General features: G+C 59.1%; 52 protein-coding genes and 1 tRNA gene (1 of these 53 running past the window's edge). 26 read left to right on the top strand and 27 right to left on the bottom strand.

Annotated features, from left to right (window positions below; translation table 11 throughout):
• Positions 1 to 44: 44 nt before the first annotated feature.
• The 9 genes from AAEU42_RS09730 to AAEU42_RS09690 all read right to left on the bottom strand — a co-directional run bounded on the left by AAEU42_RS09730 (position 45) and on the right by AAEU42_RS09690 (position 4,642).
• The gene (locus AAEU42_RS09730; protein ID WP_342233343.1) at positions 45 to 431 is read right to left on the bottom strand and encodes a hypothetical protein; all 387 of its coding nucleotides are present in this window, start codon (positions 429 to 431) and stop codon (positions 45 to 47) included.
• Positions 428 to 838: a RusA family crossover junction endodeoxyribonuclease gene (locus AAEU42_RS09725; RefSeq protein ID WP_342233342.1), complete on the bottom strand. Its 411-nt coding sequence runs from the start codon at positions 836 to 838 to the stop codon at positions 428 to 430. The genes AAEU42_RS09730 and AAEU42_RS09725 overlap by 4 nt, the downstream gene beginning before the upstream one ends.
• A complete protein-coding gene (locus AAEU42_RS09720; protein WP_342233341.1) occupies positions 835 to 1,263 on the bottom strand; it encodes a hypothetical protein in 429 nt (142 codons plus the stop codon). Before AAEU42_RS09720 ends, AAEU42_RS09725 begins: the two co-directional genes overlap by 4 nt.
• A gap of 410 nt (positions 1,264 to 1,673) precedes the next feature.
• Positions 1,674 to 2,216: a hypothetical protein gene (locus AAEU42_RS09715; RefSeq protein ID WP_342233340.1), complete on the bottom strand. Its 543-nt coding sequence runs from the start codon at positions 2,214 to 2,216 to the stop codon at positions 1,674 to 1,676.
• Positions 2,213 to 2,839, bottom strand: a complete 627-nt coding sequence (locus tag AAEU42_RS09710; RefSeq protein WP_342233339.1) for a DEAD/DEAH box helicase family protein — start codon at positions 2,837 to 2,839, stop codon at positions 2,213 to 2,215. The genes AAEU42_RS09715 and AAEU42_RS09710 overlap by 4 nt, the downstream gene beginning before the upstream one ends.
• Before the next feature lie 41 nt (positions 2,840 to 2,880).
• Positions 2,881 to 3,096, bottom strand: a complete 216-nt coding sequence (locus AAEU42_RS09705) for a hypothetical protein (RefSeq protein WP_342233338.1) — start codon at positions 3,094 to 3,096, stop codon at positions 2,881 to 2,883.
• Between the two features lie 282 nt (positions 3,097 to 3,378).
• Positions 3,379 to 3,510, bottom strand: coding sequence for a hypothetical protein (locus AAEU42_RS09700; RefSeq protein ID WP_342233337.1), 132 nt, complete (start codon positions 3,508 to 3,510; stop codon positions 3,379 to 3,381).
• Positions 3,511 to 3,528: 18 nt separating this feature from the next.
• On the bottom strand, positions 3,529 to 3,759 hold the full coding sequence (locus tag AAEU42_RS09695; RefSeq protein WP_342233336.1) for a hypothetical protein: 231 nt from the start codon (positions 3,757 to 3,759) through the stop codon (positions 3,529 to 3,531).
• Between the two features lie 31 nt (positions 3,760 to 3,790).
• On the bottom strand, positions 3,791 to 4,642 hold the full coding sequence (locus AAEU42_RS09690) for an HNH endonuclease (protein ID WP_342233335.1): 852 nt from the start codon (positions 4,640 to 4,642) through the stop codon (positions 3,791 to 3,793).
• A 275-nt stretch (positions 4,643 to 4,917) separates the two neighbouring features.
• Here AAEU42_RS09690 and AAEU42_RS09685 point away from each other — a divergent pair, with 275 nt between their 5' ends.
• Positions 4,918 to 5,376 carry a DUF4145 domain-containing protein gene (locus tag AAEU42_RS09685; protein ID WP_342233334.1) on the top strand — a complete coding sequence of 153 codons (459 nt, stop codon included), beginning with the start codon at positions 4,918 to 4,920 and terminating at the stop codon, positions 5,374 to 5,376.
• 166 nt (positions 5,377 to 5,542) lie between these two features.
• Here the strand turns inward: AAEU42_RS09685 and AAEU42_RS09680 are convergent, their stop codons facing one another.
• The gene (locus AAEU42_RS09680; RefSeq protein ID WP_342233333.1) at positions 5,543 to 5,857 is read right to left on the bottom strand and encodes a hypothetical protein; all 315 of its coding nucleotides are present in this window, start codon (positions 5,855 to 5,857) and stop codon (positions 5,543 to 5,545) included.
• Positions 5,858 to 6,067: 210 nt separating this feature from the next.
• Here AAEU42_RS09680 and AAEU42_RS09675 point away from each other — a divergent pair, with 210 nt between their 5' ends.
• The 7 genes from AAEU42_RS09675 (at position 6,068) to AAEU42_RS09645 (ending at position 12,343) form a co-directional block, all read left to right on the top strand.
• Positions 6,068 to 6,487 carry a helix-turn-helix domain-containing protein gene (locus AAEU42_RS09675; RefSeq protein WP_342233332.1) on the top strand — a complete coding sequence of 140 codons (420 nt, stop codon included), beginning with the start codon at positions 6,068 to 6,070 and terminating at the stop codon, positions 6,485 to 6,487.
• 41 nt (positions 6,488 to 6,528) lie between these two features.
• Positions 6,529 to 6,945 carry an ImmA/IrrE family metallo-endopeptidase gene (locus AAEU42_RS09670; RefSeq protein WP_342233331.1) on the top strand — a complete coding sequence of 139 codons (417 nt, stop codon included), beginning with the start codon at positions 6,529 to 6,531 and terminating at the stop codon, positions 6,943 to 6,945.
• Between the two features lie 88 nt (positions 6,946 to 7,033).
• Entirely contained in the window at positions 7,034 to 8,017 is a 984-nt protein-coding gene (locus AAEU42_RS09665) for a hypothetical protein (protein WP_342233330.1), read from the top strand.
• Positions 8,018 to 8,043: 26 nt separating this feature from the next.
• Entirely contained in the window at positions 8,044 to 8,799 is a 756-nt protein-coding gene (locus tag AAEU42_RS09660) for a stalk domain-containing protein (RefSeq protein WP_342233329.1), read from the top strand.
• Between the two features lie 42 nt (positions 8,800 to 8,841).
• Complete coding sequence (locus AAEU42_RS09655; RefSeq protein WP_342233328.1) at positions 8,842 to 9,963, top strand: tyrosine-type recombinase/integrase; 1,122 nt, start codon at positions 8,842 to 8,844, stop codon at positions 9,961 to 9,963.
• 308 nt (positions 9,964 to 10,271) lie between these two features.
• Complete coding sequence (locus AAEU42_RS09650) at positions 10,272 to 11,387, top strand: endonuclease/exonuclease/phosphatase family protein (protein ID WP_342233327.1); 1,116 nt, start codon at positions 10,272 to 10,274, stop codon at positions 11,385 to 11,387.
• On the top strand, positions 11,384 to 12,343 hold the full coding sequence (locus AAEU42_RS09645) for a tRNA dihydrouridine synthase (RefSeq protein WP_342233326.1): 960 nt from the start codon (positions 11,384 to 11,386) through the stop codon (positions 12,341 to 12,343). Before AAEU42_RS09650 ends, AAEU42_RS09645 begins: the two co-directional genes overlap by 4 nt.
• A 34-nt stretch (positions 12,344 to 12,377) precedes the next feature.
• On the opposite strand, the gene AAEU42_RS09640 is transcribed toward AAEU42_RS09645, so the two are convergent.
• The 12 genes from AAEU42_RS09640 to AAEU42_RS09585 all read right to left on the bottom strand — a co-directional run bounded on the left by AAEU42_RS09640 (position 12,378) and on the right by AAEU42_RS09585 (position 29,279).
• Positions 12,378 to 16,307: a PAS domain-containing hybrid sensor histidine kinase/response regulator gene (locus AAEU42_RS09640; RefSeq protein WP_342233325.1), complete on the bottom strand. Its 3,930-nt coding sequence runs from the start codon at positions 16,305 to 16,307 to the stop codon at positions 12,378 to 12,380.
• Positions 16,304 to 16,675: an Hpt domain-containing protein gene (locus tag AAEU42_RS09635; RefSeq protein ID WP_342233324.1), complete on the bottom strand. Its 372-nt coding sequence runs from the start codon at positions 16,673 to 16,675 to the stop codon at positions 16,304 to 16,306. The genes AAEU42_RS09640 and AAEU42_RS09635 overlap by 4 nt, the downstream gene beginning before the upstream one ends.
• Positions 16,676 to 16,678: 3 nt before the next feature.
• The gene (locus AAEU42_RS09630) at positions 16,679 to 19,894 is read right to left on the bottom strand and encodes a response regulator (RefSeq protein WP_342233323.1); all 3,216 of its coding nucleotides are present in this window, start codon (positions 19,892 to 19,894) and stop codon (positions 16,679 to 16,681) included.
• Positions 19,895 to 19,899: 5 nt separating this feature from the next.
• The gene (locus AAEU42_RS09625; protein ID WP_425288206.1) at positions 19,900 to 22,497 is read right to left on the bottom strand and encodes an EAL domain-containing protein; all 2,598 of its coding nucleotides are present in this window, start codon (positions 22,495 to 22,497) and stop codon (positions 19,900 to 19,902) included.
• 202 nt (positions 22,498 to 22,699) lie between these two features.
• Entirely contained in the window at positions 22,700 to 23,146 is a 447-nt protein-coding gene (locus AAEU42_RS09620; protein WP_342233322.1) for a low molecular weight protein-tyrosine-phosphatase, read from the bottom strand.
• A gap of 162 nt (positions 23,147 to 23,308) precedes the next feature.
• Positions 23,309 to 24,505, bottom strand: a complete 1,197-nt coding sequence (locus AAEU42_RS09615) for an integrase DNA-binding domain-containing protein (RefSeq protein WP_342233321.1) — start codon at positions 24,503 to 24,505, stop codon at positions 23,309 to 23,311.
• A 93-nt stretch (positions 24,506 to 24,598) separates the two neighbouring features.
• Positions 24,599 to 24,820: an excisionase gene (locus AAEU42_RS09610; RefSeq protein WP_342233320.1), complete on the bottom strand. Its 222-nt coding sequence runs from the start codon at positions 24,818 to 24,820 to the stop codon at positions 24,599 to 24,601.
• On the bottom strand, positions 24,820 to 26,130 hold the full coding sequence (locus AAEU42_RS09605) for an FtsK/SpoIIIE domain-containing protein (protein ID WP_342233319.1): 1,311 nt from the start codon (positions 26,128 to 26,130) through the stop codon (positions 24,820 to 24,822). Before AAEU42_RS09605 ends, AAEU42_RS09610 begins: the two co-directional genes overlap by 1 nt.
• Positions 26,114 to 27,067, bottom strand: coding sequence for a viral replication protein (locus tag AAEU42_RS09600; protein WP_342233350.1), 954 nt, complete (start codon positions 27,065 to 27,067; stop codon positions 26,114 to 26,116). The genes AAEU42_RS09605 and AAEU42_RS09600 overlap by 17 nt, the downstream gene beginning before the upstream one ends.
• A 178-nt stretch (positions 27,068 to 27,245) precedes the next feature.
• Entirely contained in the window at positions 27,246 to 27,563 is a 318-nt protein-coding gene (locus AAEU42_RS09595) for a hypothetical protein (protein ID WP_342233318.1), read from the bottom strand.
• A gap of 191 nt (positions 27,564 to 27,754) precedes the next feature.
• A complete protein-coding gene (locus tag AAEU42_RS09590) occupies positions 27,755 to 28,123 on the bottom strand; it encodes a helix-turn-helix domain-containing protein (RefSeq protein ID WP_342233317.1) in 369 nt (122 codons plus the stop codon).
• Positions 28,124 to 28,616: 493 nt separating this feature from the next.
• On the bottom strand, positions 28,617 to 29,279 hold the full coding sequence (locus tag AAEU42_RS09585) for a hypothetical protein (protein WP_342233316.1): 663 nt from the start codon (positions 29,277 to 29,279) through the stop codon (positions 28,617 to 28,619).
• A 140-nt stretch (positions 29,280 to 29,419) separates the two neighbouring features.
• Here AAEU42_RS09585 and AAEU42_RS09580 point away from each other — a divergent pair, with 140 nt between their 5' ends.
• Entirely contained in the window at positions 29,420 to 29,752 is a 333-nt protein-coding gene (locus AAEU42_RS09580; protein ID WP_342233315.1) for a helix-turn-helix domain-containing protein, read from the top strand.
• A 289-nt stretch (positions 29,753 to 30,041) separates the two neighbouring features.
• Here AAEU42_RS09580 and AAEU42_RS09575 read toward each other — a convergent pair whose 3' ends face one another.
• Both AAEU42_RS09575 and AAEU42_RS09570 read right to left on the bottom strand, forming a co-directional pair.
• Positions 30,042 to 30,560, bottom strand: a complete 519-nt coding sequence (locus AAEU42_RS09575) for an O-acetyl-ADP-ribose deacetylase (RefSeq protein ID WP_342233314.1) — start codon at positions 30,558 to 30,560, stop codon at positions 30,042 to 30,044.
• A gap of 35 nt (positions 30,561 to 30,595) precedes the next feature.
• Positions 30,596 to 31,666 carry a DUF3048 domain-containing protein gene (locus tag AAEU42_RS09570; RefSeq protein WP_342233313.1) on the bottom strand — a complete coding sequence of 357 codons (1,071 nt, stop codon included), beginning with the start codon at positions 31,664 to 31,666 and terminating at the stop codon, positions 30,596 to 30,598.
• Between the two features lie 166 nt (positions 31,667 to 31,832).
• On the opposite strand from AAEU42_RS09570, the gene AAEU42_RS09565 reads away from it, so the two are divergent.
• The 9 genes from AAEU42_RS09565 (at position 31,833) to AAEU42_RS09525 (ending at position 42,027) form a co-directional block, all read left to right on the top strand.
• Positions 31,833 to 32,483: a hypothetical protein gene (locus AAEU42_RS09565; RefSeq protein WP_342233312.1), complete on the top strand. Its 651-nt coding sequence runs from the start codon at positions 31,833 to 31,835 to the stop codon at positions 32,481 to 32,483.
• Between the two features lie 6 nt (positions 32,484 to 32,489).
• Entirely contained in the window at positions 32,490 to 33,026 is a 537-nt protein-coding gene (locus tag AAEU42_RS09560) for a DUF4364 family protein (protein WP_342233311.1), read from the top strand.
• A gap of 4 nt (positions 33,027 to 33,030) precedes the next feature.
• Positions 33,031 to 33,912, top strand: a complete 882-nt coding sequence (locus tag AAEU42_RS09555) for a putative ABC transporter permease (RefSeq protein ID WP_342233310.1) — start codon at positions 33,031 to 33,033, stop codon at positions 33,910 to 33,912.
• A 431-nt stretch (positions 33,913 to 34,343) separates the two neighbouring features.
• Positions 34,344 to 35,060 (top strand): ClpP family protease, encoded by a 717-nt coding sequence (locus AAEU42_RS09550; RefSeq protein ID WP_342233309.1) that lies wholly within the window; start codon positions 34,344 to 34,346, stop codon positions 35,058 to 35,060.
• 236 nt (positions 35,061 to 35,296) lie between these two features.
• Positions 35,297 to 36,118 (top strand): undecaprenyl-diphosphate phosphatase, encoded by an 822-nt coding sequence (locus AAEU42_RS09545; RefSeq protein WP_342233308.1) that lies wholly within the window; start codon positions 35,297 to 35,299, stop codon positions 36,116 to 36,118.
• A 107-nt stretch (positions 36,119 to 36,225) separates the two neighbouring features.
• Entirely contained in the window at positions 36,226 to 38,904 is a 2,679-nt protein-coding gene (locus AAEU42_RS09540; RefSeq protein WP_342233307.1) for a DNA translocase FtsK, read from the top strand.
• Between the two features lie 168 nt (positions 38,905 to 39,072).
• Positions 39,073 to 39,149, top strand: a tRNA-Arg gene (locus AAEU42_RS09535).
• A 328-nt stretch (positions 39,150 to 39,477) separates the two neighbouring features.
• On the top strand, positions 39,478 to 40,326 hold the full coding sequence (locus tag AAEU42_RS09530) for a DNA adenine methylase (protein ID WP_342233306.1): 849 nt from the start codon (positions 39,478 to 39,480) through the stop codon (positions 40,324 to 40,326).
• A gap of 12 nt (positions 40,327 to 40,338) precedes the next feature.
• On the top strand, positions 40,339 to 42,027 hold the full coding sequence (locus AAEU42_RS09525) for an AlwI family type II restriction endonuclease (RefSeq protein ID WP_342233305.1): 1,689 nt from the start codon (positions 40,339 to 40,341) through the stop codon (positions 42,025 to 42,027).
• A gap of 416 nt (positions 42,028 to 42,443) precedes the next feature.
• Here AAEU42_RS09525 and AAEU42_RS09520 read toward each other — a convergent pair whose 3' ends face one another.
• A complete protein-coding gene (locus AAEU42_RS09520; RefSeq protein ID WP_342233304.1) occupies positions 42,444 to 43,121 on the bottom strand; it encodes a response regulator in 678 nt (225 codons plus the stop codon).
• Between the two features lie 4 nt (positions 43,122 to 43,125).
• Positions 43,126 to 44,718: an ATP-binding protein gene (locus AAEU42_RS09515; RefSeq protein ID WP_342233303.1), complete on the bottom strand. Its 1,593-nt coding sequence runs from the start codon at positions 44,716 to 44,718 to the stop codon at positions 43,126 to 43,128.
• Positions 44,719 to 44,895: 177 nt separating this feature from the next.
• Here AAEU42_RS09515 and AAEU42_RS09510 point away from each other — a divergent pair, with 177 nt between their 5' ends.
• The 8 genes from AAEU42_RS09510 (at position 44,896) to atpC (ending at position 51,141) form a co-directional block, all read left to right on the top strand.
• Positions 44,896 to 45,579, top strand: a complete 684-nt coding sequence (locus AAEU42_RS09510) for a F0F1 ATP synthase subunit A (protein WP_342233302.1) — start codon at positions 44,896 to 44,898, stop codon at positions 45,577 to 45,579.
• A 19-nt stretch (positions 45,580 to 45,598) separates the two neighbouring features.
• Positions 45,599 to 45,814: an ATP synthase F0 subunit C gene (gene atpE / locus AAEU42_RS09505; RefSeq protein ID WP_342233301.1), complete on the top strand. Its 216-nt coding sequence runs from the start codon at positions 45,599 to 45,601 to the stop codon at positions 45,812 to 45,814.
• Between the two features lie 24 nt (positions 45,815 to 45,838).
• Positions 45,839 to 46,327, top strand: coding sequence for a F0F1 ATP synthase subunit B (atpF, locus tag AAEU42_RS09500; protein WP_342233300.1), 489 nt, complete (start codon positions 45,839 to 45,841; stop codon positions 46,325 to 46,327).
• The gene (atpH, locus tag AAEU42_RS09495) at positions 46,324 to 46,845 is read left to right on the top strand and encodes an ATP synthase F1 subunit delta (protein WP_342233299.1); all 522 of its coding nucleotides are present in this window, start codon (positions 46,324 to 46,326) and stop codon (positions 46,843 to 46,845) included. The genes atpF and atpH overlap by 4 nt, the downstream gene beginning before the upstream one ends.
• A complete protein-coding gene (atpA, locus tag AAEU42_RS09490; protein WP_342233298.1) occupies positions 46,842 to 48,362 on the top strand; it encodes a F0F1 ATP synthase subunit alpha in 1,521 nt (506 codons plus the stop codon). Before atpH ends, atpA begins: the two co-directional genes overlap by 4 nt.
• On the top strand, positions 48,350 to 49,228 hold the full coding sequence (gene atpG, locus AAEU42_RS09485; protein ID WP_342233297.1) for an ATP synthase F1 subunit gamma: 879 nt from the start codon (positions 48,350 to 48,352) through the stop codon (positions 49,226 to 49,228). The genes atpA and atpG overlap by 13 nt, the downstream gene beginning before the upstream one ends.
• 117 nt (positions 49,229 to 49,345) lie before the next feature.
• The gene (gene atpD / locus AAEU42_RS09480; protein WP_342233296.1) at positions 49,346 to 50,740 is read left to right on the top strand and encodes a F0F1 ATP synthase subunit beta; all 1,395 of its coding nucleotides are present in this window, start codon (positions 49,346 to 49,348) and stop codon (positions 50,738 to 50,740) included.
• Entirely contained in the window at positions 50,740 to 51,141 is a 402-nt protein-coding gene (gene atpC, locus AAEU42_RS09475) for an ATP synthase F1 subunit epsilon (protein ID WP_342233295.1), read from the top strand. Before atpD ends, atpC begins: the two co-directional genes overlap by 1 nt.
• 64 nt (positions 51,142 to 51,205) lie before the next feature.
• Here the strand turns inward: atpC and AAEU42_RS09470 are convergent, their stop codons facing one another.
• Positions 51,206 to 51,434, bottom strand: partial view of a hypothetical protein gene (locus AAEU42_RS09470; protein ID WP_342233294.1) — the 3' portion only. 101 nt of this gene lie beyond the right edge of the window; only the last 229 of its 330 coding nucleotides appear in the window; its start codon lies beyond the right edge, outside the window; the stop codon is at positions 51,206 to 51,208.

Raw genomic sequence — 51,434 nt, 5'->3', positions numbered from 1 at the left:
AGTGGGCCTTTTAAAATCAAGCATCTGCTGATAAGTGAGCTCGTTCATACTGTTTCCTCCTTTGCAGGTCGGCCCGGGCGGGCGTTCGCCTCCAAGCGGTTCCTTCTTCGCCACTTGATGATGCAGGTGGCGCTGACACCGATTGAGCGGGCGATCTGGTTATCGTTTTGTCCCATGTCATATAGGATGCGGGCCATTGTCTCGTCCATGGTCACCTTGCGGCCCCCGGCGTTTTTGAGTCTGGCGGTCCGCGGTGTGCTGGAAGATGGCACAATGATGATCTGCTGGGGCTTGTATTCCCGCTTGCCGGGCTGGCGGACGGCGCAGTCGTCCACGGTGCCGCCTCTGGAGTGGCCGGTCAGGGCGGCGTAATCACACAGGTGGCCGCTGTGGGGTGCCGCCTGGTATTTGCAGCCTTTGCAACGGGTCATGGAGTCGCCTCCTCCACTCGGACATAGACGGCGGGCTCCAGGGCGTAGAGCTTTTGGTAGCGCAGGCGGGTCACCTGCTTGTCGTCCTGGTAGGCCAGGCCGTTGAGAGCGTCCAGGACGAGCTTCAGGACATTGTCCGCATCAGGCTTTGTGAGTGGCACCAGGTCCCCGGAGAGCATGGCCTCCCGTTTATACTTGGAGGCGCTCCTGGGGATGGGGTGGTAGGCCTTGATGGTGACGGATACCGGTCCCTCCAGGGGGACGACGGGGCCGTGGATGGCCCGGCGGAAGTGCCACTGCACCTTGTCCTCAAAATCCTCGGTGGCTTTCGGGGTGTAGACGTGGCCTCCCTTGGTCATCCGTGGCCGGTCCTTCCCGTGAAGGCCGGGGACGGTAAATTCGATCATGTCAAAACCTCCAGTTCTGGGAAGCCCACCCCGTGGGCCTCCAGCAATTCCCACCACCGGCGGTATGTAAGCCCCTTCGCCTGGGCCTCGCTCCAGGTTGCGGGGAGACCTGCGGCCTTGCGCTGGGGCAGGATCTTTTCCCATAGACCCCGGAGGCCTTCCAGGATGAGGTCCGGCTTACCCTTGGGGGCGGCTGTCCTCGGCGGTTCCGGGGGTGGCGGGCAGAGCACAGCGATGTCCGTGACGTCCGGCCAGAACTTTTTCTCCCGGAAGTACCCGGCCACCGCGGCCTTCACGTCCGCCGGGGCGTAGGGTTCCAGGGTGAGCAGCCATAGGCTTTTCAGCTTTTCATCCTGGAGGTGGCGGTCATTGGGGCGGTAGAGGGCCAGCAGGGCCCACAGCTTTTCGATGTCGTCTTTCGTCATGGCGGCCCTTTCTTACGGTAGGTGGTTCTGATCCCTTCTCCCCCTTCTCTCGGTGAAGGAGGAGGAGAAAGGGGGGTTATAGGGGGATAGAGAATAGGGGGTATGGGGGGAAGGAGGAAGGGGGGAGAGGGGCCCCCGGCGAAACCGAAGGTTTCGTTGGGGAGAGGAGGAGCAGCGGAGTGAACGAGCCCTGCCCGCAGGGCGGGGGGAGCGATACGCAGCTTGCGCCGACGAGGTCATCGGCGCACAGCACGGGGCACGCCCCGCCGTCTGCGCCTGTTCCCGCCGGGGTCCCCACAAAGCCATCCGGCTTTGTGGGGAGAGGAGGAGCAGCGAAATGAGTGAGCCTTGGCGCTTGCGCCGAGGCAAGGGATATGAAGCTTGCTCCGACGTGATACTCCCGGAACCGTTTAAAACGGAAGGTCCCCGTCCTCGTCGGATTCAGGGAAACCGCCGGGGGCGGCCCAGGAGGCCGGGGCGGCGGGCTTGGATTTGGCCGGACGGAACTCGGGCACCTTGAAGTCCCCGGTCTGGATGGCCTCCAGGGAGCGGGTCTGGGCCACGTAGAGACGCCTGCCGGGGGTTCCGTTGGTTTTGATGTAGCCCTCCTCGCCCAAAACCAGGCCCATCAGCTTGCCGGCCAGGGCGTGGGGGTTCTGGTCGTCGAAGATATAGCCGGGGTTGGACGCCTCCACGGCGGTCTTGAAGGCCTTGAAGAAGCCCAGGGCGGAGTCCTTGTAGGAGCGGATGAGAGGGGTGGGCCAGAAGCCCGCCCGGGTGAAGGTGTCCTTGTTATAGCCCTTGTACTGGCCCTCGGCGAAGTCCCACTCGAGTTTGAGGTACTCTTTTTCCTCCACGTCGGTGACGGAGGCGATACGGGCGATGTAGGCCCCGGGGGTGGGGGCGTCGAAGCCCTCCACGGCCTGGACGCCGGTCCAATCGACATGTCTCATTGTTTGATCTCCTCCTTGTTCAGGTCGTAGTAGGCGCGGATGGCGTCGTCCACCGCCTTGAGGTCGTTGTCGATCTCCGGCGGGAACATGTCCATGGGGGACTTGGCGGTGGAATAGCCCTCCGACTGGGTGACGAAATAGTGGCGGTCCTTGGTGGAGCGGCAGAGGAGGACGATGGAGAAGAGGCCCTCCACGGTGAGCTTTTCGTCCAGCATCCGGCCGATGGTCTTGGCCTTGAGGGTGCCGTCGTCCCGCTTTTCGGTGTGGTGGAGGAAGTAGACGATGCGGTCCGGGGGCGTCTTGGTGATGACGAACTGGATGAGGTTGCGGAAGTTGAGGGCGATGTCGGTGAACTTGTTGTAGCCGGTCTCCTGGGCCCGGTCGAAGAACTCGAAGGCCAGAAGGTACTGGCTGTCGTCGATGACGTAGGTTTTCAGCTTGGGGGCGGACAGGCCCTTGGCGATGTCGGCGTAGGTGGCGGAGTTGACCATTTTGAGGGGTTTGCGGAAGGGAAGGGGCTTGGAGGCCACGTTAAAGACGCCTACCTCGTCGGGGGAGAAGCTGCGCAGGGAGGCGGATTTGCCGGAGCCGGATTCGCCGAGGATGAGAACGGGGATGCCCATGGTGATACCTTCTTTCTTTTGAATGGGGGTGGAGGAACGGGTCAGGAGACCTGTTCCATATCGATGCCCAGCTCCAGGGCCAGGCCGCGGGGATCGTTTTCCATCTGGTAGGAGATCTCCTTTTTGAAGCACTCCACGCAGACCATGCGGCCGTAGAGAAAGTAAGTAGATTGGCCGGGCCACACCTCACCGCCGCACTCGGGGCAGTTGAGCGCGGGGGGATCGTCCTGGATGTCCCGGAGGGGATTTTTCAGCATTTGACAGGTTCCTTTCCGTGCCTTATAATGAAGGCGGATTTTTTTCTGCTTTGCCGTCCTCGGTGTCGTTACCACCGGGGGCGGCGTTTTTTATGTCCAAGAGCTCGATGCAGGGAATGAGCCATAGCGTTAAGAAAATGAGCCGGTGGCTCATTTTTAGCGGTGGCCGGGCGGCTATGCCGCCGGGGGGCGTGTGGATAGAGTGCCGTCCGGGGACGTGGGGATAGGACGGCGGGCGGATGGTATCCGCCCCTACGGCCTGCGGGGAACGGCGGAGCGGGGTCACAGCAGCCACCCCAGGGCGATGCCCACGCAGAGGATCAGGGCCAATACGGCCAGCCCCTTGATCCAGGCTTCCGCCTTCTGCTGGAGGCGCTTTTCCTCTCGGGAGAGGTGTTTTGGGATATAACGCATGGTTTGGCTTCTCCTTTCTCAGGCCATACCGCGGCGGTCCACCAGGACGCGGGCCACCTCGTCGGTGTCGTATTTTTTCCGGCCGCCGAAGGCCGTGGCGGGCAGGCCGGTATCCTCCACCCAGCGGCGGGCGGACTTGGGGTCGGTATAGCCCAGCTCATGGGTCAGGTCGGCCAGGGTCATCATGCCGCCGTAGAGGGCGCGGAGGATGTCCCGCTTCTCCTTGCGGGCGGCTTGTTGGGGTGTCATGGAAAATGCCTCCTTTCTGGGTGAGTCCGGTTTATGGGACAGCGGTTGTGGTAGCATCAGGGTAGGACGGAGGGGAGGCGAAGAGCTCCTCCAGGGTCCAGGTGGGGAAGTAGGCGTCCCGGATGGTGAGGCAGTCCCGGTAGGGAAGGCCGGTATGGAGGAGGCGGTTGGAGAGGCAGGAGGGGGACAGGAAGAGGAGCTTGGCCAATTCGCCCCGCTTGATTTTCCTGCGGCGGAGCTCCCGGTCCAGGACAGGGTAGAGGCACCGCCCGGGGGCGGTCATGTACCGCTCCATTTTCTGGATGGCGTCCTGGACGCACTGGCGGGAGACGCCGCGGAGACGGGCGATGTCGGCGTAGGAAAGGCCCTGGGAGCGGAGGGAGAGGTATTCGGCCTGCCGCTGGGTGAGGCCGCCGGTCATGAGGTGGGCGGCCTGGTCGTGGGCGGCGGCGGCCTTGTCGGCGTCCCGGGCCACCTTCCTGAGCCGGGGCTTACAGGCGGGACAGATGCCGTCCTTGGCCCTGGTGAGTGCCCCGCAGGCTTTGCAGGGGGCGGAGCGCTGGTAGGGGTTGATGAGGCCGGTGCGGAAGGCGTGCTGGGCGTTCTCGCTGCGGGTGGTCCACTCCAGGTTTTCCAGACGGTTGTTGGAGGGGTTGCCGTCCAGGTGGTTGACCTCGGGCTTGTTTTCCGGGTTGGGCAGGAAGGCTTTCGCCACCAGGCGGTGGACGTACTCCCGGCTCCCGTCCGGGAGGCTCACCATGCGGTAGCCGTTGACCTTGTAGAGGGTGGCGAGGGTGCGTTTGCCGTCCGGAGAGACGCGGTAGACCTCGCCCAGGGTGTTCACCTCCACGCCGGGGAGGGGGGAGGCGGTGCGGATGGACATGGGGGGTCACTCCTTTTCTTGAAGATATTGTCACAAAGTGTTAGGATGTGGGTGAGGTGATAAAAATGGCAGGATTCAAATGTCCGTTTTGTGGGTCCGCAGTGCCGGATATTCATGAGACGCACCAGGTCGACTATACAAGATTTGTGATAACGGGCCGAGGTCTAGGCCGTAATGATGAGGAGTGGGGCTGGGATGTCCACATGCTCCGGTGCCCGGAGTGTGAACGGGTATCGACGGTCGCGTATGGATGTGGGACGAAAGTAAAGGGGCGGATGGTCCAAATCTGTCCTGAAAGCAGTGCGGTCCAGTTCCCGGAGTATGTGCCGGAGGGTATCCGCAGGGACTATGAGGAGGCCTACTCCATTTTGAATAAGAGCCCCAAGGCGTCCGCCACTTTGGCGCGGCGGTGCCTCCAGGGGATGATTCGGGATTTTTATGGAGAGAAAGACAAACCTAATCTCTACCAGGAGATTGATGCCATCAAGGACCGGGTGCCGCCGGCCCAATGGGCGGCCATCGACGCGGTGCGGAAAATCGGGAACATTGGCGCGCATATGGAGAAGGACGTGGACCTTATCATCGACGTGGAGCCGGAGGAGGCCGAACAGCTTCTGCGGCTGATTGAATTGCTGATGGATAAGTGGTATGTCGCCCGGCATGATGAAGAAGAACTCTACAAGGCCATTATGGAGACGGACAGGGAAAAGGCGGCGGCGAAGCATCCGGACTGACCGGGTCATTGACCGCAAGAAGCTCCCCTTCCAAGGACCAGAACTGCAGAATGACACGGTTTGGGTCTGAGCTGGTGCCTGCGCCGACGGTGGTCATAGTCTGGATGACCTGGATGACCTTAGCGGATTTGGTGGACATGAAAAAATCTCCTTTCAGGGAAGGGCTTTATACAAAATGATAAGATCCATCGGGATCAAGGAGCGCTTCCAGCTCGGCGGCGTAATTAGGTGAGACTGTCCGGTATTGCTCGACCAAAGCGAAGAGATCAGGGGAGAGGCCATGAGCGCTTCGCTCCCGCTTGATTTCAAGGCGCAAAAGGGCGGCATGCAGTTTCCGTTCCGCGTCTTTGGGCTGCCGGTGCCCGTTCAGAACAACGCTGAGATATTTGGGATTCCATCCCACCTCTTGGGATAGCTGCTTTTTGGTGACGCCTTTTCGGTGCATTTCACCAACCAGATCACCAGTCCATTGTGCAGGCATACAAAAGATTACCTCCTTCTACATTTTTGTTGACCTACGTAATCTTAAGTGATATTATGATGGTACCAGCCAATCACAAATGATTACTCTGAATGATTACGAAGATCAACCTGTGAGCTTATAATAGCACGCTATCGTAATCAATTCAAGAGCTTTCTGCTTACGTGAGTAATCTTTGTATGCTATGTACAAAAATAGGAGGCTCTTTTTATGTTTTTTGACCGCTTCGAGGAACTATGTGCGCAAAAGGGTGTTAAACCGGGAAGAGCATGCAGGGAAATGGGTGTGAGTCGTTCGCTTGCTGCAAAGTGGAAGGCCACAAAAACTGAAAAACCAAGTGCGGATGCCTTGGAAAAGATGTCGGCCTATTTTGGTAAATCAATTAATGAAATTCTCAGTGGGCAAAAAGAAACGCCCGCCTTCACTGGGAAGGACGAGCGGGATATTGCCAAGCGGCTGGAGGCCGTATTGGGGGATTTGGAGCAGGGGCAAGACGGGATTTCCTTTTTGGGCGAGGCTCTTGACCAGAGCACACGGGAGCTGCTGGCCAAGTCGATCCAAAACAGTCTGGAGATGGGGAAGGCGCTGGCCAAGCAGAAGTATACGCCTAAGAAGTATAAAAAGGAGTAAGTATGGTCACCAGAGCGATTGCCGAAAAGCTATGTCGAATATTGGATACCCGGAACCCTTTCGAGTTGGCGGCATCGCTGGGCATCGTGGTGCTTTACGAGCCGTTGGGGAGCATCCAAGGATACTACAACAAATGTTACCGGCAGAAGTTTATCCATATCAACGAAGAGCTGGATGGGTACGAGGCTACCTTTGCCTGTGCCCATGAGCTGGGCCATGCGATCCTTCACTCCGATGTGAACACCCCCTTTCTGCGGAAGAACACAATGTTTTCTGTGGGGAGGATCGAAACGGAGGCAAACCGGTTCGCGTTGGACCTGCTGTTTGAGGATGAAGAGCTCCAGCCCTTTTTGGAGCGGTCTATCACGGACGCCGCCGCCTATATGGGAGTGGACGTTCCGCTTGCGAAGTACCGGATGGAGGGCGTTGTACCTACCATTTGGGGGATGTGTGAGTGAAGGACCGGGGCTGGATGGCAACTGTGCTTATACATTGGGGGATGCTTTTAAATAGTTTGGGCGAAAACGAGTGCCGGGAGGGGTATCTATGCTGATTTTCTTCATTGGCGCGCTGTGTATGATGATCGTGCCGGGGTTGGTCCTTATGTACCGCAAGCGGAGGATTAGCAAGGGGGCCGTTTGGGGATTTTCGTTTCTGGCCTATCTGGTGGGGTATGGGCTGGCGCTGTTGATCGCCATGGGGCTGATTATGAACGGCCAGCTTGGGCCGGAAGAGGCGACGGTGGTCCCTGGCGGGCTCATCACGGTTTTCCTGGTTAACTGGTTCATGCGGTGGAAGCTCAGAGAAAAGGGACTTCTGAAGGAAAACCCTTCTTGGATGGTCGATGAACAGGAAGAGGAGGAGACCCCGACGGAAGCGGCGGTCGAACAAGCTGTGCAGGAAACGCCGTTATCGGCGGCGACTGATGCGCCCACCGTACCGACAAAAGAGACCGCGCTCGCAAAAGTTGAGGAATCCAGCCTTGATTTGTTGGCACAGATCCAGGAGGAGACGGAGGCGGAACGGACCGGGAAAGCCGTCCAGGAGCCCCAGGAAGCGACGAAAAGAAAGGGCGCACCGGTGTGGGTCTGTGCGCTTTTGGCGGTGCTGTGCATGGGGCTGGGAGTTGGATGCGGGGTGCTTGGATATACTGTCGTAAACTTGCGGGAGGAGCAGACCCAGTACAGTGCTGAAATAGATCGGTTAAGATCAGTAAATCAGGTGTTGAATCAACGGAAAAGTGAAGCTGAGAACGAACTTTTTGATTTGAAATATTCTGGAGAGCTCTACTTCTGGAGAAAACATGCTGTCATTGTGACGCCCACCGGGGAAAAATATCATACATACAGGTGTTCTACGATTGCGAACAGTGACAGCTTCTTGATCTATAACGTTGAGGCAGCGGACAGACGTGGCTATGAGCCGTGTAGCGTCTGCGATCCGCCTCTGACGATGGCGCGGGAACATGAGCGTTCGATGGAGTCAGCACGGTTAAAGGAACGCCTGAACCAAATGAGAAATAGTGGGTAATTGCTAGAAGGGGAGGAAACATTATCATGAAAAAAGAGAGAACGAAGGGCTTTATCTCCGGCGTGGTCGTCTCAGTGTTGATTTTTTCCCTGGTGGGCACCGCCGTCGCTACTGTGGGGAAACGGACGGCGGAGCTGGACTACAACGACATCAAGCTCTACATCAACGGCCAGTTTGTTACGCCTACGGATGCCAACGGGAACGCAGTGGAACCGTTCGCCATCAACGGGACCACTTATCTACCGGTCCGGGCGGTAGGGAACGCGCTGAACATGAATGTGCACTGGGACGCAAGCACGAACACTGTCATTTTGGATGAGAAGAAAACATGGGATGGAACCAGTTGGGTAACAACACCGACAGCTACGCCCACACCTGTTTCGACGCCGGTACCAACGCCTGTCCCAACAGCGTCACCGGCTCCAGTGGCCACGCCGGCGCCAACCCCGACGACCCCGTCTGCGGTCAGGAATGGATACAGCGCCGCACCGTGGATTCCCGATTTTGGTAAAGTCAATGGGATAACGCCGAGCTACTTTACCGATGAAACGTCGATTTTCGCCACCTACATCACAGATTCCTTCGACATGGTAGAGACATACATAGACGTTCTGGAAAGCGCCGGAATGACCTATGACGATGCAGCCACTACCGCCTTTAAGGAAGGCGCGATTGTGAGTTCACCCACGGTATATTCTTATAATGGGTCTGCAGCTTACATGGTGGTGATCGGTGTGGGAAGTGCCCCGGGGGAGGTCGTGATTTTCGCGCCCATTGGCTGACAATGGATTATGCGATATGTTTCTTGAGGAGGTGAGCGAACGATGGCCAAGAAGAAGGACGACGGACCGGTGAGAAAGACTGCCCGGTTTCACGGCAAGCAGTATGAGGCCACCGGCGTGGATGAGCTGGAGGCGCTCACCAAGCTGGCCGACAAGCTCGCCGCCGCCAAGCGGGGGGAGGAGACCGTCGGGGGGAACATGACGGTGGACGCCTGGTACCACAAGTGGAAGGCGCTGTACAAGGACCCCAAGGGGCTCACCGCCAAGAGTCTGGGGATGTACGACGAGAAATATAACGGGTACATCAGGCCCCGGATCGGACATCTGAAGCTCAAGGATGTGAAGGACGTCCACCTCCAGGAGATTTTGAACGGTGAGGCGGGCAAGAGCATTTCCCACGTGAAAAAGATCCGCATCGTGCTCAAGGAGATGTTCCGGCGGGCCAGGCAGTCCAGGCTGATCACCTGGGACCCGGCGGAGCTGTTGGAGCTACCCGCCGCCAGGCAGGGGGGCAGGCGGTCCATCACCGGGGAGGAGCGCGCGGCGATCCTGAAGCTGGCGCAGACGCACCGGGCGGGGCTGTGGATATTGACGCTGCTGTACACCGGGATGCGCCCCGGGGAGACGGCGGCGCTGAGCTGGGCGGACGTGGATTTTGAGAACAACGAGATTCACGTCCACGCCGCCAAGGAAAGCGGCAGCGGGCGCGTCAAGGGGCCAAAGACCGCGGCGGGGGTGCGGGACATCCCCATCCACGCGGCGCTGCTTCCGCGCCTGCGGGAGGCGGGAAAGGGGAAGCGTGGGTTTGAGCCGGTGTTTCCCACCCAGAGCGGCGGGCGGCAGAACGAGAACAGCCTGCGGCGGCTGTGGACAGGGTTCAAGCGGGAGTTGGACGTCGCCATGGGGGCGGAGCTCTACCGGAACAAGGTGGTGAAATCGGTGGTGGCGGAGGATTTGGTGCCCTACTGTTTGCGGCACACGTTTTGCACCGACCTGGAGGGCGCCGGGGTTGCCATCAACGTGGCAAAAGAGCTGATGGGGCATTCGGATATTCAGACCACGGCCAACATCTATACGCATAAAGACGCAAGGCCTATGCACGAGGGAATTTCACTTTTAGATGGCACTGCTGGGAAAGGTGCTGGGAATGAGTATATAGGGTGAGTAAATACCGCTGGGGCGCAATAGCTTTAAGGATTTTAGAGTACGGATTCCGGTTCTGAATGTTGGGGGTTCGAGTCCCTCCGGGCGTACCATGGGAAAAGTCCTTGAAAACACTGCATTTACAGTGATTTCAAGGATTTTTTTCGTTTTCTATATGCTCATTACAAATGGAGTTTTAAGGATTTCAGGAGCATTGACGGTGGGGACACTGGTGGAAAAGGTATTTCACTTTACATAGCAGGAAAAATGAATCATATTCACCGACGGTTAATGCTCCCATGGCCGTTTGGGTTTGGAGGGAGGATGTTATGATGTGGAAGAGAATTGGGAAAATCCTGTTGGTGCTGTTGTTGCTGCTGGCTGCCCTGGTGGGAGGGTATGCCGCCTATTTGCTGCTGACCTACGACCGGATCGAGGACCGCCAGGTGGTGGAGGTGGAGAACACCGCCCAGACCGAGGGGGTCACGGCAAGGGTGGGGGAAACCTATACCGCCGTCACCTATAATGTGGGGTTCGGCGCCTACTCCGATGATTACAGCTTCTTCATGGACGGCGGAAAATACGCCCGGGCCATGAGCGAGGCGGCGGTGCGGGAAAACATCGGAGGAGATATCGCCCTTCTGGAGCGGGACAATCCGGACCTGGTCCTGCTCCAGGAGGTGGACCGGGGCTCCACCCGGAGCTATCAGGTGGACGAGCATGAGCTGTTCCGGAAGGCGATGGGGGAGTACGCCGTCAACCATGGGGTGAATTACCACTCAGCCTACCTCTTTTATCCCCTGACACAGCCCCATGGAGCGTCTCTGTCAGGCCTGTCCACCTTTTCCCGGCTGGAAATGACCGGCGCGCTGCGGCGGAGCCTTCCCGTCAGCACCTCTCTCTATAAGTTCATCGACCTGGACCGCTGCTATGTGGTCACCCGGATCCCGGTGGACGACGGGAAGGAGCTGGCGGTCTACAACGTCCACCTCTCCGCCTATACGGAGGATGAGAGCATCGTAAAGGCCCAGATCGCCATGCTGAGCGGGGATCTGGAACAGGATGTGGCGGCGGGCAACTACGTGGTGTGCGGGGGAGACTTCAACCAGGACTTGCTGGGGGATTCTCCGGCGGTCTTTGGGACGGACGCCAGCGCCGAAAACTGGGCCAAGCCCTTTCCCAAGGAGCTTCTGCCCAAAGGGATCAGCGTGGCCTGGGACCGGCTGGGCCAGGCAGAGATCGAAAGCCTGGCCCCCTCCTGCCGCAACGCCGACGCCCCCTACGAGGCGGGGGTCAGCTTTGTGACCATGGTGGACGGGTTCCTTCTGTCGGACAACGTGGAGATTTTGGAGCTGGAGACCGTGGACAACGGGTTCCTATATTCCGATCATAACCCCGTCCGGCTGCGCTTCACGCTGAGGGAGAAGGAGGGGGGAAGAGGATGAAGTTTTATTTTGCCCCTATGGAGGGCGTTACGGACTACACCTTCCGAAACATCCACCACAAGTATTTTCCGGGCCTGGACCGGTACTTTACCCCCTTTTTGTCTCCGACCCAGGACGGCCGCTTCACCGGGAAAAAGGTAAAGGATGTGCGGCCCGAGGAAAACAGGGGCTTGAATGTGGTGCCCCAGCTCCTAACCAAGCGGCCCGAGGACTTCCTGTGGGCGGCCCGGGCGCTGGCCGACCTGGGATACCGGGAGGTCAACCTGAACTTGGGCTGTCCCTCCGGAACGGTGGTGGCGAAGGGGAAGGGGAGCGGGATGCTGGCTGACCCGGAGGGCCTGGAGCGGTTTTTCGATGAAATATTTGCCAAGACTCCGGTGGCGGTCTCCGTCAAGACCCGCCTTGGGATGAGGGAGGAGGGGGAATTTCCCAGCCTGCTGGAAATCTTCAACCGCTATCCTATTGCGGAGCTCACGGTCCACGTCCGGGTGCGGGAGGACTTCTACCGCCTTCCCGCAAGGCTGGATGCCTTTACACTTCCTCTGGCCCAGAGCAAGGCCCCGGTGTGCTACAACGGCGATCTGACCACGGCGGCCAATTTTTCCGCCTTTCAGTCCCGGTTCCCGGATACCCCGGCGGCGATGCTGGGCCGGGGGCTGGTGGCCGATCCGGCACTGGTGCGCCGGATCCAGGGAGGTCCCTCCGCGGACCGGGAGACACTGAAACAGTATCATGACGAGCTGTATGAGAGCTATTGCGTTGCCTTTCAAAGCGAGCGCAACGCCCTGTGCCGGATGAAAGAAATCTGGTTTTACCACATCTGCCTCTTTGAGGGGGCGGAAAAAATCGAAAAAAAGCTGAGAAAAACCACCGACCCCGGAGAATACCGGGCGTTGGCGGCTAGGATCTTTGGGGAGCTGCCCCTCCGGACGGAGGGAGCCCTCCCCAAATGGTGAGAAGGCGGGGCAATGCCCCGCCTTCTTTTTTGTGTTATAGACCACCCAGCACTTTTCCCAGGGTGGCGCGCAACATATCCACGTCGATGGGCTTGGCCAGATGGGCGGTCATGCCGGCGGCCTGGGAGGCCTGTACGTCCTCTGCGAAGGCATTGGCGGTCATGGCGACGATGGGGATGACGGCCGCGTCGGGACGGGGGAGGGCCCGGACGGCACGGGTCGTCTCGTAACCGTTCATCACCGGCATCTGGATGTCCATCAGGATGGCGTCGTAGGTCCCCGGAGGAGCCTCTTGGAAGGCACGGAGGGCCTGGGCTCCATCCGTTTTGACCACGGAGTCGGCCCCTTCCATCAAAAGCAGTTCTTTGAGGATCTCGGCGTTGATGCTGTTGTCCTCGGCAACCAGGAACATCCGGCCCTTCAGGCCGTAGCAGCCTCCGGGGGCAGCCGGATTTCCGGCGCTGGATCGGGGCTCAGCCTCCTCGGCCGCGGCCTCGAATTCCAGCTCCACGCGGAAGGTGGAGCCGCGGCCCGGGCCGCTCTCCACAGTGATCCGTCCGCCCATCAGGTCCACCAATCCCTTGGTAATGCTCAGGCCCAGCCCTGTCCCCTCGATATGGGCCACGGCGGCGCTGCGTGTGAAGGGGTCAAAGAGGTGGGCGAGAAAGTCCTCCGACATGCCTACGCCGGTATCCCGGACGGTAAAGCGGTATCGGGCGCGGCCCGGGCCGCTGTCCGGCGGGATCTCCTCCACCAGGAATTCCACCCGCCCGCCCTCGGGGGTAAACTTGACGGCGTTGGAGAGCAGGTTGAGCAGGATCTGGTTCAGGCGCAGGGCGTCTCCCCGGAAGCGGGGGTGCTCCACCTGCCCGGTGCGGATGGCGAAGTCCAGCCCGGCCACCCGGGCCTGGGGGGTCATAATGGCGGAGAGCTGGTCCATCAGCTCAGGCAGAAAGATGGACATATGGTTCAATGTGATCTTGGCCCGTTCGATCTTGCTCATGTCCAGCACGTCGTTGATCAGGCTGAGCAGGTGCTTGGAGGCGAGGGAGATTTTTTGCAGGTAGTCCGCCACCCGCGTCTGGTCGTCCAGGTGGGCCACCGCCAGAGCCGTCATCCCCATGATGGCGTTCATGGGGGTGCGGATGTCGTGGCTCATGGCGGAGAGGAAGTCGCTCTTGGCTTGGTTGGCCTCCTCCGCTTGAGCCAGCGCGTTTTTCAACGCCTCCTTGGTCTCCCGTTCCGCCGCCAGGATGTCAGTCACGTCGGCCCGCACCAGGCAGACAGTCCGGTGGCTGTCATCGCCCCACAGGACGTTGACCTGCTTATACCGAAGGCCGCTTTTCGACGACCGGTAGGGAAAGACAAAGTCGTAGCCCGCGGGCCGCTCAGCCAGCCTGGCCAGGATGGTTTTCAGCCGGAACTGCTCCAGGGCCTCCTCTTTGTTTTCCTCCAGGCCGTATTGGCTGGCAAACTCTCCGACGGAGGAGTCGTAATCCTCCACCGTATGGGGAGGCAGGTTCTCCAGCACGGACTGCCTGGTATAGAGGGTGAAGCGGCCGCTGTTGAGGTCGATGAAGCCCGCCAGTTCGAAGGTGTAGGCGATCATATTCAGCAGGCCCCGCTGCTCCCGCACCGAGTCGGTGATGTCGGCGCACACCAGACAGACCCGGCCCAGGCGCAGGTCGATGGCCGAGACAGTCATGTTTTTATTGTGAATGCTGCCGCCCTCGTCGGTCAGGGAGTAAGAGAAGGTATAGGGGCCGTCCTCCGTCAGCCGGCGGCGGATCTCCTCCGGCCGGAGATTGGCCTCATACTGCGCCTTGTCCCTGGGCACGATCCTTGTGCGGGCCATCTCGGCCGCGCGCTCGGAGTGGGAGCCTTGGGCCGGAGGCGGGCAGCAGGCGTTTTTGTTGCAGACTAATACCGTATAGTGGTCCTTGCTGAAGTCCAGGTCGATGACATAGTCATAGCTGGTCACAGTGAGCTGGTGCAGGATGCGGTCGGAGATGGTCTGCTCCGTCACGTCCGTCACCGTCAGGATGCCGGTAACGTCGCCGGTGTCGGGGGCCTCTATCATATTCACCTTGAACTGGACGTAGCGGCCGTGCTCGTCCTTCGGCAGCCGGATGAAACAGGTCAGGGACTTTTCCGTCTCGTTGCGGCGGTAGGCCTCCAGAGAGGGGCCGTCCAGGAAGGTGTCCAGGAAGGCCTGCCGGTCCGCCTCCTCCACCACCAGGCCGGCGAGGCCGGTGAAAAAGTCCATCCGGTTGGAGCCGAAGGTTTCCAGCAGGCCGGAGTCCGTCTGATCGCTGATCTCCAGGATCCGGCTCTGGGAGATGTTGCAGTGGCCCAGCACCAGGGTGTCCGGGCCGGGCTTGCGGTAGTGCTGGAAGATCAGCTCTTCATACTGGCGGCGCAGGGCCTCCTTTTCCTCCACCGCTTTGCTGATGTCGGTATAGATGGAGTAGATCCTGCGGGTCCCGTCCGGGGCCTGCCGGACCGAGAGGGTGTCCTTGACCCAGACATAACCACCGTCGCCCCGCCTGAACCGGGCGGTAAGCTCACAGTGGCCTGAGCCGCGCTCCATATACGCCAGGAGCTTTTCGCGGTTTTCGGCGACGTCCTCGGGGTGGATCCCACCAAAGACGTTGTTTTCGTACAGCTTTTTCGCCTCTTCCAAGGTTATGTGGGTCATGGCGGCGAATCCGTTGGAGATGAACTCCGGCGTCATGGCGCCGTCCGGATCACAGCGGATCACGGAGATGCCGCCGGGCAGGTTTTCCATCACCGTCCGGAAATCCATGTCCAGCCGTTCCTTTTCCTGGCGGAGGTGGACCTCCTCGGTGATGTCGCGGATGGACTGGATGTAGGCGGGGATCCCGTTCCAGTCGGTCCTGCGGAAATGGGAGGTATAGAACCGGTCCGTCCCCTCCACCGCGATCTCATATTCCTGGTCCTCGTCCCGGCCCTTCCCCAGCGTGCAGAAGGGACATGGGGTGCTTCTGCCGTGCAGGGCCGCGTAGCATTTATCCCCCACCCGGTGAGGGCGGCTGGAGAAGAGCTCCCTGGACTCGTTGACGTAGAGCAGCTCGTAGCTCTCCTGGTCAATCACATAGATGCCGTCCGCCGCCTCGTTGGCGATGGACTGGAACAGCCGGGCCTCCGGGGACATGCCGGTGATCACGGTGTAAAACACGATGGGTCCCGACAAAGGCCCCATCCGGCGGCCGCTGAGGTGGAGCCAGATGAGGCTGCCGTCCTTGTGGCGCACCCGGTAGGAGAGGTCCAGGGGCTCGCCGCTGGCGATGGCGCCCCTCGACGCCGCCAGCACCCGGGGCCGGTCCGGCTCATATACCGTATCCAAAGCGCTGTGCCGGGTCAGCTGGGCATACTCCTCCCGGGTGTGTCCCGAGAGGGCGGGTACGCCGTCGGAATAGAAGAGGGGGATGGAGCGCTGCCCCTCAATACGGTAGCTGGCGATGCCGCCGGGGATGGCGTTGACCAGGTGGCTCAGCTGCAGCTGGGTGTCCTTGAGGGTGGAGATGTTGTGGAAGACGCACTGGATCAGGGGAAAGCCGTCCTCCTCGCCGATCTGTTTGGCCTGGATATGGACCCAGACCACGCTGCCGTCCCGGTGCAGCTTGCGGAACTCGAAGTCCGCCACCGTGTGGTCCCGGATGGCCTCCCGGAGCTTTCCGGTCACCATGGCGGTGTCCTCGGGATAGGTCAGCTGTGCCGCGTCACCCTGGATCAGTGTGCGGTATTCCTCCACGGTATACCCTGACAGCTCCGGGACACCGTCGGAGAAGTAGACGGTCTCAAAGATGTCCGAGACCTTGTAGATGGCGACGCCGCCTGGGATGGCGTTGATGATGTTCTGCATCTTTTCGCTGGTGTCGGTCAATTCCTGTTCCAGCGAGGAGATGAACTGGTCCTTGGAGAGTCCGTCCGTTTCCCTCACATCGTCTCGCCTTCCTTCAAAAGCGTCCAGAGCTCTCTCGCCCTCTGGAATTCGGCCGTGACGGTTTGGTACATCAGGGGATAGTCGGTCCGGGGTTCTCCTGTGCGCAGCGGCTCCACCATGGCGCCCACCGCCTTGTAAAGGGGCGTCAGCCCCAGGTTCGCGGCGACTCCCTTCAGGGTGTGGGCCGCCGAGAAGGCGCCGGAAAGGTCCCCGGAATCCAGGGCCCGGCCCAGGAGGTCCAGGTTTTCATCCTGGAACAGCATCCCCAGCAGTCTGATATACAGCGCCTCATTTCCCATAAAGCGCTCCATGGTGATCTTGTAGTCTCCTCCATAGGCCCCGAAGGCCTCTTCAAACCGTCCCATCCGTCAATCTTCCTTTCCGAAAATGAAGTCAAACAGGGTTTGATAAAGCCGGTCCGGCTCGATTGGCTTGGCCAGGTGGGCGTTCATGCCCGCGGCCTTGCTCTTTTCAATGTCGTCGTCAAAGGCGTTGGCGGTCATGGCGATGATGGGGACGGTCCTGGCGTCTCCGTTGGTGAGATGGCGGATGTTGTTGGCCGCCGTCAGTCCATCCATCTGGGGCATCCGGATGTCCATCAGGATCGCGTCATAATACCCTTGTGTGCTTTTGCTGAACAGCTCCAGCGCGCGCAGGCCGTTCTGCGCCGTGTCCACCTGGAAGCCCCTGCTTTTCAGGAGCATGGTGGCCACCTCCGTGTTGATGGCGTTGTCCTCCACCAAAAGCACCCGCTTGCCTGTAAAATCATACTCGGCTGCGGGCGCCGCGGCCTCCTCTTCCTTTTCCCCAAGCGCTTTGGAGAAGGCGGAAACCAGGGTGGACTTGAACATGGGCTTGCTCATCAGCAGGTTGACGCCCGCCAGCTTGGCCTCGTGCTCGATGGTGACCCAGTCGTAGGCCGTCATGATGATGATGGTGACCTCCGGTCCCACGATCTTTCGGATGTGCCGGGCGGTCTCGATGCCGTCCATCCCCGGCATCTTCCAGTCGATCAGGATCAGGTCGTAATATTTGTTTTGGTCCCACAGGCTCTTGACCCGGTCGATGGCCTTGGGGCCGCTGTCCACCCATTCGGCAGCCATCCCCATCTCGTGGAGGGTGACCACCGCGCTTTCGCAGACGGCCACGTCGTCGTCCACCACCAGGGTCTTTAAGTGGGAGAAGTTGTAATCGTGCTTTTTGGGGTGGCGGCGCTGCTTTTCCTCCTCGGAGATGCCCAGCTTCACATCCACAGTGAACTCGGTGCCCAGGCCCCGGATGGAGCGCACCGTGATCTTTCCGCCCATCATATCCACGATGTTTTTGGAGATGGCAAGGCCCAGACCCGTACCGCCGAAGAGGGCGGTGGTCCCGGTGGACTCCTGGGAGAAAGGCTCGAAGATGTGGGGCAAAAATTCCTCGCTCATGCCCACCCCCGTGTCGTTGACGATGAAGCGCAGGGTAGTGCTGTCTTTCCCCCGCTTGTGCTGGGCGGCGGAGAAGGTGACCTTGCCCCCCTCCGGGGTGAACTTGATGGCGTTGGAGAGGATGTTGAGCAGGACCTGCTGGAGCTTCATGGCGTCGCCGATATAGTAATCGTCCAGCACCGGGTCCACGATGCACTCGTATTCCACGTCCTTGGCCACGGCCTGGGCGTAGCAGATGGAGTTGAGCCCGGTCAGAAACTCCTCGGTGGGGATCCGCTCGTTCTTGAGCAGCATTTTGCCGCTCTCGATCCGGCTCATGTCCAGAATGTCGTTGATGAGGGAGAGGAGGAACCGGGAGGAGATGCCGATCTTGGAGAGGCAGTCCGCCACCTGGTCGTCGTCGCCGATGGACTGGGCCGCGATGGTGCTCATGCCGATGATAGCGTTCATGGGGGTGCGGATCTCATGGCTCATGCGGGAGAGGAAGTCCGACTTGGCGGCGCTGGCCTGCTCGGCCGCCGCCAGGGCGGAGGCCAGCTCCGCCTTCTGCTTCTGCTCCTGGCGGACCACGTCGGTGACGTCGGTGCGGGTCATGCAGGCCCGGCCCATCTCCTTGTCGATGTAAAAGACCTGGAACCGTTTGACCCGGAGCTCTCCCGCCTGCCGCATCTCCAGGATGAAGTTGTAGGAATCCTGCCGGGCCAGCCGGTCCTTCATATATGAAAAGTCCAGATAATGCAGGAAGGTGTCCTGGTCCCGCTCGTTCATGACCCGGGCGGCCACATTGCGGATCTCCGTCTGAAAATCTCCCCGGGGCGGGATGGTCCCCTCCTGTGCCTGGTCCCGGGCCACCGTGTGATAGTCGCCCTGCACCAGGTCGATCTCGGCAATGACGTCGTAGTCCAGCCGGGCGATCCGCTTCAGCAGGAATTCCTGGAGCTTTTGCTCCGTAACGTCCTCCGTGTAAAAAAACGCGATGATGTCGTCGGCCTCCGGGTTCAGGCAGGTGCGGAAGCTGGTACGGCTCCAGAAAGAGCCGCCGCCGTTGCGCCTGCGCAGAAATTCAAAGTGGTAGTCCGTCTTTCCGGCTGCGTAGTCGCGCAGGACCTTGGCCCGGTCCAGGGTTCCGCGGATGGTTTCCCCATAGGCGGGGTCGATCGCGGAGGCGGCCAGCCATTCAATGGTATCCGTATAGGTATCTCCCACTTCGGCGATGGCCACGTCCGAGGTGGACAAATAGCTTTCCATCCGGTCCTTGGTGACGTTGATGGCTCCCTGGATGCTCCCTTCGGTGGTGGACAGTTCCGCAAAGTAGGTCAGCTCCTGCTCATAGCGCTCCTTGACCCGCTCCTGAAGCTGCTTGACATCCGTGATATCGATGCAGACCGAGAGGATGGCCTTTCGGCCGTCCTCGGCGGTCACGGTCCGCCCGGTGTCGTGGACCCAGATGTACGACCCGTCTTTTTTCTTCATCCGGTACTCTACGACGTACTCGTTCCGCTGGGAGAGCTGCTCGTCCACGGCTGTGTCCACCTGGGCCCGGTCGTCGGGGTGCATGCAGTTGGTGATCAGGCCGCCGATGTCGGAAACAAAATCCGCCTCGTCCCGGTAGCCCAGGTAGTCCAGCATCCTTCGGTTGACGAAGTAATAGGGGAAGCCCTCCTCCAGATAGCCGCCCATCATTCCGCCGGCCAGGGAATCGTTGAGCAACTCCTGCCGGGTCTGGGCGATGTGTTCCAAAACAAGAGCCTGGGGGTAATGCTCCCCGCCCTTCTGGTTCTGGCTGGGCTCGGCGACATGGAGGCTTTTGATCCGCCAGTCCCCGCCGGTCTCCTCCAGGATGAAGAAGCCCCGCAGGCGCCAGGTGTAGTAGCTGTTCTTCAGCTTCAGCTCCACGGTGTAATTGCACATGCGCTCACCCAGCCGTTGTGCCTGGAGAGGGAGGAGCTCCATCTGAAAGGGCTCCGGGATCTCCCGGATATCCTGCCGGATGTAGGCGGCCATCTCATCCCTGCCCTGGGCGGATTCCCGCTCGCCGGTGCCTACGAAGCCCACGTCCTCCGTCAGGAGGGCCGCCGCCCCGTCCGCGTCGCGCCGCTGGAACCAGGCGCCTAAAAAGGCCTGGATGACCTCCATGGCCGCCGTTTGCTCCCGCATATGACTCATCCTTTCCATAGGCAGCATCCGCCCTTGTGGTTGGCCTTGGCGCGGTACAGCGCTTGGTCGGCCTGATCCACAGCCTCGGCCATTGTGCCCGCCCCGTCCCAAAGGACGAGCCCGGCGGAGCAGGTGGCCTGGATCCTGCCGCTGCGGCAGTCCTGCTGGACCGCCCTGCAGATCTCCTCGCCCTTTTTCAGGGCGGTTGCCTCCGAGCTCATCCGTTTGATGACCGCGACAAACTCGTCCCCGCCCAGACGGCAGAGAAAGTCCCCCTCTCTGGTATGGGAGCGCAATAGGTCACTGAAGGTCTTGATGATCTGGTCCCCCTCCTGGTGTCCGAAGGTGTCGTTGATCTCCTTGAGGTGGTCCAGATCGAAGAGGTAGACCGCGATAGGGGTGTCCTCCATCCGCAGGGAGGCGGCGGCGGCGTCCAGCCCCCGGCGGTTCAGGAGCCCGGTCAGGTAGTCCCGAAAAGCCTCGTCCCGGAGCGCGCGCTCCCGCCGCCAGGCTGCGGCGTTCTGGATCACCCGCAGGGTCCGCCGCCGGAGGCTCTCCTGTTGATGGGGCTTACTTTCAAAATCATTGGCGCCCAGCTGAAGGGCTGTCAGTTCGCAGGAGGAGCCGGCGGGGCCGGTGGCAATGATGGGGACCTCCCAAACCGACCGCTCCCGTAGGAGGGTCTGGAGCAGCGTGGGATCTCCCACCCCGGGCAGGGTCATGCTCAGGATGACGGCCGCCAGCTTGCCCTTGTGCCGGTTCAGGCAGTCCATGGCCGCGGTCTCATTCTCCGCCTCGGCGATTTGGAACTGGTCCTCAAAGGTGCCGCGGACCGCGGCGCGGTACTGGGGATCCTCGTCCACCACCAGGAGCACCCGCTCGGGCAGCTCGTCCTTGGACTTCCACGCCTCTTCCAGTTCGAGGGCGGCGATCTCCTCCTGCTTTTTCAAAAGCTCCTGGAACTCTCCGCAGGGCATGGGCTTGGCAAAGTAGTAACCCTGCACGTAGTCGCAGCCGATCTCCCGCAGGCGCTCCAGCTGGCTGCGGGTCTCCACCCCCTCGGCCACCACGTCCAAATGCATCCAGCGGGCCAGAGCCATGATGAAGCGCAGGGCCCCCTGGCTTTGCGGCTTGGCCGTCTCATTCTGGATGAATTTCATGTCCAGCTTCAAAACGTCGATGGGCATCTCGTTGAGCATATTCAGGGAGGAGTAGCCGCTGCCGAAGTCGTCCATTTCGATGATGAAGCCCAGCTCCCGCAACCGGCTCACCGTGAGGATGATCTGGCTGGGGTTTTCCGTATAGGCGCTCTCCGTGATCTCCAGATGGAGGCGGGAGGGGGGCAGGCCGTATTTCTCCACCGTATGGGTCAGGATATCGGCCAGGTCGGCGTTGTAGATGTCGGCCCGGGACACATTCACCGAGATGGAGATGGGGGGCAGGCCACGGTCGTCCCAATCCCGAAGGATGGCGCAGGCCCGGTCCCAGATGTACTGGTCCAGCTTTGTGATAAAGCCGTTCTTTTCAAAGAGCGGGATGAACTCGCCGGGAAGCTGCAGGCCCCACTCGGGGTGGTTCCAGCGCACCAGGGCCTCCGCCCCGGCCAGGCGCTCGTCGGCGATGCGGTATTTGGGTTGCAGGTAGACCTCGAACTGACCACCGGCCAGAGCCGATTCCATATTGTCCGTGATGGCCTGCTGGCGCAGCAGCTTGCCGCGGAGGGCGTCGTCATAGGTGGCGAAGTATTTGCCGTACTGGCCCTTGATGCTGTGGGCCGCCAAAATGGCCCGGTCACACATCTGCTCGACGGAGAGGCTCTTGTCCTCGATGGGATAGATCCCCCATTTGATGACCACGGTCATGGGCTTGGACAGGGCGTTGATCTCCTCGGCGGATTCGATAAACATATCGTCGGTATAATCCCAGTCCCGCTCCAGCAGGCAGACAAACTGGTCGGCCTGGATCCGGCCGCAGATCCCGTGATGCCCCGCGTGCCGCAAAAGCAGGTCCGCCAGGTCGCACAGGAGCTTGTCACCCGCAGGGAGGCCAAAGACGTCATTGACCAATTTGAAATTTTCGATGTCGGAGCACAGAAGGTCATAGCGCTGCTCCGGGTGCTGGGCGAAGGCCTCCCGCACCTTTTGATAGAAAAACTCCTTGCTGTACAGCTGGGTCAGCCGGTCGTACTGGACCAGGTTGATCATGGCGGCCGTCTCCCGCAGGCTGATGATGCTGGCGATCCGGTGCAGGATGATCTGGGGCTTATAGGGCTTGATGACGAAATCCGTGGCGCCGTGGGACAGGGCGGTGACCTCGTCCTCCTCGCTGTCGCTGTTGGTGGTCACGATGACGGGGATGGAGGAGAGGACGGGGTCGGCCTTGACGATGGACAGGAAGGTGTAGCCGTCCATGACGGGCATGACGATGTCCAGCAGGATGAGGGAGACCGTGTCCTGCTCCCGCTCCAGGACGGAGAGGGCCTCCTGGCCGTTTTCCGCCTCCAGCATGGTATATTCGGGAGACAGGATCTCCTCCAGCATCATCCGATTGATCGCGTTGTCTTCCACCACGAGGATCTTCTTTTTTGTGATCATCCTACTCATCCCTCTGTCCCGCCTGCGGCGCCCATCATTTTGACTTGCCCTGTATCCAAATCCTGTTTGAAGTATATTTAAATCAGTATAGCAAAGTGTGGTAAAAATAGCAATGAACTTAGCCGAACGCAGGGGGAAAAAGGGAGAAATTTTATATGAAAACCATGACACTTCCACAAAATAAAACGGGCGGGGCAGCAGCCCCGCCCGTTCAATGCGGTGTCAGCGTTTTCAACAGTTGACTGCACCCCTCCCAGACGTCAGAAAAGGTGGCCTCAAAATCCCCGGTGTACCAGGGGTCGGCGATGTCCCTGGGGCTGTCGCTCCAGTCCAGGAGACGGTGAATCTTTTCCCCGCTTCCCGCGATGCGGGCCATGCCCCGCAGGTTGGCGGCATCCATGCCGATGAGCAGGTCGTAAAGGCCGGCGTCCCGCCGGGTCATCTGCCGGGCCCGGTGGGGGACCAGGGGGATGCCGTGGGCGGCCAGGACCCGCCGGGTGCCGGGGTGGACCCCATTCCCGATCTCCTCCGTGCTGGTGGCGGCAGAAGACACCTCGATTTCTGCAAGGCCGTTTTCCTTTACAAGGTGGATCATCACGCTCTCAGCCATGGGGGAGCGGCAGATATTGCCGTGGCACACGAAAAGGATTTTAACCATCTATCAAAAACTCCTTGAAAACGCTGGTATTCCTTGATTCCTTGCGTTTTGTCCAGTTCTCCTGCCACCGTCGTATCTGGCATATCCTGGCGTAAATTCGCACATTCTGTCCGGCAAAAGTAGTATGAAAAGTAGTAAAACAGGGGCCGATTTGCGGTTTTACTACTCACCATTTACGACCCGTTTCAGTTCCTCTTTGGCGTCGTCGTAGCCTATATGTGTGTAGGTGTTCAAGGTGACGCCAATATCGGAATGGCCCATCAAATATTGCAGGGTCTTGGGATTCATACCGCTTTTCGCCATGTTGGAACAGTATGTATGACGGCAAACGTGCGGGGTGACTTTTGGCATTTCCACTTTATAAATCTTGTTGTACTTCTGGCAGATATGCTGAAAATATTTCTCCCAGTGCAGGGCCACCATGGGCATACCGTTTTTGTCCAGGTACAAAAAGCCACACTTGCCGCCAATCATCGGCTCAACCTTTGGTTTCTTCCTGCTGGCTATGATTCGCTCGAAACAAGCGTACACATCATCGGTCATGGGAAGCACCCTTGTCCCGTTGCTTGTCTTTGGTTCTTCGATGATGTACTCCATGTTGCTCTTGCGCTGCAACTGGTGGTTGACGTCGATTGTGCAGTTTTTCATATCCAGGTCGGAAAGTGTCAGCCCCACAAATTCAGAGATACGCAGCCCGGTCTTGAACAGGATATAGATACCGTCATAGTATTGGCAGAAATGCTTGTCGTTCTGGATAAAATCGAGAAACGCCCGCTCTTGTTTTCTGGAAATTGCCTCTCTTGTCACACTGTCGTTTACAATCACCGTGGCAAGCTGGAATTCAAACGGATTTTTGCGTATCAAATCATCGTCAACGGCCATTTGAAAGGCGGGCCGCAATACGCCACGAATGGAGTGAATACTACTGTACCCCCGCCCATTCTTCTGCAACTGTATCAGCCAGCATTTGGCGTCTGAAATTTTCACACGGTCGATTCTCATACCGCCAAACTTTTCTTTTTTCAAGATGTTCACAACTGTTTTATAGCCTGCCTCCGTATTGTGGCGGACACCCATTTTTTGCAGGATGTATTTTTGCACCAGCTCTAAAACGGTCATTTCTCCACCACGGGGAACGATTTGGTCGTTTATATCCCGCAGTATCTGCTTTTCCTTTTCCCGCAGGGAGAGACAGTCCCGCTTACCCTCCGGCAGCTTGTCCGCCGTTTCCAGTTTCCAGCTATAAACAAATTGTGTCTGGCCTGTCATATCGGTGTATTTGTACGCATACCGTCCGTCTTTGCGTTGGCTCTCTCCGCTGCGAAGAACACGATTTTTGTTATCTCGTCTTTTGTTCATTCTTCTGCGCTCCTTTCTATGCAGAAAAGAGCCTCGGCACGATACATATATATTATACCATGCCGAAAGCCCTATTTCCACATTATTTTGCAGTTAAATTGCGGATATTTCATTCAAAAAGGTTTCAAAACGCTTGCGTTTGATAAGGTATTTCACCCCGTTTTGAATGACAAAATCAGAATTGAGATGTTCCGATACGAGCTTGCGCAGCTTCTTTTCTCCAATGTTGAAATAGTCCGCCGCTTCCTCGATGGTGAGACAGAACTTGTCTTTAATGGGGACTTCGGCGGATATTGCCATGCTGTCACCGCCCATCAAATACCGTCCCCGTCGAACCAGTAACCCTGGAAAACGGTTCCGTCATGGAGCAAGAAGCGGCCCCTTGCGTCTTTGGGTATTTGGTCGGCTGCGGCGGTGCTATCCAGGATGATTTGAGATAGCACGCTGTCCGCCCTGCCGCAGACCCGGAAATCCAGGTTGTTGCGTATCTGGCCCGGAATAATGGTAGCGTCCGGGCGCTGGGTGGCAAGAATCAGGTGGATTCCAAAGGCCCGCCCCTGTCTGGCAATCAGGGCCAGCTTGCTTTCGATTTGGCTTGCCCGCTCTTTCTGTTCCTTGTCCATCCCCGTCCTGTCCAGAAGCTCCGCCACCTCGTCACAGGCGAACACCAGCCGGGGCAAGCCGTCTCCCGTGGCCTCGTTGTATGCGTCGATGTTGGGGCACCCGGTTTCCGCCAAACGCCCCTTGCGGTACTCCAAGACCGCCGTAAGCTGGCCCAGGACATAGAGTAAGTCATCCTCCCGGAAAACCATGTGGCATTTCCCGTGCCACGCTTTGGGGAAGTCCACGCCGCCCTTGAAGTCGGCTATGTAGACCTCCGCCCCCTTGCGCAGCGCCTGCATGAGCAGCAGCTTCAACAGGACGCTCTTGCCGCTCCCCGTGGAGCCGCCCAGCAGTACATGGGGGATGTGGGCGAGATTGACCGTCACAGGCCCCAGGAGGCTTTCACCCAGCACCAGCACGAAGTTGTCCGGGGACAGGTATTTGTCTTTCCAGGGGAGCAGGGCGGGCAGATCGCTTGCGGCGGGTACGGCATAGACACGGATGATTTTCCGCCCCTCTCCCCACTCCATCTTTGCTATGATACTGTCCAGGGCCGTTTCCACCCTGGCCCGCTTGTCCTCCCACTCCTTCAATGGGATTCCGCAGGGGTCGAACTCCCACACCGTCAGCCGTGGGTTGTCTCCATCCGCATATTTGGAGAGGAGGACGGGCGCTTCCCCGGCGTGGTTGGTGAGGCCCACCCGCTGCAAGCCCTCCCTGGCCTCCCTGCCGCCCCAGGGCGTGCCCAGGAGTACCAGCAGGGCGAGCAGGCCGCCCACGGAGTAGAGGGGGAGCAGGAGGTTGATGACCGCTTCCAGGACGGGCGAGAACATGCCGTAGTTGTCCAGGCTGAACAGGTGCCCCCGGAACAGCCACACCAGCACAGCGCCCGTCAGGTAGGCCCCTAGGAGCAGCCCCTTGTATGGAGTGTCCTTTACCGCCGTAAGCCCGGTTTTCATGCGCCGGAGCAGGTGGCGGTTTTCCGTCCGCTTGTTGATATGGTCTTTATCGGTTCGGGTCATAGGGGAAGCCCCCTTTCTTCTTGATGATGGTGGAGCCGTCGGGGAGGTACTCTATCACGGTATGGATTCGCCGGAGAAAGGCCCGCCAAGTCTCCGGCCTGTCCCACTGTTCCGTGTGATACTGCTTTTCCAGCGGCATGTTGGACGTGATGTAGACCGTGGTGTAACAGGCCACCCGGTCACTGTACCGGGCCGGGAGGTAGAGGGGGTAAATGTCCAGGTAGTTGAGCATGTCTTCTATGGGGATTTGCCCGCTGAACTCCTCGAACACCAGCACGTCCTGCCCGTTGTAGCCGTCAAAGGAGATTCCCCGTGCGGCCCGGTAGTTGGTAATGCGGCAAACGCTCCGGGGGTCGTGCCGCTCGTAGATTCCCCGTGTCTTTCCCGCCCCGCTGCTTCCATAGAGATAGGACACCTCCAAGGGCCTGTTTTCCACGGCGTACTTCTCCGCCGTCAAGGTCTGCCGCAGCAGGTCGATTTCCCGAATGCGAAAGGCCAGATTGGGCGAATCGTCTATGATTTCCGTGGTGGACAGTCCCGCCCGGATATTCTGGACAAGGCGGAACATCTGCGGGGCCTGTTCCTCCTTTTCGGCGGGGAGGTCGCCCCACTCCTGGAACGTCCCCGCCACAGAGGTTTCCGCCTTGTCCGTGTCCGCCCATTTGCCCTCCTTGCGGATATACGCCCGGTTGTCCCTGGCGCTCCCATATGCCTTTTCGATGTGGGCCGTAGGGAATCGGTTCTTGATGGTGGAGAAGCGGACGGGCGAGGGAGCATACAGGAAAACGTGCGTGTGATAAGTCCCCGTCTTTGCGATTTCGTCAGACATACAGTAATAGGCGGGAGCAAATTTTTGTAAGAGCTCCGTAATGGCGCTATGGTCAAGTCCGGCCTCTAATGGGTTGTTGATGACCAAGGCCCATTTGCGGGCTTGCATATTGGTTCCCATGTGAGCCTCCATTATCCAAAAATTGGCGATACACGATACATGTAAGCCATAAGGGGTAGTACTCCCCCTTATGGCAGGGGGGCGGCGCTGGCGCTGCCGCCGGGGGATATTTTTCTTGAGGAAAAATCTCTTATCCCCGGCTGCCTCCCCAGCGCCGCCCGGTGTCTTACGTCTTAGTGTTCACCAACTGGATTCCCGTGGCTTTGGCCCCCACCTGGGGCTGTCCCTGGCTCCAGTAGATGAATACCTCCAGGCCCTCGAAGCGCACCTCCGCAAAGCCGTCCGGGGCCTCCATGAGCTGCTTGCCGTCGATTCTCACGTTGATTTTGTCCAGGCCCTTTTCCGGCATGGCGACGGCATAGCGGTAGCCGGTGACAGTATCGGTGCGGCGGTTGTCCTTGTACTCGTAGGCCGGGGTCACATCCACCAGCCACAGCTTGTTCCCCAGGCTCTTGGGGTCAATGATAAGGTCAGTAATTTTCATAGCGTTATCCTTTCTTTGGTGGGCGGCGCATGGCCGTTGTGCCGCTGGTGATAGGTCACAAGTCCTTGTGTGCCTTTATGATAACGCCAAGAGGCTAAAAATTGGTTGCACGCGTGAAACCGTTTATAACATGAAAAACCGACGCCCCTATGCTGTATAGGGCGTCGGTTTCTCGTGATTGCTTTGTTCGCTTACAGAAGGGGGAGGCCCCGCTCATGTAACAACTCATTGGTCTGCATGACGGTGTATCCCTTCTCTGCCGCTTCCTCCCAGATGAAATATTCGGGGAACGCCAGGTAAAATAGTTCCCGCCTTTCCTCCGGGGTCTGCACCAGCGCAAGAGATACCTTCAGCATGACCGGGAGTGTCGGGCGGTGCCGCTTCCCTTTATAAGCGAAATTCGTCATGCGGCTGATAGTCGCTTTGGAAACATCAGCTTTCTTTGCCAGATCTGCGGAGGTTATCCCCCGCAGATTCAACTGGTTGTTGAGGTACTTGCATAGTCTAAGTTCTCTTTCAAGGCTTTGCTCTGACTGTTGAGAAGTCAAAGCAGTCGCCAAGTATTAGAGAAACCTTATGTGGACTTTTTGCCGGAGGTGGCGCTTTGTGGTTTATACTCATGGTCTCTATGGAGCGGCAACAAAACAGTATGCTTTTCCATAGCACCACCTCCTTCCGTGAAAATCGTCAGGTGGATTCTTTCAAATAGATTATCTGAAATCCACCTCCGACGCAAAGCCCGTTCACGAAAGTTAGTTCATGGGAACACGGCTTGCGTGTCCCCACAGTCATTCCCACAGGTTACGGGGCCGAGTACAGCAACCTCTTTCCCCCTGTGTTTAGGTTGTGGGCGGCTTGCGCCCTGTCTCGTAGGCCGTGTAAAACGGCGTTGGTTGTTTGCCGCTTTGGGCGGCTGCACAGTCATTTTTGGTTTAGCAATTCATCATTTGTTACCTGGCTATCATAACATACCATATATACACCATATATCGGTTAATAAACTGTAAACATTCCCATATCTTGTGCATTGGCAGTCGCCAAGCCAGTTCGCTGTCAGTCATTGGTGGCTTGTTCTTCAATAAGCATATCATAACGTCTTTTGGAGGATTTATTGCCCTTAAAGCAACCATCCCATATCGCTCTTTTTTCCTCGCTACTTGTCGCCTTTTCCAGCAACGCCTCTATTAGTGCCATCACCTTCTTGTGGTAAAACAACTCATATGTACGCTTTGCTTTCGCCCTTGTCATGCGCAATTCTTTTGCGATTGTGGCAAACGACGCTTTTTCAACCTCCCGCATTTCAACAATACAGGCAACGGTTTTTTTGCTTAGTTGAGGCTTAAATGGTGGCATGTTTTTAAGAAATTTTATCGGCATACCTGGTTCCCCGTCTCTGTACTCCGTCAAAATGCCTTTATACTTTTTCTCGAAATACGCACAGGCGTATGCGGTATCCTGATAACATTCATAGGCTTCATCAAAAATCTTTCTTACTTGTGCCGTACTTCCATGTCCAAGTGCTATTGAAATATGAGTGATATATAGGCTTTTTTGCCTAAACTTTTGTTTCCTATATATTTGTACTGCCCGTACAACAGATATTTCAAACTCTTTCGCAATATCTGTAAATGTGTTGTCGTATTGGTCACGCAGCAGCATAATTTCGTATGCCCGCTTGTCCTGCATCAATACGCTATATGGAATATCTTTTAGCATGGGAATCGCACCTCTCCAGTTTCACATTCTCTTACCTTGTATTCTATAACACGCTTTATGTGTTGTCAATGACAAGTAGCCGCTTTTAGTAATAACACGGTTATCTTGTTAAAATTAATACAAAGGTGGTGGATGTAAAAATGGAGAGATTAAAAGCGTTACGAGAAGAAAAAGGAATTAGCCAACAAAAGCTGGCTGAAAAAATACAAACCAATCAACAGAATATTCACAGATATGAACATGGATTTTATGAGCCGGACATTCAGACCTTAAAACTACTAGCGGATTTTTTTGAAACCTCCATTGATTATCTTGTAGGCAACACAGAAATTAGACACAAAATCGAATCTGTGCAACCTTTTGACTTAAACGCCGATGAGGCGATATTGATTGAAAAATACCGTCAATTAAGAAGCAATGCACGCAATAGTGTCATGAACATGATTGACACTCTTTTAGAGCAAGATAAGTAATGCAATCCTGAAATAGCCCAGCCCGCTCCCCCTGTCAATGGTCGAGATAAACGGCACATGTGCCGCCATTGACAGGGGGAGCGGGCTGGGCTTTGCGGTTATTAAGGGGTGTACGCCAGCAAGTGGCGTACACCCCTTTACATGATTGGTATAGCCTTTGTATCGTGCCAAGGCTCTAAAGTAGTAAAATGGTAGTAAAATCGAAGTGCATTTACGAAAAACATGAGGAGTACCAATCATTTCATGGATTCCGGTTAAATCCTGCCGTGACACACAAAAAGGACCCTGGTCATCCGCGCTCCTCCAGCGCCCTCAGGGCATGGTCATAGACGGCCCAATCGGGCTCGGAGTGGCAGACGATGGTGACCTCCTGCACGTGCCGGCATTCGTCCAGGGCCTCCCGCAGGGCGGCCAGGGCGATGGGGGCCGCCCGGCGGATGGGGAAGTGGTAGGCCCCGGTGCTGATGGAGGGGAAGGCCACCGTCTCACAGCCGTGGGCGTCGGCCAGCAGAAGGCTGCTGCGGTAGCAGCTGGCCAGAAGGGCGTCCTCGTTCTGATCCCCGCCGTGCCACACGGGGCCGGGAGTGTGGATGACAAAGCGGGCGGGGAGGCGGTAGCCTTTGGTGAGCTTGGCCTCGCCGGTGGCACAGCCGCCCAGGGTGCGGCACTCGGCCAGCAGTTCGGGGCCCGCTTCCCGGTGGATGGCCCCGTCCACCCCTCCGCCGCCCAGAAGGGAGGTGTTGGCGGCGTTGACGATGGCGTCGGCGTGGAACTGGGTGATGTCACCCTGATCGATATAGATGGGCATGAGAGCCGTCTCCTTTCCTGGCAAGCAAAAGTGCCTTACGAAAATGTTGCGTTACTGTTGAGGGGGACGACGCACACATAGCTGCGGCCCTGCCCCAGGACCAGGGGGGCGCCGTCGGCGGTGCAGTAGCGCAGTTGGCCGTTGGGGAAACCCTTTTCCCAGCGGATGGGGACATACTGGCCCCCGCAGGCGAACCAGCCCTCGCCCCCGGTGAGGTCCACCGTGATGCGTCCGTACTCATCCCCAGGGATGTTGGCGCACCGGGTCTTCAGGATGAGCAGGTTGGTCACCCCCACCTGCTCACCGCTGTTGCCGTCCACATAGGGCTGGCCGTATTCGGAGACCAGGTAAAGCCCGGTGTCGGCGTCATAGGTGAAAAGGCCCGTTTTATAGTCGGAGAAGGGGACGGTGACGCTCTGGGCCGCCTCCCCGCCCGGGGCGCCGTTTTCGGCGAAGGCCATGTCATAAGTATAGCCCTCCTGGTGCTGCTGGCGGAAGGAGTAGGAGGGGAAGAGAGTGGTGATGGCCTCCCCGGAGGTGACCACGCTGTGCTCATACCCCAGGTTTTTCCGCCGCCACTGGTCCCGCCAGAAGAGGGTGCCCTCGTAGGGGCCGTTGACGCAGTCCAGGGCGGTGACGCCCCAGGATTTGATTTTGCTGTACGCGTCGGGACTGCCTCCGGCGTGGAGATAGACGGCGTCGTGCCCCAGGGCCAGCTCCAGGTAATAGGGCCGGGAGGAGCGCACCGAGCCGATGGTGCCCACACCCTCCACGCTCTGGTAGACCCCCAGCATCCGGGTGATGCCGCCCTCGGCCAGCACCTCATAGATGATATCGGCCTGAGAGACCCCAAGCTGGGGCAGGGCTTTCTTCAGGTTGTTGAGCATGATGGCCACGGGCCGGTCGTCGGGGGAGCCGTGCTCCAGCGGAAGGCCGGTGAGGGGGTTTACCGGGCCGTCGTATGGGGTGGGCTCCGGCTCCGGCGTGGGAGAAGCCGCCGGGGACGGGGGGGCGGGGGACGGGGAGGTCCCGGCCTCGGGGCCTTTCCCACAGGCGGAGAGCAGGAGGACCAGGGCGAGGGCCAGGGACAGTGTTTTTCGGGACATGGGAATTCCCTCCTTATCAGAGCCATCATACCCCCCGGGGCGCGGGGCTGTCAAGCGGCGGGAGAGCCCCTTTCGATTTGCTTGCCTTTCCGGGGAATTGCCGTTATAATGTCATAATGTACTAAAATTTCGAATGAACGAGGTGTTCCTTATGCCCCCAATTTTGATGATACTGCTTCTTCTGGCGGTGGTCTACTTCCTTACCATGCGCAAAAAGAAAAAGCAGGAGGACAAGAAGCCGGAGCGGCCCAAGTTCTCCCCCATCCCCGTGACGGTGGAGGAGGGCTGCTGGTCCTGCACGCCGGAGGAGCTGCTGGACAACGTGTCCCTGGCCACCTATCAGACCGGCACCATGGCCCTGCCCGCTTATATTTACGGGGCGGGATACGTCCCCCAGGACAAGCGCCACTGGGTCACCCTCACCGCCAGTGAGGAGGGGAAGCTCACGGAGGTGGTCATCACCTGGTGCCTGGACGACGAGCAGGATATCCGCAAGGGGGCCTCCAACTACGCCGGCACCTTCCTGGCGGTGCTGGCCAACGAGGAGTGCGACCAGATCATCTGGGAGATCAACCGCCTGACCAGCCAGCATGAGCAGGGGATCCACGACGAGCTGACCCGGTACAGCCCCAACAGCCGGGTCTATGTCTCGGTGGGGGACGACGAAAAGCGGATCATTACCATCGTTATCAGCCCCATCACCCCAGGGGAGCTGGCCAACTACCGGGCGGAAAAAGAGGCCCAGGCCGCCATCAAGGCCGCCCAGGAGGCGGAGGCCAAGGCCGAAGCCGAGGCAAAGGCGAAGACAAAGGAGTAACCTTCTATGGCCCAATACGGTTTCATCCACGACAAACTGGATATCAAGATGCTGGAGCTCTATCTGGTGTCCCGGCTGGCCGGCCCGGTGGACTTCGACGTCCTCACCGACCTGGTGATGCGCCACGAGGGGGTGGACTACTTCGCCTTCGCCGAGGCCACGGCCGAGCTGGTGGAGAGCGGGCACCTGGAGCTGGAGGAGGACCGGTATGCCATCACGGAGAAGGGGCGGGCCAACTCCGCTGCCTGTGAGAGCAGTCTGCCCTATTCCGTGCGCCGCCGGTGCAACCGGGACCTGGCCCCGGTGAACGCCGCCCTGCGCCGCAACGCCCAGGTCCGGGGGGAGACCCGGGTCAACGGAGACGGCTCCGTAGTGGCCCGGATGACCCTGGACGACGACGGGGGCAATCTTCTCACCATCGAGCTGCTCTGCCCGTCCAAGGCCCAGGCGGAGCGGCTGATCGAGAGCTTCCGAGCCCGCCCGGAGCGGGTCTATAATGATGTGCTGGAGGCTTTGGCCGTCCCCAGTGAACCTGAGGAGTGAATCCATGTCAGAACCGATCGTTTTTGGCCTCCCCATCAGTCTGGCCTTCCTCTATTTTATCGTCTATTCCTGCCTGGGCTGGTGTATGGAGACAGTGTACTGCTCCGTCCTGGAGCGGCGGTTCGTCCCCCGGGGTTTTCTGTACGGCCCCATGTGCCCCATCTACGGGGTGGGGGTGCTGATGATGATTTGCTGGTTCCAGCCTCTCATGGACAGCCCCGTGCTTTTCTATTTGGTGGCCACCGTGTGCATGTCGGCCTGGGAGTACTTCGTGGGCTGGTTCCTGGAGACCACCACCCATGTCAAGTACTGGGATTACAGCATGTATAAGTTCAACATCAAGGGGCGCATCTGCCTTTGGGTGTGTCTGATGTGGGGCGTGTTGTCCTTCCTGGTCCTCTATTTTGTCCACCCCCTGGTGGCGGGACAGCTGGACCGCATCCCCCTCATTCCCCGGTACATCCTGGACGGGGTGCTGCTGGGCATCCTTGTTGCCGACACCACCGCCACCATCTATCAGCTGGCCCGCACCAGCCAGCTCCTGGCCAAGCTCCAGCAGGCCGGGGACGAGCTGCGGGTCCAAGCCCACCTGGGCCGGGCGGAGCTTTCCGACTATCTGGAGGAGGCCCGCTCCAACTTCTCCGACCGGCTGGACGATCTGCTTCCCGATGACCTGGATGAGGCCAGCCGGGCCCTCAAGGCCCGTTACGACGAGCTGATGGCCCACACCGAGCGCCTCAGCCGCCGGTTCCGGGCCCATTACAGCCACATGACCGCCGCCGCCGGCCGTTCGGACGCGCTGGAGAGCGTAAAGCGTATGGGGAAACAGCTCAAGGAGAAGCTGGACGAGAACAAACGCGCCAGAAAAAACAGTGGAAAATCCTAAATATGGAGATATTGGCCCGGGCCGTGGACACAGTTCCGCGGTCCGGGCTGTGTTATTTATTAAAAAGCGTTTAAATTGCAAGTTATGTATACTAAACCGGCCGTATAAGAATAGTGGAACATAGGCCTTCCTGGTGTGGAAAAGATTGTGGAAAAGTGGAAAAACTACTGGGATAGCGTGGGGGAGAGGCGGTGGAAAAGTCGGTGGGAAATGTGAATAACTTTTTGTAGAATGAATTATCCGCCTTCGTTATGTCAAATTTCGAGCAGAAAATTAAGTTCTGAAAAAGGAGAGAAACAGGGGTTTTCGAACCCTTTTACGGATATGCCCCAAAGGCATGGCGTCCTGGCCCGAAATCAGGAATACAGGTTGTATTTTTGTTGAGTAAAGGGCCGCCCCGCGGCACATACTGGCAGAAAGGGAGGGATACCATGGAAGAACAGGAACAGCGCCAGGAAGAGCGGCGGGATATCGAGGAGTTCGGCTCCTCGCTGATCAAGACCCGGCGGGGAACCATCCATACGCTGACCATCGTGGGGCAGGTGGAGGGCCACCAACTGCTGCCGCCCACGGCCAAGACCACCAAGTACGAGCACGTGCTGCCCCTGCTGGCCCTGATCGAGGAGAGCGACGAGGTGGACGGCCTGCTGGTGCTCCTCAACACGGTGGGAGGAGACATCGAGGCGGGGCTCGGCATCGCGGAGATGATCGCCGGAATGAAGAAGCCCACGGTGTCTCTGGTGCTGGGGGGCGGCCACTCTATTGGGGTGCCGCTCGCGGTGGCGGCCAAAACCTCCTTCATCGCCCCATCGGCGGCCATGACCATCCACCCGGTGCGGCTGAGCGGGACGGTCATCGGAGTGAGCCAGATGTTTCACTATTTCGAGCGGACCCAGGAGCGGATCCTGCAGTTCGTCACCCGCAACAGCGGGGTCAAGCGGGAGGATTTTATCAAGCTGATGCTCAATACCGGGGAGCTGACGGGGGACATCGGCAGCGTGCTCTACGGGGAAGAGGCGGTGTCCCTGGGCCTGATCGACCGTTTGGGAGGGCTGTCCGACGCTCTGGAGTGTCTGCACGGGCAGATCGAGGCGCGGAAAAAGGAAACGGGGCCGGAAGAGCCCCGGGAAGAGGAGAGCGGGGGATGACCCCCGCTTTTTCTCTGCCGTAAAAAGATTCTGGAAATACCGGAGGGATTGTGTTAATATAAATACGTATGTCCTATCCGGAGCAGCGCGCGAAATGACCAGCGGTCCTTCGGCGGCGGAAATGGCATGGGCCCATGTCTCCCCGCTTTTTGAAACCGCCGCCTATTCTGCGGATTGCGCCGGGGATGATACTGATTTTGGAGGGAAACAAATTGACATATTTATCGTCCGTCCTGATGGGCGTTTTGCAGGGCATCGCGGAGTTCCTGCCCATCTCCAGCTCCGGCCATCTGGCCCTGTTCCAGCATTTCTTCGGCATGGAGGACTTCGAGTCCACCCAGCTTTTCTTCACCGTCATGCTCCACTTCGGCACGCTGGTCTCGGTATTCATCTACTACTGGCATGATATCGTCGACATGATCCGGGAGTTTTTCCTGGCCATCGGCGACCTCTTTTCCCGCCGGGGAACCCGGCAGAGAGCCCAGACCCCGCCCGCCCGGCGGATGGTCCTCCTCATCATTGTGGCCACCCTGCCCCTGTTCGTGGTGCTCCCGGTGAAGGGCCTCATTGAGGCGGCCACCGGGAACGTGGTCTTTGTCTCCCTGGCGCTGATCGCCACCGGCTTCCTGCTCTTTTTTTCCGACCGGTTTGCCCGGGGCCGCAAGACCGCCCGCACCGCCACCCTGGCGGACGCGGTGCTGGTGGGCTGTGCCCAGGCGGTGGGGACCCTCCCCGGCATCTCCCGCTCCGGCATGACCATTTCCGCCGGGATGCTCCGGGGCTACGACCGCACCTTCGCCGTCCGGTTCTCCTTTCTCATGTCCCTGCCCGCCGTTTTCGGCGCCACCCTCCTGGAGCTGAAGGACGCTTTGGAGGTGGGGCTGGATCCGGCCATCCTGCCCTATTGCGTCGTCGGCATGGTGGTGGCCGGGGTAGTGGGTTATTTCGCTATCCGCCTGGTCAACCTGCTGGCCGACAAAGGCAAGTTCGGCGCCTTCGCCTACTACTGCTGGGCGGTGGGCCTGGTGTCCCTTGTGGCGGGATTTTTGGTGAAATAAGCCCGCCAGCCTGGGCCGCATAGGGAGCCTGTGCCTGGGCTCCCCTGGCGGCGGACAAGCCCTGTACAAAAGATCGACTTTACCACCCCTGAAAGGATTTGATGACCATGGCCACCACACAAAAGAAGACCAGTGCCAATACCCGGAAACCCTCCGGCTCCTCCAGCCGTTCGGGGGGCTCCAGGAGCGGTTCCAGCCGGAAGAAGGCCCCGGAGGTGAAGCCCATCCGCCGGGAGATCGGAGCGCTGGTATGCCTGCTGCTGGCTGTTTTTTCCGCTTTGGGTTATTTTCAGGTGGAGGCCATTTTCATTGACTTTTTCTGCGGTACGATGAAGGGGCTCATCGGATATGGCTATTGGCTTCTGCCCCCGGCCCTTCTCGTCTCCAGCGCCATTCTGGCCTTCCACCGGGGCCGCCCCGTGCGGCTGCGGGTATGGTGCGCCATGCTGATGCCCGTCCTGGCCGGCGGTTTCCTCCATATGCTGCTGGCCAAAGGGAATTATGTCTGGGACATCAAGCTCTTCGGCACCCTCTGGACGGAGGGGAAGGCCCTGGCCTCCGGCGGTGTGATCTCCGGGTTGCTGTCCCAGGCCCTCATCGCCGTGTTCAGCAAGATCGGCGCCGGGATCATCTTTGTCCTGGCCGTGGCGGGCCTGCTGATGGGGGCCTGCCGGATCACCCCCGTGGATATCCTGGACTGGTTCAAGGACCGGCCCCATCCGGAGTATGAGGAGGAAGAGCTCCCCGAGCCGGAGCCCGCCCCCAAGCAGAGCCGCCCCGCCCCCATCCAGCGGGAGAAGCGCCGCCCTGCCATCGACATCCCCGTGGACGACGGCCCAAGGCCCCAGGAGGAGCCTCAGAGCGAGCCGGAGCCGGTGAAGAAGGGCCTGTTTGACCGCAGGCCCAAGGTGCCCACCCCTGACCAGCTTCTCACCGGCGCCGCCGCCCAGCCCGAGGAGCCCGCCGCCGCTCAGGAGCCCCCCGTGCCCCCGGTGACGCCCCCCGAGCCCTTCCCGCTGCCCAAGGAGGAGATCCTGGAGCAGGTGTCCAAACCCGCTGAACCAGCCCCCGCTATGCCCGAGATCGTCCGGGAGCCGGCGGTGCCCAAGCTGAAGAAGGGGGACGCCGCCGAGGCGGCCGCCCAGGTCACCCAGGAGGTGGCCGAGGCATTGAGTCAGGCCGCCCCCGCCTATCAATATCCCCCCGTGTCCCTTCTGCGGGAGGGGGAGGAGACCGATTCCGCCGGGGTGTCCGGGGAACTGCGGGCCAACCAGACCCGGCTCACCGACACCATCCACTCCTTTGGCATCGACGCCAGCATCGTCAACGTCACCCGGGGCCCCTCGGTCACCCGGTATGAATTGGAGCTGGACCAGGGTGTGCGCCTCAATAAGCTCACCAACCTGGCCGACGACATCGCACTGGCCCTGGGGGCCTCCGGCGTGCGCATCGCCCCTATTCCCGACAAGATCTCCATGGTGGGCATCGAGGTGCCCAACAAGCTGGTCTCCCCGGTGCAGATCCACGACGTCATCGACTCCAAGCAGTTCCGGGACCACAGCTCCAAGGTGGCCTTCGCCCTGGGCAAGGACATCGGCGGCAACTGCATCGTGGGCAACATCGCCAAGCTGCCCCACCTGCTCATCGCCGGTACTACCGGCTCCGGTAAGTCGGTGTGCACCAACTCCCTCATTATCTCCCTCCTCTATAAGGCCACCCCCGAGGAGGTCCGCCTCATCATGGTGGACCCCAAGATGGTGGAGCTGGGCATCTACAACGGCATCCCCCATCTGCTCATCCCCGTGGTCACCGACCCCAAGAAGGCCGCCGGGGCCCTCCAGTGGGCGGTCACCGAGATGATGAAGCGCTACCGGGCCTTCTCCGAGGTGGGGGTCCGGGATTTGGCGTCTTACAATTCCATGGCCGTCAAAACAGAGGGAATGACCAAAATGCCCCAGGTGGTGGTGGTCATCGACGAGCTGGCCGACTTGATGCTGGTGGCCGCCAAGGAGGTGGAGGAGTCCATCTGCCGGGTGGCCCAGATGGGCCGCGCCGCCGGGATGCACCTTATCATCGCCACCCAGCGGCCCTCCGCCGACGTGATCACCGGCCTGATGAAGGCCAACATCCCCTCCCGCATCGCCTTCGCCGTGGCCTCCTCCCTGGAGTCCCGCATCATTCTGGATCAGACCGGTGCGGAAAAGCTGGTGGGCCGGGGGGACATGCTCTACTTCCCCCTGGGCTCCGGCAAGCCCACCCGGGTCCAGGGCTGCCTCATCTCCGACGAAGAGGTGGCCAGCGTAGTGGAGTTTGTGAAGGAGAGCGGCTCGGCCCAGTACGACGAGGCTGTCCTTCACGAGATCGAGCAGAACGTGGCGGGCAACGAGAAGGGGAGCAAGGGTGTGGGCGGCTCTGCCCCCGAGGACGTGGACGACGCCTACGACGAGCTGCTCCCCTCTGCTATCGAGGTGGTGGTGGAGACGGGCATGGCCTCCGTCTCCATGCTCCAGCGGCGGCTGAAGCTGGGTTATTCCAGGGCCGCCCGGCTGGTGGACCAGATGGAGGAGAAAGGGATTGTCGGTCCTTTCGAGGGTTCCAAGCCCCGGCAGGTGTTGATCACCAAGGACCAGTGGCAGGAGATGCAGTACAAGCAGGGCATGGTGGATCTGGCCCCCGACGCTCCGCCCATTTCCGAGCCGGTGCCCGAGGAGCTGGAATTTGAGGGGGACGCCATCCCTCAAAGCCGTGATCTGCCGCCCTTCGATATGGACGGCGAGGATTTTTGATGGCGGTGCCTCGGCTGGCGGAGCGCGCCGTTCTGCTCCTGGGCGGGGGCAGATCGGTGGACTTTGCCCAAGGTCAGGAGCCTAAAAAATTTTGATTCTTTTGGAAAAAAGAACTTGCATTTTGCCGCTCACTATGCTAATATTAATAAGCTGTCGGTGAGACGGTATGCGGCTGTAGCTCAGCTGGATAGAGTGACTGGCTACGAACCAGTAGGTCGGGGGTTCGAGTCCCTCCAGCCGTACCAAGAAAGCCTCGGAATTTAACGATTCCGGGGTTTTTTTATAACTTTTTAGCGGTTTTCTAACCCATCAAAATGCTTTTGGGTCTATTTGTGGTTTCCGGCAAAAAAGAAAGCGGGTACCTATAAAAGGAACAGCGCGGTTCTGCCAAACAAAAAGAAAAAGAACCTTACTTTTTCACAGAGGAGAAAGAGAGGTTGGGTGGTCTAAAACGAGCAAGTACAATTCAGATAAAAACATGGGACGGCTTTTGCTATTGTACTTGAATTATTTTAGCCTTTTTGCTAAAATAATAATGTATAGGTATATTCATTTGAAAGCGAGGTGTAACCGATGAATCCTGTATTAAAATATCGTGGTGGTAAATCGCGTGAAATTCCGCGCTTTCTCCAATACATACCCGATGATTTTAACCGATATATTGAGCCTTTTTTTGGTGGTGGCGCTGTCTATTTTTACCTTGAGCCAGACAATGCAATCCTAAATGATGTAAACGAGCGGCTTATGACGTTCTATACACAACTAAAAAATCAATACCCATTGATGCGAGAACAACTTGATACTATACAAAAGACTTATGAAAAAAATCAAACGGAATACAAAAAATTAAAACTTCAGAGGCCAGAGATGCGCGTTCCTAACGAAAACGAAACCTTGTATTACCATATGCGGGATTTGTTTAATCACCCCGATGATACGTATTTAGATGGCGTGTTGTATTTTTTCATCAACAAAACGGCCTATTCCGGTATGATACGGTATAATAATAACGGCGAATACAATGTTCCGTTTGGACGTTACCCTAACCTCAATACACGATTGATAACACAGCAGCATAGCGACCTTTTACAAGGTGCAGAATTATTTACTCTTGATTACAGCCAGATATTTGAAATGGCACAGGAAGATGATTTCATATTTCTTGACCCACCATATGATTGTGTTTTTAACGATTATGGAAACGTCGATATGATGAATGGGTTTGATGAAGCAGAGCACCGCCGCTTGGCGGCTGACTTTAGAAATCTGCCTTGTAGAGCGTTAATGGTTATAGGAAAAACTCCATTGACAGAAGAATTGTACGGCGAATTTGTTTTTGATGAGTATTATAAAAACTATGCTGTCAATATAAGAAATCGTTTCAAAAACGATAAAATGCACATTGTTGTGAAAAATTATTAAGGAGGCGATTGTATGGCAAGGCTTGATAATAAGGTTTTGTTTTTTACCACATCGCCTCGCACCCCTACCAAAATGATACCCGAAATAGGCTTACTGCATGAGAAGTTTGAGGGGAAAAAGTGGAATAAAACAACGCAGGAGCAATTTATTGACGAATTAGCGTCAAGCAGTTTTTTTGAGGGTGTGGGATCCCCGTCAGATAAAGCATTTAGTGCTCGTGATAGAATTAACCGCGCCCCTAAAGCATTAGGCTTTGTCGATCTACAACCTAATATTGCTTTAACAGACGCAGGAAAGGCTTTCATATTTGGAAACCGTCCACAGGAAGTTTTCTTGCGGCAGCTATTGAAATTTCAACTGCCGTCGCCTTATCACACAGAAAATCCCAAAATCAACGGAACATTTTGTGTTCGTCCGTATTTAGAAATATTGAGACTAGTGCGTGATTTGGGCTATCTGACATTTGACGAATTAAAGATTTTTGCGGTTCAAATGACTGACTATCGAAATTATGACAGCGTCAAAGCGGAAATTCTTAATTTTAGGCAGGAAAAGGAACAGCACAGAGGGGAATATAAGCGCTTTGTGAATGAGGTTTGGACAACTGCTATTTTGGAAATATATAGCGATAGGATAGCCGCTGGAAAAACGCGGACAAGAGAAACACAAGATGCAAGCCTCCGCAAATTTATTAAAACCCAAAAGAGCAATTTACGCGATTATGCCGATGCGTGTTTTAGATATTTGAGATATACAGGGCTTATTTCTATTGCACATAGGAGTAGGACTATATCGGTTTTTGATGATAAAGTACGAGAAGTAGATTTTATTTTGAGTTCCATTGACCGAAATCCTGTTTTTGTCAATGATACACCGAATTATAAGGCATATCTGTTTTCGACAAGTATTCCTGCGCTGTATACGGACAATAAGGATAATATCGTTGATACTATAATGCGTATGAGCGATTATACAAAGCGAGAATTGCTCGATTTTGATATTGAAGCCCTAAAAGATTTGCGTGATGAAATTGCTGCACGACACAGAGAAAATGTTATCCATGAACAGGTTGCCGAAATCAAGTCGTATGCCCTATATTCAGAAATTATTGATACATTTAACGAGATTGTGTCTGATGAATACTATGATGCACCGCTTATGCTTGAATATAATACATGGCGCGCAATGACAATGCTTAATGGTGGTGATATTAAAGGCAATTTTAAGTTTGATGATATTGGGCAGCCTCTCTCTACTGCATCGGGTAATATGCCGGATATTGAATGTGACTATACAGATTATGCGCTGTCTGTCGAAGTCACTATGCAGTCTGGACAACGGCAATACGAAGCAGAGGGAGAACCTGTAGCGCGACACTACGGGCAGCTTAAAAAGAAATCTGGAAAAGATACTTATTGTTTGTTTATTGCTCCAACAATCAATGCAGCCACATTAGCACATTTTTATGGATTAAATCATTTATCTATCGAGCTGTATGGCGGGAAGTCAAAAATCATTCCACTTGAACTGGATCAGTTTATGCGACTTGTTGAAAATTCGTATAATTACAGAGCGCAGCCGACGCCGATAGAGGTGCGACATTTTCTTGATGTTGTTATTCAAGAGGGAGAAAATGCGGCCGATGAAAATGATTGGCGAGATAGGATCCAAAATTGCGTGGACGCATGGTTAGTTGCTTAAGCGTACATATGTGAAATAACAAAAACGAAAAAAGCTGTCAAGGATAAACTTCGCGCTTCGCGTCCTTGACAGCTTTTTTCGTTTTTGCTTTTTGGCAGACAAGCGGGTGCAAACGGACAAACCGCTTGCGCTCACTAAAATTATGGGTACGGCGTTACGCAGTGGGGTTAAAAAGCGCTTGATTTATGCGGCTTTGCGGACGCAGTTTTGATAAGGCAAGGTGTTTATACCTTTACCCTCGAAAACGACGTTCTACTGCGTAACAAAAAAGGTAAAGACGGGAAAGAAGATATTGAATTGCATGGGCGTAGCCGTCGCAACCATGACAACTTTGTATATCATTTTTTCATCAAAAATCCCTCATTCAAAAGAAAATTTATCAAACCGAACATTTTGACAAAAGACGGGATGGACTTTTATTCCCTCCCATTTGGAACCAAGCGGTATACCATACAGGGCCGCCCGCCGGTGTCGTAGTTCATGTGGTCCAAGACCTGGCCCTTCTGGACCATGTAATTGAGATACCGCCGGGCCGTCACCGCGGAGACTCCGGCCTTGGCGCCCAGCTCTTCGCAGGTCAGCTCCCCGCCGGCCTGGCCCAACGCCTGCCGCAGAAGCGCCAGGGTCTTTTCCTGAAGCCCTTTGGGGGCGGCCTCAGAGGCGGGGGAGGAGAAGAGGAGCTTATCGATGTCCGACTGGCTGACCCGCTCCAGGTGATCCATGGCCTCCCGGCGCTGGACAAAGCCCTCCAGAGCTTGCTGAAAGCGCTCGGCGGTGAAAGGCTTGACCAGATAATCAGTGACGCCCAGTTTCATGAGAGCGTCCAAAGTCTCCCGCTCATGGGCGGCGGTCACCATGACGGCGTCCACTGTAGAGCCCTGGGCCCGCAGCTCCCGCAGCAGGTCCAGGCCGGTAAAGACCGGCATGTACACATCCAGGATCAGCAGATCCGCCGGATGGGTGGTCAGCCAGGCCAGGGCGTCCCGGCCGTTGCTGAACTCCCGCTCCACCTGGAACCGGCTGTCCCGCTGCGTGTAGGTCCGGTTCAGCATGGAGACCATGGGGTTATCCTCGACGATGACGACGCGGTACAAAAACTCACTCCTTTCGGAAGCTGACAAAGAAGGAGGTGCCTACCCCGGGCTCCGACTCGGCCCGGATGTCCCCCTGGTAGGCCTCCACCACTTCATGGACGAGGGAGAGGCCGGTGCCCCGGCCCCGCCCCTTCGTGGAGACCCCGGGCTGGAACAGGGAGGAGGCCACCTCGGGATTCAGCCCCGGCCCCGTGTCCTCCACGCAGATGAGCAGGCCTCCCGGCTCCTCTCGGAGGCTGACGGTGATTTCCTTGACGCCCCGGACGGTCTGGTTCAGGGCGTCCACGGCGTTTTCGATGAGGTTGCCCAGAATGGTGACGTAGGCGTCCGGGGGCAGATAGTCCTGGTCGGCGGACAACGCGCTGCCGGGGCCCAGGGTCAGGCGGATGCCCAGCTCGGCGCATCGGCTGGTCTTGCCCACCAGCAGGGCGGCCACCGACGGGTCCTGAATGCGCTCCAGGATAGAGCCCACGGCCTGGCGCTGGATGCTGGTCACGTCCAGGATGTATTCTTCCGCCTTGTCGGTCTGGCCGATCTGGATGAGGCCCAGAATGACGTGGAGTTTGTTCATGAATTCATGGGTATAGGCCCGCATGGCCTCCACCATATGGCGCACGCCGGTCAGGTCCTCGGCCAGGCGGGTCACCTCGGTGCGGTTGCGGAAGATGGCCACCGCTCCCACCACCTGCCCGGCCTCCCAGATGGGCATTCGGTCGGCCAGCACACGCACCCGCTTGAGAGAGCGCAGGGGGATGTTGTATTCCGACTGCCGGCTGGTGAGGACCCGGTCCAGGGTGGAGCGGGGATAGACGGTGTGAAGAGGCTTTCCCACGGCGCTGTCCGGGGGGAGGCCCAGCATATCCGTGGCGGCCTGGTTGATGAAGATGATCTTCTGGTCCCGGTCAATGGCCAGGATTCCCTCCTCCAGTGCCTCCAGAATGTCCTCTCGCTGGTGGAAGAGGAGGGAAAAGGCCTCCGGCTCGTAGCCCATGAGGGAGTCCCGGATGCGTTTGGAGAGCTTGGCGGACAAAAGTGTCCCCAGGGCCACCGTGATTGCGGCGATAAGGAGGAAGGACAGGGCCGTGTGGAGGACCGACTGGGACCGGCTGCGGAGGTTGACCCCCACCATGACAAAGCCCAGCAGGTCTCCCCCGGGGCCCAGTACCGGGGCGTAGGCGCACCGCTCGGCCCCGGAGACCCCGGTGTCGTCGGAGGTGAAAGCCCCCTCTCCGGCGAGGACCCGGGCCTGGTCTGAACCGGCGTAGGGCCGGCCGATGTATGAGCGGTCCGGGTAGTAGTACTGGACAGAGTGGGTATCCGCCACCACGATCACGTCGATGTCGCTGATCTGGGCGGTGGCGGAGTCCAGGAAGTCCCAGAGCTCGGCGGTGGGGGCGCCTCCGGCCAGGTCCCGGGCTACCGCGGGCACCCGGGAGATCACCTGGGCGGAGTTCATCAGGTTGCGGTCAAGCACCTGTTTTTCCTGCCGCAGGGTGAGAAAAAGGGTGGCCCCCAGGGCCAGCAGGACGGTGAGGGAGATGGCCAGCAGGTTGACGCCGAAAATCTGGGCGCGGATGGAGGCTCTGCGCTGTCTCATATCGTTCCCCCCGATTCTTTTGGCACGATCCACCGCTATTATAATGCGGATGGCGGGCGGGGGCAAGCATTACCCGCGGGACGGGCCTGGGAAGGTTTTATTTTTTTAACTTTCAAAAGGCTACCCAAGCCGGAGAGAAGTGCTTAGAATGGAGCACTGCAAGGGAGATGATGCCGATTGGATGCCCTCAAGCAAGCCCTGACCGAGGATCTGGGAGGAACTCCGTCCGTCTCGGTCTTTGGGCTGTTCCAAGTGCCGGAGTCGGTGGTGGTGACCTGGATCATCATGGCGGCGCTGGTGCTGGCCTCGGTGCTGTTGACCCGCCGCCTGCGGCGGGTCCCCGGGAAGGCGCAGACGGTGCTGGAGATGGGTGTGAGCTTTCTCAACGACTTCTGTAAGGAGAATCTGGGGGAGCATTGGCGGCCCTTCGCCCCCTGGATCGGCACCGTGGCGCTGTACATCACGGCGGCCAACCTCAGCGGGCTGTTCGGCCTGGCACCCCCCACCCGGGATCTGACCATCACGGCGGCCCTGGCCCTGATGAGCATGGCCCTCATCTACGGCGGCCAGTTCCGCTGCAGGGGGCTGAAGGGCGGGCTGAAAAAGTTCGCCGAGCCCAGCCCCGTGCTGCTGCCCATCAACCTGATGGAGGTGGCCATCCGCCCCCTGTCGCTGTGTATGCGGCTCTTCGGCAACGTGCTGGCCTCCTTCGTCATCATGGAGATGATCAAGGTCATGGCCCCGGCCATCGTTCCCATCCCCTTCAGCCTGTACTTCGACGTGTTCGACGGGCTGATCCAAACCCTGGTGTTCGTGTTCCTGACCACCCTCTTTTTGGGGGAAGCCATTCAAGATGAATAGAATTTAGGAGGAATTTATTATGCTTACAGTGATCGGAGCGGCCATCGCAGTCTTTACCGGCATCGGCGCCGGCGTGGGGATCGGCCTTGCCACCGGCAAGACCTCAGAGGCCATCGCCCGCCAGCCCGAGGCGGCGGGACAGATCAGAAGTACCTTTATTTTGGGCGCCGCCCTGGCCGAAGCCACCGCCATTTACGGCTTCATCACGGCCCTGGCCCTGATCTTCCTGAAATAATCCAAGGGAAAGAGGGCGGGCAGTATGCTCAATATCAGTCTGACCGGGATGCTCTGGACGGTGGTCAACCTCCTCGTTCTCTACATCCTGTTGAAAAAATTTCTCTGGGCCCCGGTGACGGCCATGATCGAGTCCCGCCAGAAGGAGATCGAGGACGGTCTGGCAGGGGCGGCGGCCAAGGAGCAGGCATCCCAGGCCAAGCTGGAGGAATATGACCTCCGCCTGGCCCAGGCCGGGCAGGAGGCCGCCCGGCTGGTGGCCCAGGCCAGGGACCGGGGCCAGCGGGAGTATGAGGCCATCCTGGCCAAGGCCCGGGACGACGCGGGCAGAGTGACCGACGAGGCCCGGCAGAGGGTCCGCCAGGAGCGGGAGGAGATGCTCCAGGGGGCCCGGGGGGAGGTGGCCTCCCTGGCGCTCCTGTGCGCCGCCAAGGTGGCGGGGAAGGAGCTGGACGGGGACGCGGACCGGGCCCTTGTGGAGGACTTCCTGGCCGGGACGGGTGACGGGACATGAAGGAGCTCGCCGCCCGCTATGCCCAGGCCCTCTATCCGCTCTGTCCGGAGGAGGAGACCATCCGGGCCGCCGCCGGTCTCCTCACCGGCTCGGCGGAGCTGTGGGGGGTCTGCACCGACCCCACCATCCGCCCGGAGGCAAAAAAGCGGGTCCTTGCCCGGGTGCTGGCCGATGTCCCGGAACCTCTGCTCCACTTTTTTGACCTCCTGTGTGACAAGGGCCGCATGGCCCTGCTACCCGAGATCCTGGAGGAGTTCCACGCCCTGGCCCTGGCCGAGCGGGGGATGGGCCGCTGCCTCATGACCTGCGCCCGGGTCCCGGACCCGGACCAGCGGCGGCGGCTGCGGGCAAAGATGGCCCGGCTCCACCATAAGTCCGACGTGGAGCTGGACATCCGGCTGGACCCGGCCTTGATCGGCGGGTTCATTCTGGAGATGGACGGCGTGAGATATGACCAAAGCGTCCGGGGACGGCTCACGGCCCTGGAGCGGCGGCTGGAAGGCAGGCGAGAGGTATGAAGGCACGCGCGGAAGAGATCGTCTCCGTCCTTCGGGAGGAGATCGAACATTACGACGCCCGGGGCGGCCGGGCCGAGACCGGCACCGTGCTGGAGGTGGGCGACGGCATCGCCACCGTCCACGGCCTGGACCGGGCGGTGTACGGCGAGCTGGTGGAGTTTGAGACCGGGGTCCGGGGCATGGTGCTGGATCTAAAGCGGGACACCGTGGGCTGCGCCCTACTGGGCGGGGAGGCCGGATTGAAGGAGGGCTCCCTGGTCAAGCGAACCGGGAAACCCGCCGGGATCCCCGTGGGAGACGGCATGGTGGGCCGGGTGGTGGACGCCCTGGGGGCCCCCATCGACGGCGGCGGCCCCATCGGAGCTGTTGAGACCCGCCCCATCGAGCGGGAGGCCAGCGGGGTGGTGACGAGGGAGCCCGTCACCGTCCCCATGCAGACGGGCATCCTGGCCATCGACGCCATGGTGCCCATCGGCCGGGGCCAGCGGGAGCTGATTATCGGCGACCGGCAGACGGGCAAGACGGCCATCGCCGTAGACGCAATCCTGAACCAGCAGGGGCAGGACATGGTCTGCATCTACGTGGCCATCGGCCAGAAGGCCAGCTCCGTGGCCCGGGTGCGGGATACCCTGGAGGCCCACGGGGCCATGGACTACTCCATCATCGTCTCGGCCAGCGCCAGCGACCCGGCCCCCCTCCAGTACGTGGCCCCCTACGCCGGGGCCGCCATCGGCGAGTATTTCATGAGCAAGGGCCGGGACGTGCTCATCGTCTACGACGACCTGTCCAAGCACGCGGTGGCCTACCGGACCCTGTCCCTGCTCCTGAAGCGTTCTCCCGGGCGGGAGGCCTATCCCGGCGACGTGTTCTACCTTCACTCCCGGCTGCTGGAGCGCTCCTGCCGCCTGACTAAGGAATACGGCGGCGGCTCCATGACCGCCCTGCCCATCATCGAGACCCTGGCGGGGGACGTGTCGGCCTACATCCCCACCAACGTCATTTCCATCACCGACGGGCAGATCTATCTGGAGACCGACCTCTTTTTCTCCGGCCAGCGACCCGCCGTCAACGTGGGCCTGTCCGTCTCCCGGGTGGGGGGCGCGGCCCAGACCAGGGCCATCAAGAAAAGCGCGGGCACCCTGCGCATTGACCTGGCCCGGTTTCGGGAACTGGAAGTCTTTACCCAGTTTTCCTCCGACCTGGACAAAAGCACCCAGCAGTCCTTGGACCACGGCCGCAGGCTGCTGGAGGTGCTGAAGCAGCCCTTGTACCATCCCATGAGCGTGGCCCGGCAGGCGGTTATCCTTTACATTTCCACCAACGGGCTGCTGTCCGACGTGCCCATGGACCGGGTGGCGGAGTTCACCCGGGATTTCGCCGACCAGCTGGAGACCGCCCATGGGGACGTGATGGAGGCCATCGGCCAAAGCGGGGACCTCTCCGGGCCATCCATCGAGGCCGTCCGCGCCGCCCTGGAGGAATATAAAAAGCAGGTGAGCCCCACATGGCAGGGATGAAAGAGGTCCGGGACCACATCAAAAGCGTGGAAGAGACCCTGAAGATCACAAACGCCATGTACCTCATCGCCTCCTCCAGCCTGCGCAAGGCCCGGAAACAGCTGGAGGACACGCTGCCCTACTTTGAAAAGATCTCCTCCACCATCTCCGACATCCTCCACCACTCCCCGGACATCCACCACGCTTATTTCGACCAGCGGGCGGACAAGGCGGGGCGGCAGGTGGGCTATATCGTGATCACCGGTGACAAGGGATTGGCGGGGGCTTACAACCACAACGTCCTCAAATTGGCGGAGGAGTCCATGTGCGCCCAGCGGGCGCCCACGCTGTTCGTCATCGGGCAGATGGGCCGGGCCTATTTTTCGGGGAAGGGGATCCCCATCGACGGGGAGTTCCTCTATACGGCCCAGGACCCCACCATGGCCCGGGCCAGGGAGATCGGCAACACCTTTGTGGACCTCTTTTTGAACGGCCAGCTGGACGAGGTGTGGATCGTCTATACCAAAATGGTGAATCCCCTGCGGCTGGAGCCGGTATGCACCAAGCTCCTGCCCCTGGAGCGGGACCTCTTTCCCTGGCAGCGGCGGCCCTCGGAGCACTACACCAAGACGGTGGCCTACCTCCCGTCGGAGAGCGTGGTGCTGGACCAGATCGTCCCCGGCTACTTGAAGGGAATGATCTTCGGCGCCCTGGTGGAGTCCTATTGCAGTGAGCAGAACGCCCGGATGACGGCTATGGACTCGGCCACGGAAAACGCCAGGAAACTGCTCAAGGATTTGAACCTGACCTATAACCGGGCGCGCCAGAGCGCCATCACCCAGGAGATTTCCGAGATCGTGGGAGGCGCAGCGGCGGAGGACCAGTAACCGCGGCGGTCCCCGCCGGGAACGGCTTCGCCCGGTGGCCTTCCCCTGGGGGAAGGCGGCACGGCGAAGCCGTGACGGATGAGGGGAACCTTTCCCCGCGCAGAAAGGCGTGATTTTATGTCAAAAGGAAAAATCGTCCAGGTCCTTGGCCCCGTGGTGGACGTGGAATTTCCCGAGGGGGGCCTGCCGGAGCTGAAAAACGCCCTCACCGTGGACACCCCAGCCGGGACCTCCGTCATGGAGGCCCACCAGTTTGTGGGGGACGGCACCGTCCGCTGCTTCACCCTCTCCCCCAGCGAGGGGCTGGGCCGGGGCATGGAGGTCACCGATACCGGCGCCCCCATCTCCGTCCCCGTGGGGGAAAAGACCCTGGGCCGGATGTTCAACGTCCTGGGGGAGCCCATCGACGAGAAGGGGGAGGTGGACGCGGAGGAGACCTGGTCCATCCACCGCCAGCCACCCCGGTTCCAGGACCAGCGTCCCGTGGTGGATGTGCTGGAGACCGGCATCAAGGTCATCGACTTGCTGGCCCCCTATGCCCGGGGCGGCAAGATCGGCCTCTTCGGCGGCGCCGGGGTGGGCAAGACCGTCCTCATCCAGGAGTTGATCCACAACATCGCCACCGAGCACGGCGGCTACTCCATCTTCACCGGCGTGGGGGAGCGCACCCGGGAGGGCAGCGACCTGTGGCACGAGATGACCGAGTCCGGGGTGCTGGAAAAGACCGCCCTGGTATTCGGCCAGATGAACGAGCCCCCCGGCGCCCGGATGCGGGTGGCCCTCACCGGCCTGACCATGGCCGAGTACTTCCGGGACCAGGAAAAGCGGAACGTCCTCCTCTTCATCGATAATATTTTCCGCTATGTCCAGGCGGGAAGCGAGGTCTCCGCCCTCATGGGCCGGATGCCCTCCGCCGTGGGCTATCAGCCCACCCTGGCCCAGGAGATGGGGGCCCTCCAGGAGCGCATCACCTCCACCAAGGATGGGGCAATCACCTCCGTCCAGGCGGTCTATGTCCCTGCCGACGACCTCACCGACCCGGCCCCCGCCACCACCTTCGCCCACTTGGACGCTACCACCGTCCTCTCCCGGAAGATTGTGGAGATGGGCATCTACCCCGCCGTGGACCCCCTGGAGTCCACCTCCCGCATCCTGGAGCCGGACGTGGTGGGCCAGCGGCACTATAAGGTGGCCCGCGGCGTCCAGGAGCTCTTGCAGCGCTACCGGGAGCTTCAGGACATCATCGCCATCCTGGGGATGGAGGAGCTCTCCGAGGGCGACAAACGGGTGGTGGAGCGGGCCCGGCGCATCCAGCAGTTTTTCTCCCAGCCCTTCGCCGTGGCCGAGCCCTTCACCGGGCTCCAGGGCCGCTATGTCAAGCTGGAGGACACCCTGTCCAGCTTCGAGGCCATTTTGGGCGGGGAGCTGGACCAGTATCCCGAGGCCGCCTTCAGCATGGTGGGCACCGCCGCCGAAGTCAAGGAGAAAGCGGCCAAACTGGGGGCGGTGTGATGGCGGATACCTTTACACTAGAGATCCTCACCCCCGACCGCCAGTTTTACGTGGGCCCGGCCGAAGCCATGATCCTGCCCATCCTGGACGGCCAGTACGGGGTCCAGCCGGGCCACGAGCCGGTGGTGACGGCCATTGAGCCGGGGGAGCTGAAATATAAGACGAGGGGGCAGTGGAACTTGGCCTCCGTCAGCAGCGGGTTTGCCGAGATCATGCCCGATTACGCCATCCTGCTGGTGGCCGCCGCCGAGCGGCCGGAGGAGATCGACCTCAAGCGGGCCGAGGCCGCCCGCCAGCGGGCGGAAGAGCGCCTGCGTCAAAAAGAGAGCCTTCAGGAGTACCACAGCTCCCAGGCCGCCTTGGCCCGGGCACTGGCCCGGTTGAAAACCGCCCGGAAATAGGGCGGGGGATTGCGCGATACGGAAAAAGTCCTGGAATGTATTATTCCAGGGCTTTTTTATGATCTCAAAGCTGGCAGAGGCTATCCAGCACGGCATCTCTGAAATGCAGATGAGACAGGCCATTGCTGTTAAACAGCCCGGCCAGCTCTGTGACGAAGCTTAAGCGGCCGGAGATATCCGGAACGGTGTCCAGGACGGCCGTGATACCCGGCTGTCTCCATAGACACTGGAGCCCGTAGGTCTGGCGCCGGCCGGCCGGCTCAGCCTCCACCTGCGTGCAGATCACTTGGTAG

Source organism: Pseudoflavonifractor phocaeensis (genome assembly GCF_038439875.1).
In the GTDB taxonomy this organism is placed as follows: domain Bacteria; phylum Bacillota; class Clostridia; order Oscillospirales; family Oscillospiraceae; genus Vermiculatibacterium.
The sequence above is the reverse complement of the archived record's forward strand: the minus strand, read 5'-3'. Positions and strand labels throughout refer to the sequence as shown.

Coding starts and splice junctions, on each gene's coding strand:
- AAEU42_RS09730 (WP_342233343.1), bottom strand. CDS start 431: ATGACCCGTTGCAAAGGCTGCAAATACCAGGCGGCACCCCACAGCGGC.
- AAEU42_RS09725 (WP_342233342.1), bottom strand. CDS start 838: ATGATCGAATTTACCGTCCCCGGCCTTCACGGGAAGGACCGGCCACGG.
- AAEU42_RS09720 (WP_342233341.1), bottom strand. CDS start 1,263: ATGACGAAAGACGACATCGAAAAGCTGTGGGCCCTGCTGGCCCTCTAC.
- AAEU42_RS09715 (WP_342233340.1), bottom strand. CDS start 2,216: ATGAGACATGTCGATTGGACCGGCGTCCAGGCCGTGGAGGGCTTCGAC.
- AAEU42_RS09710 (WP_342233339.1), bottom strand. CDS start 2,839: ATGGGCATCCCCGTTCTCATCCTCGGCGAATCCGGCTCCGGCAAATCC.
- AAEU42_RS09705 (WP_342233338.1), bottom strand. CDS start 3,096: ATGCTGAAAAATCCCCTCCGGGACATCCAGGACGATCCCCCCGCGCTC.
- AAEU42_RS09700 (WP_342233337.1), bottom strand. CDS start 3,510: ATGCGTTATATCCCAAAACACCTCTCCCGAGAGGAAAAGCGCCTCCAG.
- AAEU42_RS09695 (WP_342233336.1), bottom strand. CDS start 3,759: ATGACACCCCAACAAGCCGCCCGCAAGGAGAAGCGGGACATCCTCCGC.
- AAEU42_RS09690 (WP_342233335.1), bottom strand. CDS start 4,642: ATGTCCATCCGCACCGCCTCCCCCCTCCCCGGCGTGGAGGTGAACACC.
- AAEU42_RS09685 (WP_342233334.1), top strand. CDS start 4,918: ATGGTCCAAATCTGTCCTGAAAGCAGTGCGGTCCAGTTCCCGGAGTAT.
- AAEU42_RS09680 (WP_342233333.1), bottom strand. CDS start 5,857: ATGCCTGCACAATGGACTGGTGATCTGGTTGGTGAAATGCACCGAAAA.
- AAEU42_RS09675 (WP_342233332.1), top strand. CDS start 6,068: ATGTTTTTTGACCGCTTCGAGGAACTATGTGCGCAAAAGGGTGTTAAA.
- AAEU42_RS09665 (WP_342233330.1), top strand. CDS start 7,034: ATGCTGATTTTCTTCATTGGCGCGCTGTGTATGATGATCGTGCCGGGG.
- AAEU42_RS09660 (WP_342233329.1), top strand. CDS start 8,044: ATGAAAAAAGAGAGAACGAAGGGCTTTATCTCCGGCGTGGTCGTCTCA.
- AAEU42_RS09655 (WP_342233328.1), top strand. CDS start 8,842: ATGGCCAAGAAGAAGGACGACGGACCGGTGAGAAAGACTGCCCGGTTT.
- AAEU42_RS09650 (WP_342233327.1), top strand. CDS start 10,272: ATGATGTGGAAGAGAATTGGGAAAATCCTGTTGGTGCTGTTGTTGCTG.
- AAEU42_RS09645 (WP_342233326.1), top strand. CDS start 11,384: ATGAAGTTTTATTTTGCCCCTATGGAGGGCGTTACGGACTACACCTTC.
- AAEU42_RS09635 (WP_342233324.1), bottom strand. CDS start 16,675: ATGGGACGGTTTGAAGAGGCCTTCGGGGCCTATGGAGGAGACTACAAG.
- AAEU42_RS09630 (WP_342233323.1), bottom strand. CDS start 19,894: ATGCGGGAGCAAACGGCGGCCATGGAGGTCATCCAGGCCTTTTTAGGC.
- AAEU42_RS09625 (WP_425288206.1), bottom strand. CDS start 22,497: ATGAGTAGGATGATCACAAAAAAGAAGATCCTCGTGGTGGAAGACAAC.
- AAEU42_RS09620 (WP_342233322.1), bottom strand. CDS start 23,146: ATGGTTAAAATCCTTTTCGTGTGCCACGGCAATATCTGCCGCTCCCCC.
- AAEU42_RS09615 (WP_342233321.1), bottom strand. CDS start 24,505: ATGAACAAAAGACGAGATAACAAAAATCGTGTTCTTCGCAGCGGAGAG.
- AAEU42_RS09610 (WP_342233320.1), bottom strand. CDS start 24,820: ATGGGCGGTGACAGCATGGCAATATCCGCCGAAGTCCCCATTAAAGAC.
- AAEU42_RS09605 (WP_342233319.1), bottom strand. CDS start 26,130: ATGACCCGAACCGATAAAGACCATATCAACAAGCGGACGGAAAACCGC.
- AAEU42_RS09600 (WP_342233350.1), bottom strand. CDS start 27,067: ATGCAAGCCCGCAAATGGGCCTTGGTCATCAACAACCCATTAGAGGCC.
- AAEU42_RS09595 (WP_342233318.1), bottom strand. CDS start 27,563: ATGAAAATTACTGACCTTATCATTGACCCCAAGAGCCTGGGGAACAAG.
- AAEU42_RS09585 (WP_342233316.1), bottom strand. CDS start 29,279: ATGCTAAAAGATATTCCATATAGCGTATTGATGCAGGACAAGCGGGCA.
- AAEU42_RS09580 (WP_342233315.1), top strand. CDS start 29,420: ATGGAGAGATTAAAAGCGTTACGAGAAGAAAAAGGAATTAGCCAACAA.
- AAEU42_RS09575 (WP_342233314.1), bottom strand. CDS start 30,560: ATGCCCATCTATATCGATCAGGGTGACATCACCCAGTTCCACGCCGAC.
- AAEU42_RS09570 (WP_342233313.1), bottom strand. CDS start 31,666: ATGTCCCGAAAAACACTGTCCCTGGCCCTCGCCCTGGTCCTCCTGCTC.
- AAEU42_RS09565 (WP_342233312.1), top strand. CDS start 31,833: ATGATACTGCTTCTTCTGGCGGTGGTCTACTTCCTTACCATGCGCAAA.
- AAEU42_RS09560 (WP_342233311.1), top strand. CDS start 32,490: ATGGCCCAATACGGTTTCATCCACGACAAACTGGATATCAAGATGCTG.
- AAEU42_RS09555 (WP_342233310.1), top strand. CDS start 33,031: ATGTCAGAACCGATCGTTTTTGGCCTCCCCATCAGTCTGGCCTTCCTC.
- AAEU42_RS09550 (WP_342233309.1), top strand. CDS start 34,344: ATGGAAGAACAGGAACAGCGCCAGGAAGAGCGGCGGGATATCGAGGAG.
- AAEU42_RS09545 (WP_342233308.1), top strand. CDS start 35,297: ATGGGCGTTTTGCAGGGCATCGCGGAGTTCCTGCCCATCTCCAGCTCC.
- AAEU42_RS09540 (WP_342233307.1), top strand. CDS start 36,226: ATGGCCACCACACAAAAGAAGACCAGTGCCAATACCCGGAAACCCTCC.
- AAEU42_RS09530 (WP_342233306.1), top strand. CDS start 39,478: ATGAATCCTGTATTAAAATATCGTGGTGGTAAATCGCGTGAAATTCCG.
- AAEU42_RS09525 (WP_342233305.1), top strand. CDS start 40,339: ATGGCAAGGCTTGATAATAAGGTTTTGTTTTTTACCACATCGCCTCGC.
- AAEU42_RS09515 (WP_342233303.1), bottom strand. CDS start 44,718: ATGAGACAGCGCAGAGCCTCCATCCGCGCCCAGATTTTCGGCGTCAAC.
- atpE (WP_342233301.1), top strand. CDS start 45,599: ATGCTTACAGTGATCGGAGCGGCCATCGCAGTCTTTACCGGCATCGGC.
- atpF (WP_342233300.1), top strand. CDS start 45,839: ATGCTCAATATCAGTCTGACCGGGATGCTCTGGACGGTGGTCAACCTC.
- atpH (WP_342233299.1), top strand. CDS start 46,324: ATGAAGGAGCTCGCCGCCCGCTATGCCCAGGCCCTCTATCCGCTCTGT.
- atpA (WP_342233298.1), top strand. CDS start 46,842: ATGAAGGCACGCGCGGAAGAGATCGTCTCCGTCCTTCGGGAGGAGATC.
- atpG (WP_342233297.1), top strand. CDS start 48,350: ATGGCAGGGATGAAAGAGGTCCGGGACCACATCAAAAGCGTGGAAGAG.
- atpD (WP_342233296.1), top strand. CDS start 49,346: ATGTCAAAAGGAAAAATCGTCCAGGTCCTTGGCCCCGTGGTGGACGTG.
- atpC (WP_342233295.1), top strand. CDS start 50,740: ATGGCGGATACCTTTACACTAGAGATCCTCACCCCCGACCGCCAGTTT.